Here is a 55,420-nt window from a genome sequence, read left to right as displayed (position 1 = left end):
CGGCGCCTGCCCCGAGTGCGAGACCGACCTGACCGTGCCGCCGGTCGTCCAGGGCGAGACCCTGTCCTGCCCCGAGTGCATGCTCACGCTGCGGGTCGAGGACGTCTCCGACGGGCGGCTGACCCTGGAGACGGTCGAGGTCCAGCTGCGCGACTGGGGCCAGTGATGGGCAGCAAGGTCGCCGTCGTCGCCGACCGGATCGCCTGGGAGGAACGCGAACTGATCCAGCGGGCCGGGGCCTTCGGGCTCACGGTCGACTGGGTCAACGACGAGTCCCTGTGCCTCGGCGATCCGGCCGCCCCCTCCGTGCGGGACTACGACGTCCTGCTCGTCCGCAGCCGCAGCTACACCCGCGGCGGCCTCGTCGCGAGCCTCGCCGAGGCCGCCGGGGCCCGCACCGTCAACACCGCCCGGGCGATCCACGCCTGCGAGAACAAGGCGGCGCTGCGCACCGTACTGCGCGCCGCGGGCGTCCCGGTGCCGGACTTCCGGCTGGTGCTGTCCCGCAAGGACTTCACCCAGGCCCTGGCCGAGCTGGAGACCCCCGTCGTCCTCAAGCCGGTCTTCGGCGGCATGGGCAAGCGGGTCACCCTGATCCGGCACACCGACACCGCCCAGTCCGTCTACGACTACGTCGAGGACCTCGGCCACGCCTTCGAGCAGGCCTGCCTGGTGGAGCCGTACATCGGCGGCGGCACCTCGGTGCGCTGCCTGGTCGCCGGGGGCGAGCTGGTCGGCGCCGCCGAGTTCGCCAGCGGCGGCACCGACTGGCGCAACAACGCCGCCCTCGGCAACGACAGCCGCGCCCTCGCCCACGACCCCGACATCGTGAAGATCACCGACGCGGTGTCGGCGGAGCTGGGGCCCGGCATCTACGGCATCGACCTGTTCCGCACCGACGACGGCTACGTCGTCAACGAGGTCAACCACGCCCCCGGCTTCCGGGCCGTGGCCACGGCCACCGGCGCGGACGTCCCCTCGGCCATCGCCCGCTACGTGCAGGAGCTGCTCGCATGATCCGCGCAGGAGTCGTCGGTGCCTCCGGGCTGGCCGGCGGCGATCTCATCCGACTGATCACCCAGCACCCCGACCTGGAGCTGACCTTCCTCGGCGGCTCCTCCAACATCGGCAAGCGCCCCGCCGAACTCCACCCCGGCCTGCGCATCGACACCGGCCTGACCGTGCGGCCGGTCACCGACGACGTCGCCGACCAGGTCGACGTGCTGCTGCTGGCCACGCCCGCCCCGGTCTCCGCCGAGCTGGCCGCACGGTTCGCCGACCGGGTCCCGGCCGTCGTCGACCTCAGCGGCGCCTTCCGCATCCGCACCCCCGAGCGGCACGCCCGCTGGTACCCGAAGGTCGACCGCCGCACCGACCTGGCCGACCGGTTCGTCTACGGCGTACCCGAGCTGATCGGCGACCAGCTGGCCGGCGCGGCACTGATCTCGCTGCCGGGCTGCTACGCCACCGCCATCACCCTGGGCCTGGCCCCGCTCACCCTTGGCCTCGGCCTGGACCTGAAGACCGTGGTGGTGGACGGCAAGAGCGGCTCCAGCGGCGGCGGGCTGCACCTGCGCACCGCCGACCTGCACCCCTTCCGCAACGGCGCCATCGCCCCGTACGCGCCCACCGGGCACCGGCACGCCGCCGAGGTCAGCGACTTCCTGGAGCGGAGCAAGCCCGGCTCGGTCGGCTCGCTGAGCATGTCGGCGTACGGCGTCTCGCACGTGCGCGGGCTGCTCACCAGCAGCTACGTCTTCACCGACGGCGAGATCGACCAGCGCACGCTGCAACGGGCGTACCTGCGCTTCTACAAGGAGCACCGGTTCGTACGGGTGCGGCGGCACACCGAGACCCTGATCCCGGTGCCCGACCCGCAGGCCGTCCTCGGCTCCAACTACTGCGACGTGACGGCCATGTACGACGAGGAGGCCGGCCGGATCGTCGTCCTCGCCGCGCTGGACAACCTGGTCAAGGGCGCGGCCGGACAGGCCGTCCAGGCGGTCAACCTCCGGTTCGGACTGCCCGAGGAGACGGGCCTGACGATGCACCCGGTGATGCCCGCATGAGCACCGCACAGCAGCCCGTGAACGCCCAGGCCGCCCCGGCCGTCGTCAAGCTCGGCGGCAGCGCGGTCGACGACCTCGACGGGACCTGGTGGGACGACCTGGCCCGGCTGGGCCACGAGCGCCCGCTGGTCCTGGTGCACGGCTGGTCCAAGCCGCTGAAGAAGCTCAGCGCCCGCTACCGCGAGCCGTCCGCGATCCTGCGCGACCGGTACGGCAACCAGAGCCGCTGGACCACGCCCGAGGTCATCGAGGACATCAAGACCGTCAGCGCCCGGCTCGGCGAGGAGGTGCTCCAGCGGCTGCGCGAGCGCGGCCTGGACGCCGAACGGCTCCTCGGCAGCGACGGACTGCTCGCCGCGGGCCGGGCCGAGCGCTGGTGGTGGCGGGACAAGCAGCTGGTCGAGCTGGAGAACCTGGTCGGCCCGGTCACGGACGCCGACCCGGCCCAGCTGAAGGATCTGGAGCCCGGCCGGGCCCGGCTCGTCACCCCGCTGGCCCGCAACCCCGAGGGCCGCGAGGTGAACACCGACGCCGACCGGGCCGCCGCCGCCCTCGCCGGGGCCGTCGGCGCGCCCGACCTGGTGCTCGTCACCGACGTCAGCCATCTGCTGATCGACGGCGAGCCGGTGCGCGAGATCGGCGCCGAGGCCGCCGCCGCGTTCCGCGACAAGGGCGCCACCGGCGGCATGCGCAAGAAGCTGCGGGCGGCCGGCGAGGCCCTGGAACGCGGGGTGGACCGGGTCGTCATCGGCAGCGCGCCGGTCTCCGACCTGCTCGCCGCCCGCACCGGCACCGTCATCACGCGAACGTGAGGAGGACGCACGTGGCGCAGCCCCGTGTCCTGGTCGTCAACAACGGAACCCTGTCCCTGCCCCAGCTGCGCCGCCGCTTCGAGGAGCTGGGCTCGGCCACCGACGCGGTCGACGCGGTGTCCGTCCCCGCCCGGCTCGACGGCCGCTACCAGGCGATCGTGCTGAGCGGCACGAAGGTACGGGCCTACGACCAGGAGCACTACAAGCCGCTCATCGACCTGGTCATGACCAGCGACGTGCCCGTCTTCGGCATCTGCGGCGGCATGCAGATCCTCGCCGTCGCGGCCGGCGGCACGCTCGCCGAGGGCCCGCAGCGGGTCGGCGGCTACGAGGTCCAGGTCGACACGGAAGAACCGCTGTTCACCTACGTCAAGCCGAGCGTGACGGTGTTCCACCGGCACACCCTGTACCTCCGGCAGGCCCCGGCCGGCTACCGCTCCATCGGCCGCTCCGAGCACGCGCCCGTGGAGTTCCTGCGCTCCGACGACGGACGCGTCTACGGCTCCCAGGCCCACCTGGAGTTCCGCAACGACGGCCGGGAGATCCTGCGCGGCTTCACCCAGCTCTACCAGTAGTCCCGCCCACGCATCGAGGAGTTGGCAGTTGCCATGAGTTTCACGGAAGACAGCCAGGAGCCCGCGTTCGTCACCCACCTGAACGGCAGCGGCGGCGAGATCAAGGGCTGGGTGGTCGTCGACTCCCTCGTCGACGGCCTGGCCATGGGCGGCGTGCGGATGACCCCGCACGTCACCGAGGAGGAAGTGCGCGGCCTGGCCCGCGACATGACCGACAAGTTCACCCTGGCGGGCCTGCGCATCGGCGGCGCCAAGGGCGGCATCGTCTCCGCCGGCGGCGACCGCGAGGAGACCTTCCGCACCTTCGGCCGCACCGTCAAGCCGCTGCTGCACGGCGGCATCCACCTCGGCATCGACATGGGCGTCACCCCCGCCGACCGGGCCGTGTTCTTCGCCGAGGCCGGCTACGACCCGCGCTACCGGCCGGGCGCCCCGGACATGCCCATCGACTGGCGCACCTACTACGAGCCGCTCATCGACGTCACCGGGCACGGCGTCGGCGTCGCCGCGCTGACCGCGCTGGAGGCCGGCGGCCGGGGCGAGGCCGCCCGCGTCGTGGTGCAGGGCTTCGGTGCCGTGGGCCGCGCGGTCGCCCGGTTCCTGGAAGAGCGCGGCCATGTCGTCGTGGCCGTCGCCGACGTCCAGGGCACGATCAGCGCCGACCGGCTGCCGGTGGACGAACTCGTCGCCATCACCGACGAGTTCGGCCGGATCGACCGCACCCGGCTGCCGCAGCACGTCACCACCTCCGCCGAGCCGGACGCCTGGCTCGACATCGACGCCGACGTGCTCGTCCTCGCCGCCCAGAAGCACGCGCTGAACGCCGAGAACGTCCACCGGCTGCGGACCGCCCTGGTCGTCGAGGGCGCCAACATCGCCTCCGACGCCGAGGCCCGGGAGAAGGCCCGGGCGGCCGGTGCCACGCTGGTGCCCGGAGTCATCGCCAACATCGGCGGGGCCGGCGCCGCCGCCCTGGCCGTCACCCGGGTCGTCCCCTTCGAGCTGGCCGCCGACGCCCGCAAGGCGTGGGTCTTCGACTGGATCGGCGACCGGGTACGGGAGAACACCCGGGCCCTGCTGGAGATCGCGGCCGGCCGGGCGGGCGACCCGCTGCCCGAGCTGCTCGCCACCCGCCGCGGGGAGCTGCTGCGATGACCGCCCCGGCCGAGACCCGGCGCCCGGCCGTCACGCCCGAGGACGCCGCCGAGTACCTGCGGCGCGGCTGGTGGCGCACGGAGACCTTCCTGGACGACCTGCGCCGCCAGGCCCGCGAGCGCCCGCACCGGCTGGCCATCGCCGGCCGGCGCGTGGCCGAGTCCCGCACCGACACCCTGGACTACGCCGAACTGGCCCGGCTCACCGACCGGTTCGCGCTCGCCCTGCTCCGGCTCGGGGTGCGCCGCGGCGACGTCGTCGCCGTCCAGCTGCCCAACCGGTGGGAGATGGTGCCGCTGATGTTCGCGTGCATGCGCGTCGGCGCCGTCATCTGCCCGATCTCGCCCGTCTGCCCCGAGGGCGAGCTGCGCCACCGGCTCGGGCTGACCGAGGCCCGGGTGGCGATCACGCTCCCCGAGTGGTCGGGCACCCCGCTGGCGAAGATCGTCACCGGGCTGCGGGCCGAGCTGCCCGCGCTCGCCCATGTGGCGGTGGTGGACGGCCCGGTGCCCGAGGGCGCGATGTCCTTCCACGAGCACTTCGTGGCCGTGCCCCGCGAGGAGGAGCCCGGCGCCGTGGAACGGCTGGAGGGGCTGGCCCTCGGGCCCGACGAGCCGTTCGTGGTGCTGTTCACCTCCGGCACCACCGGCGAGTCCAAGGGCGTGCTGCACAGCCAGAACACCGTCCACTCGGCCGTGCGCGGCTACGTCGACGCGTTCCGGTCCGACGAGGACTGGGTGGCGGCGGTGTCCACCCCGCTGGTGCACTACTCCGGCTTCGCGCAGGGCGTCCTCGGGGGCGTCATGCTCGGCGGCACCGTCGCCTTCCAGGACGTCCGCAAGAACGAGGCGCTGCTGGACCTGGTGGAGCGCTACGGCGCCACGCTGCTGTACGGGCCGCCGGCCACGCTCGCCGACGTGGCCGCCTCCCAGCGCGTGGAGAAGCGGGACACCGGCACCCTGCGGCACGTCGTCATCGGCTCCGCGCCGGTGCTGAAGGAGCTGGCCGACGAGGTGCACGCGGCGCTGGGCGCCCGGACGTACTCGCTGTGGGGCATGTCCGAGAACGGCCCCGTCACGATGACCCGGCCCGCCGACCCCGAGGACTGGGCCGCGTACAGCAACGGCAGCCCCATCGACGCCATGCGCTTCCGCATCGAGTCGCCCGGCGCCGACGGCACGGGCCGGCTCAAGGTGCGCGGCGCCTCCCTCGCCCTCGGCTACTACCGGCGCGAGGAGGTCTTCGCCGCCGAGTTCGACGCGGACGGCTGGTTCGACACGGGCGACCTGGCGCGGGACGACGGGCGCGGTGGCATCCGCATCGTCGGCCGGGCCCGGGACGCCATCGTCCGGGACGGGCAGGTGGCCCCCATGACCGAGCTGGAGGCGGTCATCGGCAGCCACCCCAAGGCCGTGGAGGCCGCGCTGGTCGGCCTGCCGCCCGCCACCGCCGACGGCACCCCGGTCATCTGCGCGGTCGTGGTCCCCCGTCCCGGCGAGTCCCCGACCCTGGCCGAGATCCGCGACCGGGTCAGCGGGTCCGGGCACGACGAACGGTTCCTGCCGGACCGCGTCGAACTGCTCCCCGCCCTCCCCAAGACCCTGACCGGCAAGATCCGCAAGGCCGAACTCCGCGCCCGCTACGGAACGGGGTGACCGACATGCCCCCCACCCCGCACACGCCTCCGCCGACGACCGCGCGACCGGTTGAGCCGACGGCCGCGAATGCGGTCACGGAGCCGGGTCCGCGCCCCGTCCCGCAGGAGGTCTCGCAGCCGCCTGCGCAGACGGACCCGCGTCCGGCGCCGCAGGCCGAGCCCGTGGCATCCCAGGCGGCCCGGCTCCCGGCCCCGCAGGGGACGTCGCGACCGGCTTCACAGCCGGGTCCGCACATGGCTTCGCCGACGGCCACGGAGCCGGTTGAGCCGACGGCCGCGTATGCGGTCACGGAGCCGGGCCCGCGCCCCGCTCCGCAAGCTGCCCCGGTGCTGCAGTCGGCCCCGGCCCCGGTGCCCCCGTCGGTCGCGGCTCCGGAAGCGCGGTCGGTCCCGAGCCCGGTGCCGCAGCCGGGCCCGGCCCCGGCTCCGCAAGCCGCCCCGGACCCGGCCGCCCCCCGCCGTGCCGCCGTCGTCCCGATGTCCGCCACCCTCGCCGCCGATGCCGCGTTGGAGGCGCGGCGGCGGGCGGGACAGCGGGTGCTGGCGATGACCAGTGGGGAGATCGGGCTGCCCGTGCTGCCGGAGCTGCGGGCGCGGCTGGCCGAGGCGGCCGGGGAGAACGCCTACGGCCCGGTGGCCGGCTCGTCCGCGCTGCGTGAGGCCGCCGCCGGTTACTGGCGCCGCCGCGGCCTGGCCACCGACCCCGAGCTGGTGGTGGCCGGGCCGGGCAGCAAGGCGCTGCTGTACGCGCTGCTCCTCGCGGCCGGCGGCGACGCGGTGGTGCCCGTGCCGGGCTGGGTCAGCTACGCGGCACAGGTCCGGCTGGTCGGCGGGCAGCCGCTGCCGGTGCCGATCCTGCCCGGCCAGGGCGGTGTCCCGGACCCCGCCCGGCTGCGCGAGACGGTGCTCGCCGCGCGCGCCGCCGGCCGGAACCCGCGCGCGGTGGTGGTGACGGTGCCGGACAACCCGACCGGCACCGTCGCCCCGGCCGCGACCGTACGCCGCCTGGCCGCGGTCGCCCGGGACCTGGACCTGTTCGTGATCTCCGACGAGATCTACGGCGACCTGGTCCACGACCCGGCCCGGCCCGCCGTCTCCCCGGCGGCCTACGCCCCCGAGCGCACCGTCGTCACCACCGGCCTGACCAAGAACCTCGCGGTCGGCGGCTGGCGCACCGGCGTGGCCCGGCTGCCCGACAGCCCCGCCGGGCGCGAGCTGCGCACCACGCTGCTCTCCGTGGCCAGCCAGCTCTGGTCCAGCCCGCCCGCCCCGGTGCAGTCCGCCGCGGCCTACGCCTTCGCCGAGCCCCCGGAGATCACCGAGCGGATCGCGGCGAGCCGCCGGCTGCACGCCACCGTGGCCCGCGCGGCGGCGGCCCGCTTCACCGGGGCCGGTGCCCACCTCGCCCCGGTCACCGCGACCTGCTACCTCTACCCGGACTTCGAGCCGCTGCGCGCCCGCCTCACCGCCGCGCACGGCATCACCGACGGCGCCGGCCTGGTCCGGTTCCTCGTCGAGCGGCACGGCGTCGGCGTGCTGCCGGCGAGCGCCTTCGGCGAACCGGACGGCGCCCTGCGCATCCGGGCCGCCACCAGCCGCCTGTACGGCGACACCGACGAGCGGCGCGCCACCGCGCTGACCGCTCCCGACCCCCTCGCCCTGCCGTGGATCCGGGAGGCCCTGGACCACCTCGGCGACGCCCTGGCCGACCTGACCGGCCCCCGACCCTGACCACACCCTGGAGGCTTCCCATGTCCTCGTCCCTGCCGCCCGTCCTCACCGAGGTGGTCTACGAAGGCCGCCGCCACGTCACCTTCGGCCTGTCCGAGCCGGGCGAGCCGCAGACCCTGTACCGGGTGGCCGAGGGCGCCCTGGCCGCCGCGTTCCTCGGCACCGACGGCTCCGCCGACGCCGTGCGGGCCGCCGTCACCGAGGGCGCCGAGACGGTCGTCGTCCCGGCCGGCGACCCCGCGGTGCGCCCGCGGGTGCCGCTGCTGCCCGAGGCGTCCGGCGCCGCGCTGCTGAGCGGCTTCATGGGCACCCACAAGAAGAAGTGGAACGGGCAGAGCCAGCCGGAGGACGGCGAGTTCACGCCGCCCAAGTGGTTCTTCAAGGGCTTCGGCGACTGGGCCCGGCTGCCCGGCGAGGACCTGACCGTGCCCGCCCGCCCCGTCGCCCTCATCGAGGAGCCGGAGGTCGCGCTCGTCTACGTCAACGACGCCGACGGCACCCCGCACTACGCCGGCTACACCTTCGGCAACGACCTGTGCGACATCGGCCTGCACCGCAAGGACCCCGGCTACAACCCGTACTGCAAGCTGTGCGACACCGCGCTCGCGCCGTGGCTGTTCCTCGGGGCGCCGCCGCGCTCGGCGACCGGCCGCGTCACCATCGTCCGGGACGGCGCGACGGCCTGGGAGGGCAGCTTCGACTGCGGCGGCGACGCGCTGTACTTCCGGATCCGGGACATGGCCGAGCACCTGTTCTCCTTCCCGGCGGTGCGCCGCCCCGGCCTGGTCAACTACGTGCTGCTGGGCGCCGACGAGGCCAGCTTCCACGACGGGTTCCGGATCGCCGACGGCGACCGCGTCGCCATCGACGTCAAGAGCCACGGCATCGCCTTCGAGAACACCGTGCGCTACGTCTCCCCGGCCCCCGCGGCCGTGCTCCCCGCCGAATGAGCGGCCCCGAGACCACCGGCCGCAAGCAGGTGCACCTCGCCGCCCAGCTGCCCGGCATCCACAACGTGACCGTCTGGGCGGACCCGCGCTCGCGCAGCCAGATCGCCTTCGAGTCCTTCCGCCACCTCGCGCGGACCGCCGAACGCGGCCGGTTCGACTTCTTCTTCCTGGCGGAGGGCCTCAGGCTGCGCGAGCACAAGGGGCACCTGTACGACCTGGACGTGGTGGGCCGCCCGGAGAACCTCACCCAGCTCAGCGCCCTGGCCGCGGTCACCACCCGGCTGGGGCTGGCCGCCACCGTCAACGCCACCTTCAACGAGCCCTACGAGGTGGCGCGGCGGCTGGCCACCCTGGACCACCTCAGCGGTGGCCGCGCCGCCTGGAACGTGGTCACCAGCTTCGACGCCTTCACCGGCGAGAACTTCCGGCGGGGCGGCTTCCTCGCCGAGGGCGACCGGTACGCGCGCGCGGCGGAGTTCCTCGCCACCGCGCGCGAGCTGTGGGACAGCTGGGCCGAGGGGGACGTGCGCGCCGACGCGGCGGCCGGCGCGTTCGTCCGGCCCGGCGCCGGCCGCTTCGCCCACCACGGCGAGCACTTCGCCATCTCCGGCCGCTTCACCACCCCGCGCCCGCCCCAGGGCCACCCGGTGATCATCCAGGCGGGCGACTCGCCGGCGGGCCGGGAGTTCGCCGCCGCCGAGGCCGACGTCGTCTTCAGCAAGTACAACCGGCTCGACCAGGCCCGCGCCTTCTACCGGGACGTCAAGTCCCGGCTGGCCCGGTACGGCCGCACCCCGGACCGGCTGAAGATCCTGCCGACGGCCACCGTGGTGGTGGCCGACAGCGACGCCGAGGCCGCCGCCTACGCCGACGAGATCACCCGCGCCCAGGTGAGCCCGCAGACCGCGATCGCCCACCTGGAGGCCGTCTGGGGCCGCGACCTGTCCGGCTACGACCCCGACGGGCCGCTGCCGGACACCGACCCCGAACCCGACGCGCAGATGCTCAAGGGCCACTCGCTCTTCCGCCGCGACCGCGCCGAGATCGCCCGCAATTGGCGGGCCCTCGCCGAGGAACGCGGACTGAGCATCCGCGAACTGGTCATCGAGGTCTCCGGCGGGCAGACCTTCGTCGGCTCCCCGCGCACCGTCGCCGACGCCATGGACCACTTCGTCCAGACCGACGGCGCCGACGGCTTCGTCCTCGTCCCCCACCTGACCCCCGGCGGCCTGGACGACTTCGTGGACCGGGTGGTGCCGCTGCTCCAGGAGAAGGGCGTCCACCGGCGCGACTACACCGGCCCGACCCTGCGCGACCACCTGGGCCTGCCGCCCGGCCCCGAGCGCACCCCCGTACCGAAGGAGACCCCGTGACCGCGCTCCCGCTGCACCTCGCCGTCGCCCTGGACGCCGCGGGCTGGCACCCGGCGGCCTGGCGCGCCGAGGACGCCCGTCCCGCCGAGCTGTTCGGCGCGGACTACTGGGCGGACCTGGTCACCGAGGCCGAGCGCGGCCTGCTGGACTTCGTCACCTTCGAGGACGCGCTCGGCGTGCAGTCGGCCGCCTTCCACCGGCCCGACGACCGCGTCGACCAGGTCCGCGGCAGCCTGGACGCGGTGCTGCTGGCGGCCCGGGTGGCGCCGCTGACCACGCACATCGGGCTGGTCCCGACCGCGAACGTCACCCACACCGAGCCGTTCCACGTCTCCACCGGCATCGCCACCCTCGACTACGCGAGCACCGGCCGGGCCGGCCTGCGTCCGCAGATCGCCTCGCGCGCCGCCGACGCCGCCCACTTCGGCCGCCGTACGACCCCGCGGCTGACCGACGAGGACGTGCGCGACCCGGAGCGGATCGGCCGGCGGCTGAGCCCCCTGTTCGACGAGGCCGCCGACGCGGTGGAGGCCGCCCGGCGGCTGTGGGACAGCTGGGAGGACGACGCCGAGATCCGCGACGCCGCCACCGGCCGCTTCATCGACCGCGACAAGGTCCACCACATCGACTTCGTGGGCGAGCACTTCAGCGTCCGCGGCCCCGCGATCACCCCGCGCCCGCCGCAGGGACAGCCACCGGTGATGAGCCTGGCGCACGCGAGCGTGCCGTACGAGTTCGCGGCGCGCGCCGCCGACGCCGTGTGGGTCACCCCGCACGACCGGGCCGGGGCGGCGGCGGTCCTCGCCCAGGTGGACGCGGCCGTGCGGCGCACCGGCCGGGACACCCGCGCCCGGCCGCTGCTGCGGTTCGCGGAGGTCCTGGTCTTCCTGGACGCCGAGCCGGGCGCCGCCGCCCGCCGCAAGGCCCGCCTGGACGACCTGGACGGCGCGGAACTCGGCTCCGACGCCGAGGTGTTCACCGGCACCCCCGGAGAACTGGCCGACCTGCTGCTGGACTGGCGCGAGGCCGGGCTGGACGGCTTCCGGCTGCGCCCCGGCACGCTCCCGCACGACCTGCTGGAGATCACCCGCGGCCTGGTGCCGGAACTCCAGCGGCGCGGGGTGTTCCGGACGGCGTACGACGCGACGACCCTGCGGGGCCACCTGCGCCTGCCGCGCCCCGAAAGCCGCTACGCGCGGCCGAGCCGGACCGGCCGGTGACACGGGGGAGCCCCCGCCGCTTGGGCGGAGGCTCCTTCGGGGCGGGCGGGGCTCAGGGCTCGTCGTCCTCGTCGGCCGCTTCCTGGTCGGCCTGCTTGGCCCGCACCTCGGGGTCGAGCTCGCCGGGCTCGGTGCCGTCCACGGAGGCGAGCCGGGGCGAGTCGGCGGGGACCTCGGTCGGGGCGGGCGGCTCGACCAGCCAGTCGGGGTTGGCCTGCTTGTCCCACCACTTCCAGGCCGCGAAGGCGCCACCCGCCAGGACGGTCAGCACCGCGCAGATCTTCACCGTCCGGCCGGTCCGGGACCGCCGCTCCTGGCGCCGGACCAGCTTCTGGATGTCCTCGGCCGAGACCTGTCCGCGCAGCGCGGCCACCGCGGCGGCACCGCGCGCGGCGGCCTCGTCGCGCACGGGCGCGGTCGCGGCCACCGCCTGCTCGATCTTCGGACGCGAGTACAGGGCGGCCTGCCGGGCCGCCTTGCGGGCACGCAGGGCGGCCTCCTGGGCGGCGAGGTCGACCTTCGGCGGCACATGGGTGAGCGCCTGCTCCAGGCGGGGGGCGAGCCGGGCGTCGTACTGCACGCGGGCCTGCTCCGCGGCCTGCGACACCACGGGCGCCAGCCGTACGCGTGCCTCCTGCGCGTAGTACGCGGCACGCTCCTTGGCCGTGTCGGCGTAAGGCGCCACCACTTCCGCGGCGTGCAGCACGCTGTCCTTCGCCGAGCCGGTCGCGGCGCGCACGCTGTCAATGCGGGTCACGGGTTCCTCCTCCTCGGTGGCGTACGGTATTTCGACTTTCCACCCTTTTACGGATCATGCCTTCAGGAGGCCGGTGCGGCACGCGCGGGCGGGCATATGGGTGCCGATCGCCCTCCCCGGAGCGATCCGGGAGGCGGCGGCCGGGCGTCGGGCGGGCGGGAGCGTGGAAGGATCGGAGCACCGCGGCGGAACGACGACGGAAGGCGGACCGTGGCCGAGCAGCTCTACGCCACCCTGAAGACCACCCTCGGTGACATCGAGATCCGGCTCTTTCCGTCGCACGCCCCCGTCACGGTCAGAAACTTCGTGGAACTGGCGCGCGGCGAGCGCGAGTGGACCCATCCCGGCACCGGCGTGCGCGGCAGTGACCCGCTCTACGACGGCACGGTCTTCCACGCGGTGATGGGCGGCTTCATGATCCAGGGCGGCGACCCCCTGGGCAACGGCCTCGGCGGCCCCGGCTACGGCTTCGAGGACGAGTGCCATCCCGACCTGGCCTTCGACAGGCCGTACCTGATGGCGATGGCCAGCGCCGGCCCGGGCACCAACGGCTCGCAGTTCTTCATCACCGTCACCCCGAGCACCTGGCTGAACGGCAAGCGCACCATCTTCGGCGAGGTCAGCACCCCGGCCGGCCGCAAGGTCGTGGACGCCATCGCGCGCGTGCCGACCGGACGCAACGACCGGCCGCTGGCCGACGTCGTCCTCCGCACGGTGCTGATCGAGGCCCGCGAGGAGTGAACGGCGCCCGCCCCCGGCCGCTCGCGCGGGGAACCGGAGACGGCGCTCGTCCGTAAGGATGAAGAGGGCAGGATAGTGCCGTCAGGCACGGACACGACGAGCAAGGGGATCTGATGGAGCAGGCCGCAGGGAGCGCGCAGGACGCCCACAGCGCGCCCGGGTGCTACCGGCACCCGGATCGCGAGACCGGCGTGCGCTGCACCCGCTGTGAACGCCCCATCTGCCCCGACTGCATGGTCAGCGCCTCGGTCGGCTTCCAGTGCCCGGACTGCGTCCGCGGCGGCACCGGCGGGGGCCCCGCCCCGCAGGCGTCCCGGCCGCGCACGCTCGCCGGCGGCACGGTCACGGCGGACCCCCGGCTGCTCACCAAGATCCTGATCGGGATCAACCTCGCGATGTTCGTCGTGATCAAGGCCGATCCGTCGTTCCTGTACGACGTCCTGCTCTTCGGCGGCTGGCCGGAGAAGCCGGCCACGCCGACGACGGGCGTGGCCGGTGGTGAGTGGTACCGCTTCGTGTCGTCGATGTTCGCGCACGAGGCGTACTGGCACATCGGCTTCAACATGCTCAGCCTGTGGTGGGTCGGCGGCCCGCTGGAGGCGGCCCTCGGCCGGGCCCGCTACCTGGCGGTGTACTTCGTCTCCGGGCTGGCCGGCGGCGCGCTGACCTACCTGCTCACCGCTCCGACGGCCGCCTCGCTCGGCGCCTCGGGCGCGCTGTACGGCCTCTTCGGCGCCACCGCCGTGCTGATGCGCCGGCTCGACTACGACATGCGGCCGGTCATCGCGCTCCTGGTGATCAACCTGATCTTCACCTTCAACGGGGCCCTGCACATCGCCTGGCAGGCGCACATCGGCGGGCTCGTCGCCGGTGTCGTCACCGGCTACGCGATGGTGCACGCCCCGCGCGAGCGGCGGGCGCTGGTGCAGTACGGCACCTGTGCCGTGGTCCTGGCGCTGGCCCTGGCGCTCGCGTTGATCAGGACCGCCCAGCTCACCTGACCGGGCTGGGGAACACGCTGTCCCCGAACCGTTGTCCACAGCTTGTGCCCGATCTTGTGCATACCGTGCGGGCACAGCTGTGCCCCCTGTCGCTCGGATGTGTTTCCGCAGGTAGGACAGGGGGCGAACGGGTGTCTGAGTGATGTCGGACCGGTCACACCGGCGTCAACACCCGGCAGGTTATCCACAGATCGTCGTTCTTTTTCCCCACTGTGGACAACGGCTGTGGATAACTCAGTGGATAACCCTGGGCAGAGCTGTGGGCGGGGCTACTTCCACTGCGTGGAGACACCGAAGCCGGCGGCGATGAAGCCGAAGCCGACCACGATGTTCCAGTTGTCCAGGCTGTCGACGGGCAGCGAGCCGTCCGTCACATAGAAGACGACGATCCAGGCCAGGCCGATCAGGAACATGGCCAGCATGACCGGTGCGACCCAGGCCCGGTTGGTCAGCCTGATGGCCTGCGCCTGCTTCGCCGGCGGCGGCGTGAAGTCGGCCTTCTTGCGGATACGTGACTTCGGCACGAGGGTCTCTCCTGTCGATGCGCTGCGTGGCCGCGCAGGGAACTGGGTCGGGCTCGGGGCAGCGTACAAGGGGCCAACATGACGACTCTGTGTGCTCCCCCGGACGTCCGTTAGCGTAGTGCTTCCGTGGCGCCGAAGGAGATAAGGGTACGTTGAGCAATTCTGCCGACTCCCCCGGGACGGGGGCAACGGGCTCCGGCCCCGCCCGCAGGCCGCGCCTCCGCCCGGTGCGGATCCTCACGGCGGCCGTCTTCGCCCTCGCCGGTCTGATCTTCTTCACCAGCTTCGACACGGCCAAGGGCACCGACATCCGCCAGGACGCCTCCCTGCTGAAGCTGTCCGACCTGATCCAGGAGCGCAGCCGCAAGAACAAGGGGCTGGACGAGTCCAACGCCGCCCTGCGCGACAGCGTGGAGTCGCTGGCCGAGAGCGACGACGGCAGCACCAGGGCCGAGGACGAGAAGCTCAGCGGGCTGGAGAGAAGCGCGGGCACCCACGAGCTGACCGGCAAGGCCGTCACCGTCACCCTGAACGACGCCCCGCCCGACGCCACCGCCAAGCTCCCCGGCTACCCCGAGCCGCAGCCCGACTACCTGGTCATCCACCAGCAGGACCTCCAGGCCGTGGTGAACGCGCTGTGGCAGGGCGGCGCCAAGGGCATCAAGGTCATGGACCAGCGGCTGATCTCCACCAGCGCGGTGCGCTGCGTCGGCAACACCCTGATCCTCCAGGGCCGCGTCTACTCGCCCCCGTACAAGATCACGGCGGTCGGCGACCCGGACCGGCTCAAGCAGGCCCTCGCGGACAGCAAGGCGATCCAGACCTACATGGTCTACGTCAACGTCTACGGCCTCGGCTGGAAAGTCACCGACGACGGCACGGTGACTCTTCCCGGCTACTCCGGCACAGTGGACCTGCACCACGCGAAGCCAGTGGGGTAGCCGTCCGTCCGGGAGCCGCCGGTGCGCGCGATCGTCAGAAGCCTCAGCGAACTGTGCATCACCGCAGGCACCCTGATCGTGCTCTTCGTCGGCTACGTCCTGTTCTGGACCGGCGTCAGGGCCGAGGGCGCGATGAACGACCAGATCGACCGGCTGCACGCCGAGTGGTCGGCGGCGGGCGGCCGGGCGCGTCCCGTGGCGGAGGCGGCGCCGCCGAAGGCCTACGAGCCCGGCGAGCCCTTCGCCATCATGTACGTCCCGCGCCTCGGCGCCGCCTGGCACAAGCCGGTCCTCCAGGGCACCGGCACCGGCACCCTGAAGAAGGGCCTCGGCCACTACGCGGGCACCGCCCGGCTGGGGGAGACCGGCAACTTCGCGGTCGCCGGCCACCGGCGCACCCACGGCGACCCCTTCAAGGACTTCCCGCGACTGCGCCCCGGCGACGCCGTGGTGCTGACCGACGGGACCACCTGGTACACGTACCGGATCGACAAAGGGCCGTACCGCACCGTGCCGACGGACGTCGCGGTGATCGATCCCGTGCCGCGCGAGCCGGGGTACACCCGCCCCGGCCGCTATCTGACCCTGACGACGTGCGACCCGGAGTGGGGCCACAGCCACCGGCTGATCGTATGGGCGCATCTCGATGCCACCCAGCCTGTGGACACCGGCCGACCGGAGGCCCTGCGCCGCTAGTCTGGTGACGTACGGCGTGGGTCTGGTGCCGTAGGGGATACGGAAGGGACGGCATGTACGGCTGGATCTGGCGGCATCTGCCGGGGAACGCGTGGGTGAAGGCACTCATCTCGCTCGTACTGATCCTGGCCGTGGTCTACGTCCTCTTCCAGTACGTCTTCCCATGGGCCGAGCCACTGCTGCCCTTCAACGATGTGACGGTGGACAACCAGTGAGTGCGCGGATTCTCGTCGTCGACAACTACGACAGCTTCGTCTTCAACCTCGTGCAGTACCTGTACCAGCTGGGCGCCGAGTGCGAGGTGCTGCGCAACGACGAGGCGACGACCTCCCACGTCCGTGAGGGAGGCTTCGACGGCGTGCTGCTCTCCCCCGGGCCCGGGACGCCCGAGGAGGCGGGCGTGTGCGTGGACATGGTCCGGCACTGCGCGGCCACCGGCGTGCCGGTCTTCGGGGTGTGCCTCGGCATGCAGTCGATGCAGGTGGCGTACGGCGGCGTGGTCGACCGGGCGCCCGAGCTGCTGCACGGCAAGACCTCGCCGGTCGAGCACGAGGGCAAGGGCGTCTTCGCCGGGCTGCCCAGCCCCTTCACGGCGACCCGCTACCACTCCCTGGCCGCCGAACCGGCCACGGTCCCGGCCGAGCTGGAGGTGACCGCCCGCACCCAGGACGGCATCATCATGGGCCTGCGGCACCGGGAGCACCGCGTCGAGGGCGTGCAGTTCCACCCCGAGTCGGTGCTGACCGAGCACGGTCACCGGATGCTGGCCAACTGGCTCGCGGAGTGCGGTGACCCCGAGGCCGTGGCACGGTCGGCGGGGCTCGCCCCGGTGGTGGGCAGGGCCACGGCGTGACCGCGCTGCGCCCCGAGCGCGAGGACGTGTACGGCGGCGGGAGCCCGTACGAGCCCTCCGCCGGTGCGCGACCGCACCCGCCCGGCCGCCCCACCGACCCGCCGACGGCCCCCTTGCCCCCGCTGACGCACGACGCACGGACGGCTCCACTCCCCCGGGCGACCGGTGAGCCCGCGCCCGCCCGTCCGCCCCGGGCGGCCGGAGAGCCCCGGACGGCGCCGGGTGCCAGGGCGGCCGAGGACCCCGTGACCGCACCGATGCCCCGAATCATGGACGGGCCCCCGACGGCACGGCTGCCCCGGGCGACCGGGGAGCCCGCGCCCGCCCGTCCGCCCCGGGTGGCCGGGGAGCCTCTGACGGCTCCGCTGCCCCGGGTCACGGACGGGCCCCCGACGGCCCCGCTGCCGCCCGCCGACGACGAGACGATGGCGCTGCGGGTGGTGCCGGGCCGGGCGGGCGAGTCCGTGGGCGTCTCTGCGGGCTCCTCCGCCCCCGTCGCCGCTCCCGCCGCACCGGGCGGCCGTGCGGCCCGCAGGAAGGCCGCCAAGCGGCGTGGCGGGCGCCGGTCCGGTGCGGGGCCCCGGACGACGACGGCGCCCCCCGCCGAACGAGACCCGCAGCGCCCCCTGACCCGGGTGGAGGCCCGGCGCCAGGCCCGGCTGCGCAAACCCAGCCCGGCGACCCTGGCCAGCCGGGCCGTCGGCGAGCTGTTCATCACCACCGGCGTGCTGATGCTGCTGTTCGTCACCTACCAGCTGTGGTGGACCAACGTCCGCGCGCACGCCCAGGCAGGCAGCGCCACGCACCGGCTCCAGGACGACTGGGCCAGCGGCAGGCGCAGCCCGGGCGTCTTCGAACCGGGCCAGGGCTTCGCCATCCTGCACATCCCCAAGCTGGACGTGGTCGCCCCCATCGCGGAGGGGATCAGCAACAAGCGGGTGCTCGACAAGGGCATGGTCGGGCACTACGGCGAGGCCCCGCTGAAGACGGCGATGCCCCAGGACAAGACCGGCAACTTCGGTCTCGCGGCGCACCGCAACACGCACGGCGAGCCCTTCCGGTACGTCAACCGGCTCACCCCGGGCGACGCGCTCGTGGTCGAGACCCAGGACACCTACTTCGTGTACGAGGTCACCTCCTCGCTCCCGGTGACCTCGCCGTCCAACATCAGCGTGCTGGACCCCGTCCCGCCGGGCTCCGGCTTCACCCGCCCCGGCCGCTACATCACCCTCACCACGTGCACACCGGAGTTCACCAGCAAGTACCGGCTGATCGTCTGGGGCAAGATGGTCCAGGAACGCCCGCGCGCCGAGGGCAAGCCGGACGCGCTCATCGAATAGGGCTCACCGAGTAGAGGCAGAAAAACTGTGGCAGCGACCGCCGACGAGACCGAAGAGACCACGGACGCGCCCGGACCCGGCCCGGCCCCGCGCCGTCGGCGCCCCGGACGGATCGCCCTGGCGGTCAGCGTCTTCGGTGAACTCCTCATCACGGCGGGCGTACTGCTCGGCCTGTTCGTCGCCTACTCGCTGTGGTGGACGAACGTGATAGCGGACCGCAAGGCGGGCCAGAAGGCCGACAAGGTGCGCGAGCACTGGGCGCGGCAGAAGGACACGGGCCCGGGCGCGCTCGACACCGGTGACGGCATCGGCTTCCTGCACGTGCCGGCCATGCGCAACGGCGAGGTGCTGGTCGAGAAGGGCACCGGCGCGGACGTCCTCAACGACGGCGTGGCCGGCTACTACACGAAGCCGGAGAAGGCGACGCTGCCCACCTCCGGCAAGACCGGCAACTTCACCCTCGCCGCCCACCGGGACGGCCACGGCGCGAAGTTCCACAACATCGACAAGCTGGAGAAGGGCGACCCGATCGTCTTCGAGACCCGGGACGAGTGGTACGTCTACAAGGTCTACTCGATCCTCCCCGAGACCTCGAAGTACAACGTCGGGGTCCTCTCCCCGGTCCCCGGCGGATCCGGCCGGAAGCAGCCCGGCCACTACATCACCCTGACGACCTGCACCCCCGTCTACACCTCCCGCCACCGCTACGTGGTCTGGGGCGAACTGGCCCGCGTGGAGAAGGTCGACAGCGAGCGCACCCCGCCGGCGGAACTGCGCTGACACCGGCCCGGAACGGCGCGTGGCCCCGCCGGGAGGTCCCGGCGGGGCCACGCGGAGGCGGGGGCGTCAGTTGCCCCAGCCGCCGAAGAAGTCCGTCCCGTTGTCGCCGTCGTCGTTGTCGCCGTTGTCGCGGCCGCGGCCGAACGCGACCGTGGTCAGCGTGACCGTGGTGCCGTTCGGGTCGGCCTGGCTGTTGGGCTGCGGGTCCTGCTGGGTGACGATCGCGTTGCCGTCGTCGGAGCTGCCGGGCGCGAACTGGATGTTGTTGAAGCCGGCCTGCTGGAGCATCTGCCGGGCCTCGTTCACCCGCCGGCCGACGACACCCGGCATCGACGACTGCTGCTGCTGGGCCTTGCCGACGTTGACCACCACATTGGTGTTCTTGACGACCTGCTGGCCCGCCGCCGGGTTGGTGTTCTGCGCCTTGCCGTCCTGGGCGGGATCGGTGACCGGGGTCTCGGTGCAGCTCGGCACCAGACCCTGGGCCTGGAGCGTGGCCTTGGCCTCGTCACAGGACTTGCCGGTGACATCGGGAACCGCGACCTTCTCCTCCGGCTTGGCGACCGTGAGGGTGATCGTGGTGCCCTTCTCCTTGTTGACACCCGGCTCCGGGTCCTGGGTGATGACGACACCCGGCGTGCGGTCCGAGACCTCCAGCTTCTTGTCGACCTCGAAGCCCTTCTCCTTGAGCTGGGTCTCCGCCTGGTCGAACTGGGCCCCGCGCACGTCCGGCACCTGGACCTTGGGCGCGCCCGTGGAGATCACCAGGTTGACCGTGCTGTTCTTCTCGACCTTCTCGCCCTGCTGCGGGTCCTGCGAGCACACATTGCCGGTGGCCTGGTCCTCGCACTCCTTCTTGCTGATCGAGACCTTGAGGTCGACGTTGGCGGCCATCTTCTCGGCCGTCTTCTGCGGCTGGCCCACGAACGCCGGCACGGACACCTTGCCGTCGTCCGTGTTCTTGGGGCCGAACGTGTACATGCCGATCAGGATCGCGCCGACCAGCACCAGCAGGCCCGCGATCACCAGCAGGACCGTGCCGGTGCTGGACTTCTTCTTCTGCTGGCGGCGGCGGTCCGGCCGGTCGTCGTAGCCGTAACCGCCGTCGTCGGGGTTCATCGGCGGCAGCACGGTGGTCGCGCCCGCGTCCGCGCGCAGCGCGGTCGTCGCCTGCTCCTCGGGGTAGCCGCCGTAGCCCACCGCGCCCAGCGCGGCGGTGGCCGCGACCGGCTGGCCGTCCAGGCACGCCTCGATGTCGGCGCGCATCTCGTCGGCCGACTGGTAGCGGTAGTTCGGGTCCTTGACCAGCGCCTTGAGGACGATCGCGTCCATCTCGGGCGTGATCTCGGGGTCGAAGACCGACGGCGGCTGGGGCTCCTCGCGCACGTGCTGGTAGGCCACGGCCACCGGGGAGTCGCCCACGAACGGCGGCCGTACCGTCAGCAGTTCGTACAGGAGGCAGCCGGTCGAGTACAGGTCCGAGCGGGCGTCGACCTGCTCGCCCTTGGCCTGCTCCGGGGAGAGGTACTGGGCGGTGCCGATGACCGCGGCCGTCTGGGTCATGGTCATGCCGGCGTCACCCATGGCACGGGCGATGCCGAAGTCCATCACCTTGACCTGGCCGTTGCGGGTCAGCATGACGTTGGCCGGCTTGATGTCCCGGTGGACGATGCCGCTGCGGTGCGCGTACTCCAGGCCCTGGAGGATGCCGATGGTCATCTCCATCGCCCGCTCGGGCAGCAGCTTGCGGCCGGAGTGCAGCAGCTCGCGCAGCGTGGAGCCGTCGACGTACTCCATCACGATGTACGGGATGGAGACCCCGTCGATGTAGTCCTCGCCCGTGTCGTAGACCGCCACGATCGCGGGATGGTTGAGCGAGGCGGCCGACTGGGCCTCCCGGCGGAACCGGGCCTGGAAGGAAGGGTCGCGCGCGAGGTCCGCGCGCAGCGTCTTCACCGCCACGGTGCGGCCGAGCCGGGTGTCGTGCGCGAGGTAGACCTCGGCCATGCCACCGCGGCCGAGCACCTGGCCCAGCTCATACCGGCCGCCGAGGCGACGCGGCTCTTCCATAGCTACCTACCAGCCCTCTCCGTCGGTCTCGGCCGCGCCCCTGTGCGCGGCCGGAGGCGCTGCCGTCCGGGCCTACCGTACCCGGCTCGCTCCGTGTGACCTGGCCAAGCCCGTAACCCGATACAGGACCGGTATCGCAACGTGCGACTATGTGAAAGACGTGTGAGCGGCGTCACTTGAGGGGCCGCTCACCGCCGGGGCCGGTCACTTCTTGGCGTTGACGACCGCCTCCATGACGTTCCTCGCGATCGGCGCGGCCAGGCCGCCACCGGAGATGTCGTCGCGGTTGGCGCTCTCGTCCTCGATCACCACGGCCACCGCCACCGGCGAACTGCCGTCGGGCAGCTTGGCGTAGGAGATGAACCACGCGTACGGGTTCTCGCTGTTCTCCACGCCGTGCTGGGCGGTACCCGTCTTGCCGCCGACCTTGACGCCGTTGATCCGCGCGTTCGTGCCGGTGCCCTTCTCGACCACCGTCTGCATCATGTCCTGGAGGATCTGCGCGTTCTTCGGCGACAGCGGCTGGCTCAGCTCCTCCGGCTCGGTCTTGGCGACCTCGTCCAGGTTGGAGGACTGGAGCGTGTCGACCATGTACGGCTTCATCAGCTTGCCGTCGTTGGCGACCGCCGAGGCCACCATCGCCATCTGCAGCGGGGTGGCGGCGGTGTTGTACTGGCCGATGGAGGACAGCGCGGTCTGCGACTGGTTCATGTCGTCGGAGAACACCGACGCGGTGGCGCGGACCGGGGTGAACTGCTCGGCGTCGAAGCCGAACTTCTTCGCCTCCTCCAGCATCTTGTCGTTGCCGAGGTCGGAGCCGATCTTGCCGAAGACGGTGTTGCAGGAGTACTGGAGCGCGACCCGCATGGTCGCGTTCTCGCACGGGATGTTGCCCTCGTTCTTCAGCTCCGTCCGGGTGCCCGGCATGACCCACGGCAGCGGCGTCTCGGTCCGCTCGTCGGCCGAGGTGTACTTGCCGTTCTCCAGCGCCGCCGCGGCCGTGACCACCTTGAAGGTCGAGCCCGGCGGGTAGGTCTCGCGCAGCGCCCGGTTCAGCATCGGGTCGTTGGGGTTGTATTTCTTCTGGAGCTTCTTCCAGGCCGCCGCGTCGTCGTTGGTGTTGCCCGCGAAGGACGAGGGGTCGTACGACGGGTAGGAGGCCAGCGCCAGGATCTTGCCCGTGGACGGCTCCAGCGCGACCACCGCGCCCTTGCCGCCCTGCTTCTTCAGGCCGTCGAACGCGGCCTTCTGCGCGGCGGCGTTGAGCGTGGTGACGACATTGCCGCCCTGCTGCTCCTTGCCGGTGATCATGTCCAGGGTCTTGCGGAAGAACAGCCGGTCGTCATTCCCGGTGAGGATGCCGTCCTCGAGGGACTCCAGCTGCGTGGCGCCGAAGGCCTGCGAGGCGTAACCGGTGACCGGCGCCCACATGGGGCCGTTCTTGTACGTCCGCTTGTACTTCAGGTCGTTCAGACCGCTCTTGCTGGTCTCGGTGGACCCGGTGATCGGATCGCCGCCGACGATGATGTCGCCGCGCGGGGTGGCATAGCGGGCGATCGTCACACGACGGTTCTTCGGGTCGTCCTTGAGGCTGTCGGCCTTGACGTACTGGAGGTAGTTGTCCCGCAGCAGCAGGGTCAGCACGAGCAGGCCGCAGAAGATCGCGATGCGGCGCAGGGGCTTGTTCATGACGGGCGGACCACCTGGGTCATCTCGGCGTCGGGGCTGCTCGCGGGGGCGGGCGCCGGGCGGCGGGCGGTGTCGCTGATCCGGATCAGGATGCCGATCAGCGCCCAGTTGGCCAGCACGGACGAACCACCGTACGCGAGGAACGGCATGGTCATACCGGTCAGCGGGATGAGACCCATGACACCGCCGGCCACCACGAAGACCTGAAGGGCGAAGGCGCCGGACAGGCCGATGGCGAGCAGCTTGCCGAACGGGTCGCGGGCGGCGAGGGCGGTGCGCACACCGCGCTCCACGATCAGACCGTAGATCAGCAGGATCGCCATGATCCCGGCCAGGCCCAGCTCCTCACCGAAGGTGGCGAGGACGAAGTCGGAGTTGGCGGCGAACCGGATCAGGTCCGAGTGCCCCTGACCCCAGCCGGACCCGAGGGTCCCGCCGGAGCCGAAGGCCCACAGGGCCTGCTGGAGCTGCTCGGAGTGGCCGCCCACGCCCTGGCGGCTGAGGGTGTACTCCCTCATCGGGTCGAGCCAGGACTGGACACGGCTCTTCACGTGCGGCTCGATGCTCGCCACGCCGACCGCGCCGACCGCGGACATCAGCAGACCGAAGACGATCCAGCTGGTCCGCTCGGTGGCGACGTACAGCATGATGACGAACATTCCGAAGAACAGCAGCGAGGTGCCGAGGTCCGTCTCGAAGACCAGGATGAGGATCGAGATCGCCCAGACCACCAGGATCGGTCCGAGGTCGCGGCCGCGCGGCAGGTACAGGCCCATGAAGCGGCGGCTGGCGAGGGCCAGGGCGTCGCGCTTCACCATCAGGTAGCCGGCGAAGAAGACGGCGAGGACGATCTTGGCGAACTCACCGGGCTGGAGGGAGCCGAGACCGGGGATGTTGATCCAGATCTTCGCGCCGTAGATGTTGGCCCCGAGGCCCGGCACCAGCGGCAGGATGAGCAACACCAGGGCGCTGAACATGGAGATGTAGGTGTAGCGCTGGAGGACGCGGTGGTCCTTCAGGAAGATCAGCACCACGACGAACAGCGCGATGCCGAGCGCGGTGTACAGCAGCTGGCGGGGCGCGGCCGTGACGAAGTTCGGCAGTGACTGGAGCAGCTTCGACTGGTCCAGCCGCCAGATAGCGACCAGCCCCAGCCCGTTGAGCAGGGTGGCCAGCGGCAGCAGCAGCGGGTCGGCGTACGGCGCGAACTTCCGTACGGCGAGATGGGCGACGCCGGCCAGCAGCCCGAGGCCCAGCCCGTAGCTGAGCAGGCCGGACGGGACCTGGCCGCTGATGGCCAGACCCACGTTGGCGTAGGCGAACACCGGGATGGCCACGGCGAAGACCAGCAGGGCCAGCTCGGTGTTGCGGCGGCTCGGCGCGCCGATGGCGCCGATCGTGGACGTGTGATGCGTCGGCGAATTCGTAGAACTGCTCATCGTGTGACGGGGCCTCTCACGGCTTGCCTACTGCTTACCGCACAGCGAGACGACCTTCTGCTCATCCTCCGAGAGAGTGGGGCCGGGGCTGGGGGTCGCGGACGGGGTCGTGGACGGAGACTTCGAAGGGACCGCCGGGGCCGTCTTCGAGGCCGACGGGTTCGGGGCCGGGGTGGCCTTCGTGACGAGGGAGACCCGGTCGAGGGTGACGACCGGCGCGGCGGGGTCGCCGGAGAACGCGGCGTGCGTGCCCGTACCCGCGGTGGTGCCGGTACCGGTGCCGGTTCCCGTGGTGCCGCCGGTGCCGGTGCCGTCGGTTCCACCGGTTCCCTTGTCGGCGTCGGCGGTGCCGCCCTTGTCGTTCTTCGCGTCGCGCGCGGCCTCGTCCGCGGCCTTGCGCTCGGCCTGCTTCCGGCAGGCGGATGCCTGCACGGACAGCTCCTGGACCTTCGTCCGGGCCGCCTCCAGGCCGCCCTCCGCGATCGTGGCCTTCACCTGCTTCTGCTGGTACGGCGGCAGGTACTTGAGTTCGATCTCGGGGTGGTCCTTCTCCACCTCCGACAGCGACACCCAGGCCAGGTCCTGGCTGATCCCGCGGTACAGCGCCACGTGCTCGTCCTTGGCGCCGACGTAGTACTGCGTCTGCGTCCAGCGGTAGCCGCCGTACAGTCCGCCGCCCACGACGGCCAGGGCGAGGGCGCCGTACAGGGAGGTCTTCAGCCACCTGCGCGGCTTGCGCTCCTTGGTGAACTCGTCGTCGCCGTACTCGCCGAAGCCGCCGTTCGGGAGGTAGCCGGTGTCACCCGAGCCGGGCGGACCGAACTCGCCGCCGCCCTGTCCCCGCCGGCCCAGGTGGGCGGCGCGGCCGGCCGGGGTCTGCATGATCCCGTTGTCCTGCGGGTGGTGCTGGTTCTCGGCGACCGCGCCGACCACCACCGGCTGGTCGGACAGCTGGCCGGCGAGGGTGTCGCCCTGGTCCAGGTCCAGCACGTCGGCGACGATGACCGTGATGTTGTCGGGGCCGCCGCCGCGCAGTGCGAGCTGGATCAGCTCCTGCACGGTCTCCTGCGGGCCCTGGTAGCTGGCGAGGGTCTCCTCCATCGTCTGGTGGGAGACCACCCCGGACAGGCCGTCCGAGCAGATCAGATAGCGGTCGCCGGCGCGGACCTCGCGGATGGAGAGGTCGGGCTCGACGTGCTCGCTGCTGCCGAGGGCGCGCATCAGCAGGGAGCGCTGCGGGTGGGTGGTGGCCTCTTCCTCGGTGATCCGGCCCTCGTCGACCAGCCGCTGCACCCAGGTGTGGTCCTGGGTGATCTGGGTGAGGACGCCGTCGCGCAGCAGGTAGGCGCGGGAGTCGCCGACGTGGACCAGGCCGAGCCGCTGTCCGGTCCACAGCAGGGCGGTCAGGGTGGTGCCCATGCCCTCCAGCTGCGGGTCCTCCTGGACCATGGCGCGCAGCTGGTCGTTGGCGCGCCGCACGGCGGTGCCGAGGGAGGTGAGGAGGTCGGAGCCGGGCACGTCGTCGTCGAGCGGGACGATGGTGGAGATCACCTCGGAGGAGGCGACCTCGCCGGCCGCCTGGCCGCCCATGCCGTCGGCGATGGCCAGCAGGCGCGGGCCGGCGTAGCCGGAGTCCTCGTTGTGCCCGCGGATCATGCCCTCGTGCGATCCGGCGGCGAAGCGCAGTGACAGACTCATGCGCACCTCGCCCGTCGGCTCCGAATGCAGCCGGTCGTGTCGAGCCACACTGCCCACCCTCCGGTCGGGAGCGCGCCGGAGACCGGGTGGCGGCCTGTCGCGGCGTGTTCGCTCCGCTCGCGCTCATTCATGACGTAGCACTACTTCCGCAGCTCGATTGCGGTCTTGCCGATGCGGATCGGCGCACCCAGCGGGATCGGTGTGGGGGTCGTCAGCCGGGACCGGTCCAGGTACGTGCCGTTGGTGGAACCGAGGTCCTCGATGATCCACTGGCCGTTCTGGTCCGGGTAGATCCTGGCATGGCGGCTGGAGGCGTAGTCGTCGTCCAGCACGATCGTGGAGTCGTGCGCCCGGCCCAGGGTGATGGTCTGGCCCTGGAGCGCGACGGTGGTGCCGGTCAGTGTGCCCTCGGTCACGACCAGCTTGGTGGGGGCGTTGCGGCCGCGCCGGCCGCCGCCCTGCTGGCCGCGCTGCGGCGGCGGGGCGGCCTGCTGCCGGGCCTGCTGCCGGGTCTGCTGGCGCCCGGACGGCTGCGGCCGGGCCGCCTCCCTACGCGATCCGCGCTGAGTGACGCGCGTACCGAACAGGTCGCTCCGGATGACCTGCACGGCCACGATCACGAACAGCCACAGTACGGCCAGGAAACCCAGCCGCATGACCGTGAGGGTCAGCTCTGACATTGCCCCCGCTTCACCCTTCGGCTTGCCTATAGATAACGGTGGTGCTGCCCACGACGATCCGCGAGCCGTCGCGGAGCGTAGCGCGGGTGGTGTGCTGCCCGTCCACCACGATGCCGTTGGTGGAGCCGAGATCCTGGATCGTCGAGGGCGTTCCGGTCCGGATCTCGCAGTGCCGGCGGGAGACGCCGGGGTCGTCGATCCGCACGTCGGCGTCGGTGCTGCGGCCCAGCACCAGCGTCGGGCGGGAGATCTGGTGGCGGGTGCCGTTGATCTCGATCCAGTAGCGGGTGCGCGCGCCGCTCATCGGTGCCGCGGCGGGCCGCTGGGTGGCGGGCTGCGGATAGCCGTACCCGCCGGGCCGGGCGCCGGGCGGTGGCGTCGACGGCATCGGGGGCGCGCCCGCGGGCGGGGCGGCCGGCGGGTAGCCGTACCCGCCGGGGGCACTCGCCGCGGGGCGGCCGGCCTCCGGGGCGGGCGGGGCCTGCTGGCCCTGCTGGCTGCTGGAGGAGGCCAGGGTGCGCGAGCGCACCCGGTACAGGCCGGTGTCCAGGTCGTCGGCCTTCTCCAGATTGACCTTGATCGGTCCCATGAAGGTGTAGCGCTGCTGCTTGGCGTAGTCGCGCACCATGCCGGCCAGCTCGTCGCCGAGCTGCCCGGAGTAGGGGCTGAGGCGCTCGTAGTCCGGCGCGCTCAGCTCCACGATGAAGTCGTTGGGCACGACGGTGCGGTCCCGGTTCCAGATCGTGGCGTTGTTGTCGCACTCCCGCTGGAGCGCTCCGGCGATCTCCACGGGCTGGACCTCGGACTTGAAGACCTTGGCGAAGGTGCCGTTCACCAGACCTTCGAGACGCTGCTCGAACTTCTTCAGGACTCCCATGGGGCACCTCCTCCGTCCCTGCCGTCGTCTTGCCTTGCTCTGTGCCGCTGCCTTGCCGGGGTACTGCTGGGTACTGCTTACTGATCGTATCTACGCGCCCGCCAATCAGCCGGTTCCCCCAGCGGCTCCCCTTCGAACTCCGGGTGCGTGTCCTGCTGCCCCTGGATCGTAGAGGCGGGCGAAGACCAGTGTCCCGCACCGGCTGTGCGCCCGGCCCGCCATCGGGGGAGACGGCCGGGACCGGTACGAGGTTGATACGTGAACCGCGTCTCCCTGAGACGGACGGGCACGGCCGGGACGCGTGGGGACGCGGGCACCGGTCGCCGCAGGGGGGCGCGCCCGCGGCGGTCGCGGGGGGCGCCCGGGAAGGGATGTGAATCCACCCCGGACGACGTGCTAATGTTCTCGATGTCGGAAGGGGCCAGCCCGAAAGGGAAGGAACCGGAAGACACACCCAATGCGCGGGTGGCGGAATAGGCAGACGCGCTGGATTCAGGTTCCAGTGCCCGCAAGGGCGTGGGGGTTCAACTCCCCCCTCGCGCACAGCGAATGAGCGGCATCGTGATGACGATGCCGCTCATTTCTTTTTCCCCTAGAGTGACGCTCGTCTCGTCGCAGGGCGAAGCGGACCGTCGGCGGCTGTGGGGCCGTCGGTGGTCCGCTTTCGCGTGGTGGATCTTCGGGCGGGCGGCGCTCGGGACGAGTGCCGCGTGACGAAGGTCTCAGGGTCGGGGGACGACGCGGCCCTTGCCGATCCAGGTGCCCAGCCGGCCGGGCCGGAGCGCATTGCCCGTTCTCGGCCGGATTGGCTAACCTCCCGGGGCCGCACACCGTCAAGGACGCGTCAACGGTGCGGCGCGAGCGTGGGGGAGGAAGCGGTGGCGGAGTCGGACCCGGCCGAGTACCTGCGTGGATACGCCGGGCTCCTGGCCGAGGTCTGTGCCACCGGGCGCCGGCTCACCCGGACGGAACTGGACGAGCGCCGCGCCCTGGGCGAGCAGGCCGCCGAAGCCGGGCACAGCCTGCGCGGCCTCGTGCGGCGGCATCTGGCCGAGACCCGGGTGTCCTGGCCCGGCCGTGCGGCACCGGACGCGGTCGACGGCGTCCTGGCCGCCGTCGAGCAGGCCGTCGACGCCTTCGCCGAAGGGTACGAACGGGCACAGCGGCTGGCGGTGCGGCAGGAGGAGGGCGCGCGCCGGGAATTCATCGACGACCTGCTGTACGGGCGGAGCGACCTGGGCCGGCTCGCCGAGCGGGCGGAGCGCTTCGGTCTCGTCCTCTCCCGTGCCTACGCGGTCGCGGTGGCCGCCGGTCCCGAAGCATACGAGGACACCTCCCCGGTCACCCGCCGGGTGGAGACGGCGGTCAACGCCCGGTTCGGTGACCGGCGCGTCCTGCTGGCCACGAAGAACGGTCAGCTGATCTGCATCGCCCCCGGCGACCAGGAGGAGGTCCTGACGTACTTCGCCAAGCAGGCGCACGCGGTGACGGACGGCAGCCGGGTGGCCATCGGCCGGCCCCAGCCCGGCGCGGGCGGCGTGGTCCACTCCTACGAGGAGGCGCTGGGCACCCTGGAACTCGCCGACCGGCTGGACCTGGACGAGCCACTGGTGCGCGCGGCCGACCTGCTCGTCTATCCCGTGCTGACCCGTGACCGCCAGGCCATGGCCGACCTCGTGCTCAGTGCCCTGGGACCGCTGAGGGGTGCCCGCGGCGGGGCCGAGCCGCTGCTCAGGACGCTGGAGGTGTACTTCGAGACGGGATGCGTCGCGGCCGAGGCGGCACGCCGCCTGGCGCTGAGCGTGCGCGCCCTCACCTACCGGCTGGAGCGCATCCACCAGCTGACCGGGAGCAATCCCGCCGACCCCCCGCACCGCTACAGCCTCCAGACCGCGGTCATCGGGGCCCGGCTGCTGGGATGGCCGGCGCAGGAGATCTGAGCCGTCACGCGACGGCGTGCCGTGCGGGACCGGCCACCTCGGGGGCGGTCCCGCACGGCGGCCGGGCGCTCAGGCGGTGATCTCGATCTTCCCGTCGGGCCGGGCCGCCGGCTCGGCGGGCTCGCCGCCGAAGCCCCGCCGGGTCAGCCCCTTCAGCAGCTCGGTCAGGTCGACTCCGGTGGTGGAGCCGAGCAGTTCCAGGCCCTGGGCGACGTTGTCGGCGACCGCCCGCGGCAGCCTGCCCGCGCCGTCCGTGGAGATCACCGTCATCTTGTCCACGGCGCTGAGCGGCTCGGACGCCTTGGCCACGACCTGGGGCAGTACCTCGACGAGCATCTGGAGGATCGCGGCCTCGCCGTACTGCCCGTAGGCGTCGGCCTTCTTCCGCATCGCGTCGGCCTGCGCACCGCCCTTCGCCGCGATCGCCGCCGCCTCGGCCTCGCCCTCCAGCCGGACGGCCTCAGCGATCGCCGCACGCCGGGACCGCTCGGCCTCGCCCTGCTTGATGCCCTCGATGGCTTCCGCCTCGGCCAGCGCCGACCGGCGCTGCTTCTCGCCCTCACCGGTCAGCCGGGACCGCTCGGCCTCCGCCTGCGCGGCGGCGATGCCGGCCGCCCGCTCGGCCTCGGCCTGCTTGACCCGGGCGACCCGCTGGGCCTCCGCCTCCTGCTCCGCGGCGTACCGCTGGGCGTCGGCGGGCTTGCGGACCTGGGTGTCGAGCTGGCGGTCGGTCAGGGCCGCCTGCCGCTCGGCGACCTTCTCCTGCTCGGTGAGGATCTCCTGCTGCCGGGCCGCCTCGGCGAGCGGGCCGGCGGCGTTGGCGCGGGCGGCGGCCTGGTCGGTCTCGGCCTTGATCTCGGCCTGCCGGAGGTAGAGCGTGCGCTGCGCGACCGCGATCTCCTCCTCCGCCTTCAGCCTGGCCTGCTCGGCGGCCCGCCGCGCCTCGGCCTCGGCGATGTCGGCCTCCTGCTTGGCCCGCGCGGCCTCCGGGCGGCCGAGGTCCTCCAGGTAGGAGCCTTCGGTGGTGATGTCCTGGATCTGGAAGGCGTCCAGCACCAGGCCCTGCCCGGAAAGGCTGGCCTCGGCCTCCTCGGCCACCTGCCCGGCGAACGCGGCACGGTCGCGTATGACGTCCTCCACCGACATCCGGCCCACGATCGCCCGCAGGGCGCCGGAGAGCACCTCCTGGGTGAAGCCCACGATGCCGTCCTGCTGCATCAGGAACCGCTGGGCCGCCGCGCGGATGGCGTCCTCGGTCCCGCCGACCTTGACGATCGCGACACCGTCCAGGTTGGCCTTCACGCCCCGCAGGGTGACCGCGCCGCGCACCGCGACCGGGATGTGCCGCGAGGACAGGTCGAGGGTGAACTTCTGCTGCACGAACGGCACGACGAAGACGCCGCCGCCCACGACCACCTTCTGCCCGCTGTTGTCGGTGAAGATCCGGCCGGTCTCGGGATCGGTGGCCTTCTTGCCGCGCCGGCCGGTGACGATGAACGCCTCGCTCGGACCGGCCACCTTGTAGCGGCTGGCGACGACCAGCGCCAGCAGGACGAGAAGGACGACGACTCCGATGACGGCGAAGACGACAGGATTCATGACATGCCCCCAGACACGTTGCACCCCCGGAGGGTAGGAATGAGCCCCGGACGGGGCGGCGAACAGACGGGCGGCCGGAGCGGGAGTGCCCGCTCAGCGGTCCACGGGACGTATCAGCGGTCCACGGGACGTACCAGTACGCAGCTCGCGGACGGTACGGCCTCCACCCACACCTCGGCGCCCCGGGCCACCGGCGCGGTGGCACGCGCGGCGAACTTCGCGGGCTGGCCCGCGAGTCGCACGATGACCTCGCCGAACCCGTCGGCCGGGATCGCGGTCACCACCTTGCCGGAAGCGCCGATCAGGTCGTTCCCGGTGGGCGCCAGGGCCGTCTGGCCGCGCATGAGGGCGCGGCCGAAGCGGTACGTCAGCCACGCCGTGCCGACCCCCGTCAGCGCGCCGACGCCGGCGGCACCCGCGAAGGGAACGCCCAGGGCGGCCCGGGCGATGACCCCGCCGAACCCGGTCATCGCCAGGAACCCGGCGATCACCGGCAGCGACAGCCACCCGTCGAGACCGCCGCCCGGCGCACCGTCGAACACGCCGTCCAGCAGCCCGTCGAAGACGAGCGACAGGGCGAGCAGCACAACCCCCGTGATGCCGAGTCCCAGGAACCAGGCCATGCGTGCCGTCCCCCTCTCACCCGTCGCTCATCTCCGGTGTGACGGATACTCACATGGCGCCGCGAGGCTTTTCACTTCCTGGTTCCGGCAATCTTTACGCGTCTTTAATGCCGACCTTCGGCGTGCTGTCCCTGCGGACTTCGCCGACGGCGGCGACAAAAGCGCGCGTGACGAAGGAGGTCACAGGGCCCGTCGGCAGGACCGGTGCAGCCGAGTCGGGCGGCATCGTGGCGTCCGTCGCCGCACGGCACACGGTCGCGCACGCATGTCTCCGGCAGCGAGGGCTGAACGCGTGCCTTCGGTGGCGGGGGCTGAACGCGTGCCTCCGGTGGCGGGGGCTGTCCGAGCGCGGGCGGGCGGCCTCATCCTCCGCGCGGTTTACGACCCGGTCGGGCAGGCCGGGCCGGCCGGGCGGAGACCGAGTCCGGCGAGGTGGTCCAGTGCCCGGGCGAAGAGGGCCGTGAGGTCCGGTTCGCCGTCGCGCTCCGCCCAGTACATGAGCGTCTCGGTGGTCACCGCGACGAGGACGGCCGCGCCCAGCCGGACCTCGTACGCGTCCGCGTCCCTGCCCGCGCGGCGGGCGAGCAGCGCCGCCGTGTGCGTCACCTGCGCCTCCTGGTGCTGCCACAGGCGTGCGCGCAGTGGCCGCACCCGCGCGGTCAGCCTGAGCCGTGCCAGCGTGGTGTCCGGGTCGGGGCCGACGCGCCGGGCGAGCAGGTCGTGGAGCGTGGCCCGCACCGCGTCGTCCGCCGCCGGCTCCGCCGGATCGCCCGCGTCGGCCGGCTCCGGCTCCTCGGGGAACGGGCCGGGGTCGTCCATGAGGACCACGTCTTCCTTGGTCGGGAAGTAACGGAAGAACGTGCTCGGCGAGACATCGGCCGCCTCACAGATCTGTTCGACGGTGGTGTGGTCGTACCCCTGCGCCACGAAGAGACGGAGGGCTTCCTGCTGGAGAAGGCGGCGGGTCTTCGCCTTCTTCCGCTCCCGCAGGCCGGGTCGGGTGGTCATGGGCCTGTACCTTCCTGACGCATGCGGCCGCCGCCCATTGTCCCACCGGCACCGCGCGGGCGATCGGGGCAGGTCAACGGCTGGTCGGCGGCGGGCTGCGCCCGGTCGACGGCGTCGGAGTCCGGGTCGCCCCGAACCGTCCCGGGGACCACCGGTTGTACCGTCTCCCCGAGTTGATGTTCGTACTTACGTCTGTTCGAAGGCGTGCGGGTCGGTGCGGGGGAGGCGGTCGCGGTGACCGGGAATGGTGAGCGGGTGGCGGGCACGGCGGACCGGGGTGCGCGCCGGCTGCCCCGGGTACGGGGATTCGCCCTCTGGCCGCCGCAAGGGGCGCCGGGCGAGGCGGAGGGGCCGGGCACGGCGGCTACGGCGGGTACGGAGGTCTCTCCGGGGGCAGCGGGCTCCCCGGGTACACCGAATACGCCGAGTACGCCGGGCTCGCCGAAGAAGCAGGGCAAGGCTTTGCGGCGGGGTGTGCCGCGTGCCGCCCACCGCACGTTCGACCCGGACGCCGGCCGCCCCGACGCGGTGACCGCGGTCCGGGAGTCCAACGCCGGCCGCGTCCCCGAGCTGATCCCGCTGCGTGTGGGCCGGATGGCGGCCGGACCGTTCGCCTTCCTGCGCGGCTCGGCCGGGCTCATGGCGTACGACCTCGCCCGCACCCCCATGACCGGGATCACCACCCAGATATGCGGCGACGCGCACGCGGCCAACTTCGGCCTGTACGGCGACGCCCGCGGTGGCCTCGTCATCGACCTCAACGACTTCGACGAGACCGCGCACGGCCCCTGGGAGTGGGACCTGAAGCGGCTCGCGGCCTCCCTGGTGCTGGCGGGGCGGGAGACGGGCGCCGACGAGGACACCTGCCGCGCGGCGGCCCGCGGCGCGGCCGGCGCCTACCGCCGCACCATGCGGCTGCTCGCCAGGCTGCCCGCGCTCGACGCCTGGAACGCCGTCGCGGACGAGGAACTGGTCTCCCACAGCGACGCCCACGACCTGCTCGGCACCCTCCGGCGGGTCTCGGAGAAGGCCCGGTCCAACACCAGCGGCCGGTTCGCGGCGAAGTCGACGGAGCCCGTCGCGGGCGGCGGACGCCGGTTCGTGCCCGCCCCGCCGGTGCTGCGCGACATCCCGGACGCCGAGGCCGCGGCGGTCGCCCTGGCCCTGGAGCAATACGTCGGCACGATCGGCGAGCACCACCGCCCGCTGCTCGCCCGGCACGCCGTGCACGACGTGGCCTTCCGCGTGGTCGGCACCGGCAGCGTCGGCACCCGGTCCTACGTCGTCCTGCTGCTCGACCACCGAGGGGAGCCGCTGATCCTCCAGGTGAAGGAGGCCCGCCCCTCCGCGCTCGCCCCGCACCTGGCCACGGCCGGTCTCCCGGTACGGCCGGTGGCGCACGAGGGCCGCCGGGTGGTCCTCGGCCAGCAGCGGATGCAGGTGGTCAGCGACATCCTGCTGGGCTGGACCACCGTCGAAGGGCGCCCGTACCAGGTGCGGCAGTTCCGCAACCGCAAGGGCAGCGTCGACCCGGCCGCCCTCCCCGCCGACCAACTCGACGACTACGGCCGGATGACCGGCGCCCTGCTGGCCCGCGCCCACTCCCACAGCGCCGACCCGTGGCTGATCGCGGGCTACTGCGGCAAGAACGAGGAACTGGACGAGGCCGTCGCCACCTTCGCCGTCGCCTACGCCGACCGCACCGAATCCGACCACGCCTCCCTCCTGACCGCCATCCGGGCGGGCCGCGTCGAGGCGGAGACGGGGGTATGAGTCGTATGAGCCGCCCCGCCTGCGTCCGTGGCGTCCGGACCAGGCCGCCGAGGGCCCGGCACGTAGCCCCGGCCGGGCCCAGCGGGGCGATACGCTGAACGCGTGACCTCCCCCGAAGCCGGCCAGTCCCAGGCGCCGCGCCCCGAGGAGCGGCTGGAACAGGCCGTCCGGGCCGCCGAGCAGGCGCTGATCGAGTACGAGATCGCCGTGGAGACGTTCCGCGTCGAGGTGGAGAACTTCTCCCGCCTGCACGACCAGCGGCTCGGCCCGCTGTACGCCCGGATCGAGGAACTGGACGCGCGGATCGCCGAGGCGCGGGCCGCCCGCACCGGCGATCCCGAGGACATCCGCCGCGCCGACGAGGCCCGCGCCCGGGTGCTGCCGCTCCCGGACGTGGAGGAGCTGATGCACGGCTGGATGGACGGCGACGGCCTGTTCCCGGAGGCCACCGCCATGCTCACCGGCCAGGCGGTACGGCCCCCGCAGCGGGTGCGCCCCAGCGAGCAGGCCCGCAAGCTCTACCGCGACCTCGCCCGCAAGGCCCACCCCGACCTGGCCCAGGAGGAAGCGGAGCGCAAGCGGCGCGAGGAGTTCCTCAGCCGGGTCAACGCCGCCTACGCCCGTGGCGACGAGACCCTGCTCACGGAGCTGGCCGCCGAGTGGGCCGCCGGGCCGGTGCCGCCCGAGCGCCGGCCGAGTCCCGCCGAGGAGCTGTACGCCCGCCTCGAATGGCTCGCCCAGCGCAAGGAACTGATCACCGTCGTCGCCCGCGAACTGGAGGAGGGCGCGATCGCCGGACTGCTCCGGCTCGCCCCGGACGACCCCGACGGGCTGCTCGACGAGATCGCCGGCCGGCTGCACGCCGACATCGCCCAGCGGGAGGCGGAACTGGCCGGGCTGCTGGGTCAGGGCTGAGCCGGGCTTCGGGTAGCGTCGGAGCCATGAATTTCGGAGCTGGTGTGCCCACGGTCCAGGTGACGGACGTCAAGGACGGTGCCTTTCTGCTGGATGTCCGCGAGGACGACGAGTGGCAGGCGGGCCACGCCGAGGGGGCGCTGCACATCCCTCTCAGCGAGTTCGTCGCCCGCTACGGCGAGCTGACCGAGGCCGCCCCGCAGGACGGCCGCGTCCACGTCATCTGCCGCTCGGGCGGCCGCTCGGCCCAGGTCACCATGTACCTGGTCCAGCAGGGCGTCGACGCGGTGAACGTCGACGGCGGCATGCAGGACTGGCAGCGGGCCGGCCGCCCGGTCGTCACCGACGACGGCGCCCCGGGCTTCGTCGCCTAGGGTCTGTTGCGAAAAGTGGATCTCGATTATGGATGATCTTGCTCTGTGGGGCGTGGTGATCTGACGAACGGCCAGTGGGCCCGGCTGGAGCCGTTCGCAGGGCATCAAGCCGGGCCGTCCGCCGGTGTGGACGAGGCGGCAGCTGATCGACGGCATACGGTGGCGGACCCGCACCGGTGCTCCCTGGCGCGACGTCCCGGAACGCTACGGCCCCTGGGACCGGGTCTACGCCCTGTTCCGCCGCTGGCAGCGCAATGGCACCTGGGCGCGGCTCGTCACCCAGCTCCAGACGCAGGCTGACGCGAAGGGCCTGATCACCTGGGACATGAACGTCGATTCCACCGTCTGCCGGGCTCACCAGCACGCCGCTGGGGCGTCGAGAAATGTGGACCTGCAGAAGGAGCCGCCCGGCGGCATTGTCGTCGAGCCGACCGACCATGGTCTCGGGCGTTCCCGGGGCGGGCTGACCACCAAGATCCACCTCGCTGTCGAGCAGGGGCAGAAGCCGCTGTCGGTGCTGATCACGGCCGGTCAGCGAGGCGATTCACCGCAGTTCGAGCCGGTCCTGGAGGCGATAAGGGTGCCCCACCTCGGTCCTGGCCGGCCCCGCAGCAGGCCGGACCGGGTGCGAGCCGACAAGGCGTACGACTCCTGCCGCAACCGGGCCTACCTGTGCAGACGCGGTATCAAGGCAACTAGCGAATGGCTGTGACCAGCACGGAACCGACACTTCCTAGCCGTCGATGTTGAGCACCGTGCCGTACAGTCGGTCCACCTTCAGCCGGATAACCACCCGGCGCTCGGCAACCAACTCCTCCAGGAGCGCAGCTTCGTCGTCGGGCCTCCCGGCCTCCGGGATCATCTCGAGCAACTCCCGCCCGACCGCGTCCCCCGGAACCGTCGTGCTCTCAGAGACCACGGCCTCGCCTTCGGCGACGGCAAACGACCACACGTCGCCGCCAGGCACATGCAGCGCAGCACGTGGATTGCGTCGCAGGTGCTGGACTTTGACCCGGTCGGCAGTGGTCGAGAACCGCACAATGCGGGCTTCGGGGTCCCAGCTGTACACCATGGTTGTCAGGTGGGGGTGGCCGCTGCGCTTCATGGTGGCGAGCGTGCCGAACTGCTGCTGACCGAGCAAGCTGGAGAGGGCTGCGTCGGACAGTGAGCGAGGCGCTGGTCGTCGAGTCATGAAGTGATCAACGTCCCTGGGTGTCCAGCAATTTCATGGCTCGATAAGCCCAACGCCTACTTTCACAACACGCCCTAGCCGTCCCTGAGCCGTCCCTCGGGTTCAGGTCCCCTGGCGGGAGCCTTCCGTCAGCCGAGCGGATGGGTGGCCAGCAGGTCCCCGAGCCGCTCCTCGTACGCCGCCGCGGGACCGAGTGCCAGTTCCAGGTGCTTGGCCCAGGCGTGGTAGCGGTGCAGCGGGTAGTCGGTGTCCGCGCCGAAGCCGCCGTGCAGGTGCTGCGCCGTCTGCACCACCCGCCGCACCCCCTCCGCCGCCCAGATCTTGGCCACGGCCACATCCCCGGCGGCGGGCAGCGCCCCCGGCGCCCCGGAGGCGATCCGCCAGGCGGCCTGCCAGAGGGTGGCCTCCATGGCGCGCAGGTCGATGTACCGGTCCGCGGCCTGCACGGCCACCGCCTGGAACGTCGCGATCGGGTACCCGAACTGCTCCCGCTTGCCGGTGTACTCGCCGGTCATCCGCAGCACCCGCTCACCCAGCCCGAGCGCCAGCGCGCACGTCCCGGTCACCAGCAGCGCGTGCAGCCACTCCCAGGCGCCCTCGGCCTCGATCACCTCCTCCGGTCCCACCCGGACCGACCGCAGCCGCAGCTCGGCCAGCCGCTCACCGCTGGTGGAGACCTGCTCGGCCGCCTCCAGCCCGTCCGCCCCGCGCGGCACCAGCGCCAGCACGGTCCGCTCACCACCCGCACTCCCGAGGTGCGCCGGTACGACGATCAGGTCCGCGTCGAATGCCCACGGCACCGCCGTCTGCACCCCGTCCAGCAGCCACGCCCGCCCGTCCCGCCGCGCGACGACGGCCGGCTCGGCCGGATCGTGGCCGGTACGTCCGTTCGCCGCGACGGTCAGCACCAGCTCGCCCCGCCCCGCCCGGGGCAGCAGCCGCTCCGCCCGCTCCGGACCGCCGTGGCGCCCCACGGCCGCCATGGCGGCGCTGTGCTCCAGCAGTGGCACCCGTGCCAGCACCCTCCCCGCCTCGCGCAGCACCAGGCACAGCGCGATGGCGTCGAGCCCCGCTCCGCCGTACGCCTCGGCCGACAGCAGGCCCAGCAGATCCGCCTCGGCGAGCCGGGACCACAGCGCCCGGTCCATGCCCTCGGCCACGGCACCGGTGGTGAGTGCCGGACTGGGCACCGCGTCCGGCGCCACCCCGGCGAACCCCCCCCGCGCAGCCTCGGCCGCCGCCTGCTGCTCCTCGGTGAAGGTGAAGTCCACAGCCTGACCTCCTGACGAGTGCCGTCATCTGACGGTCCGTCAAGATAGAACAGGTTCTAGGAGAAGGGAACGGGTGGTACGGCAGCGGCCGGAGCCCGCGGGTCAGCGGGTCAGCGGTCGAAGTCCAGCTCCACCCTTTCCGTCAGCGGATGCGATTGGCAGGCCAGCACATACCCGGCCTCCGTCTCCTCCGACTCCAGCGCGAAGTTGCGGTCCATGCGCACCTCGCCCGCGACCAGGAAGGCCCGGCACGTCCCGCACACCCCGCCCTTGCAGGCGTAGGGCGCGTCGGGCCGGTTGCGCAGCACCGTCTCCAGCAGCGACTCGCCCTCCCGCACCGGCCAGGTGCCGCCGCGTCCGTCCAGCCGCGCGGTGACGGTGCTGTGCGCGGGAGCCGCCGCCGTCGCCGCCGGGGCCGATCCCGCGTCCACGTGGAAGATCTCCTGGTGGATCCGGTCCCGTGCCACGCCCAGGTCGCGCAGCGCCCGCTCGGCGCCCTCCACCAGCCCGTACGGCCCGCACAGGAACCAGCCCGCCACCTCCTCCACCGGCAGCAGCGCGGGCAGCAGCCCCGTGAGCCGCGCCCGGTCGAGCCGGCCCGACGGCAGGCCCGCCTGCTGTTCCTCCCGGGAGAGCACGGTCACCAGCTGAAGCCGCTCGGGATAGCGGTCCTTCAGGTCGGCGACCTCCTCCAGGAACATCGTCGAGGCGGCCGTCCGGTCGCTGCGTATCAGACAGAACCGGGCCCGCGGTTCGCGCGCCAGCAGCGTGGCGACGATGGACAGCACCGGGGTGATGCCGCTCCCGCCGGCCACCGCCGCGTACCACCCCGGAGCCGGGTCCAGGGTGAAGCGGCCCGCCGGGGTCATCACGTCCAGCTCGTCCCCGACGTTGATCTCCTTGAGCGCGTACGTGGAGAAGGCCCCTCCCTCCACCAGCCTCACCCCCACCCGCAGGGTGGCCGGCCCCTCGCCGGCCGGGTCGGGAGCGGGGGAGCAGATCGAGTACGTGCGCCGGATCTCCGTGCCGTCCGCCCGGCGGCGCAGCGTGAGGTGCTGGCCGGGCGCGTGCCGGTACTGCTCGCGCAGGTCCGGTGGGACGGAGAGGGTGAGGGCGACGGAGTCGTCCGTGAGCCGGTCGACCGCGGCCACCGGGAGCGGGTGGAAGCGTGCCATCACAACTCCTTGAAGTGGTCGAACGGTTCGCGGCAGCCCAGGCACCGGCGCAGCGCCTTGCACGCGGTCGAGGAGAACCGGCTCAGCAGCTCGGTGTCGGCCGAACCGCAGAGTGGGCAGCGGACCGGCTCGGTGCCGGCCTCCGGGGACAGGGCCGCGCTCGTGCCCGCGTCCTTGGTCGTATCCGCGGCCGTGGTCGCATCCGCGGCTGTGGCTGTGGCCGTGGGGGCGTTCGTGGCCGTGGTCCGTGTGCGGGTCGGGCCCAGGGACAGCGGAACCGGGCCCGTGGCTCGTTGGGTGCGGGGCGGGGCGATGCCGAACTCGCGGAGTTTCTCACGCCCTTCGGGGGTGATGTCGTCGGTCGACCAGGCGGGGCTGAGCACCGTGCGGACGGTGACCTCGCGCATGCCGTGGGCGCGCAGCACCCGCTCTATGTCGACGCTCATCGCCTCGATGGCGGGGCAGCCGGTGTAGGTGGGGGTGAGGTCCACCTCCACCGCGTCCGTGCCGTGGACGTGCACCGCGCGGAGCACGCCCAGCTCCCGCAGCGTGAGCACGGGCAGCTCGGGGTCGGGCACCGCCCCGGCCAGCTCCAGCAGCTCCGCCTCCAGGGCGGTGGCGGTCACCATGTCGCCCCCGGGTGGCTGCGGTGCAGGTGCTGCATCTCGGCGAGCATCCGGCCGAACGGCTCGGTGTGCAGGCCCTGCCGGCCGGCCCCCGCCGACCAGGCACCGGTGCGCGGCCCCTCGGGCAGGGTGAGGGTGGCGCGGGACAGCACGTCGGCGACCGACTCCAGCCAGCGCTCCTCCAGCCGCGCCCAGTCGGCGGCCAGCCCCTCCACCGGCTGGAACATCTCCCCGGTGTACCGCCACAGCGCGGCGCACGCCCGCGCCATCCGCTCATGGCTGTTCTCCGTGCCGTCGCCCAGCCGGAGCGTCCACTGCTCGGCGTGGTCGCGGTGGTAGGCGACCTCCTTCACCGCCTTCGCGGCCAGCGGCGCGAACGGGCCGTCGCCCGCTGCCAGGTCGGCGTAGAGCAGGTGCTGGTACGTGGAGAAGTACAGCTGGCGGGCGATGGTGTGCGCGAAGTCGCCGTTCGGCTGCTCGACCAGCTGGAGGTTGCGGAAGGCCCGTTCCTCGCGCAGGTAGGCCAGTTCGTCCTCGTCGCCGGCCAGCGACAGCAGCAACCGGGCCTGACCGAGCAGGTCCAGGGCGATGTTGGCGAGGGCGACCTCCTCCTCCAGGACAGGGGCGTGGCCTGCCCACTCCCCGATGCGGTGGGAGAGCACCAGGGCGTCGTCGCCGAGGGCGAGCGCGGCGGTCACCGGGACAATAGCGGGGCCGGTGGCGGTCACAGGTGCTTCACCCCTTCCGGGATCTCGTAGAAGGTCGGGTGCCGGTAGGGCTTGTCGGCGGCCGGCTCGAAGAAGGGGTCCTTCTCGTCCGGCGAGGAGGCGGTGATGGCGGCGGCCGGGACGACCCAGATGGAGACGCCCTCGCCGCGCCGGGTGTACAGATCGCGGGCGTTGCGCAGGGCGAGCTCGGCGTCGGGCGCGTGCAGGCTGCCGGCGTGGGTGTGGGACAGGCCGCGCCGTGAGCGGACGAAGACCTCCCACAGGGGCCAGTCGGTGGCGCTCATGCTCGCGTCGCTCCCGTCCCACCGGTGTCGCCGGTGTGCTTGGCCGCGTAGGCCGCGGCGGCTTCCCGTACCCACGCGCCCTCGTCGTGGGCGCGCCTGCGCTGGGTGAGGCGCTGTTCGTTGCAGGGGCCGTTGCCCTTGAGGACCTCCCAGAACTCCGTCCAGTCGATCGGTCCGAAGTCGTAGTGCCCCCGCTCCTCGTTCCACCGCAGCTCCGGGTCGGGGAGGGAGAGGCCCAGGGACTCGGCCTGGGGGACGCAGATGTCCACGAAGCGCTGGCGCAGCTCGTCGTTGGAGTGGCGCTTGATCTTCCACTCCATCGACTGCGCGGAGTGCTGGGACTCGTCGTCGGGCGGGCCGAACATCATCAGCGACGGCCACCACCAGCGGTCCACCGCGTCCTGGGCCATGGCGTGCTGCTCCGGTGTGCCCTTGCTGAGGGCCAGCAGCAGTTCGTAGCCCTGGCGCTGGTGGAAGGACTCCTCCTTGCAGATGCGGACCATCGCGCGGGCGTACGGGCCGTAGGAGCAGCGGCACAGGGGGACCTGGTTGGTGATCGCGGCGCCGTCCACCAGCCAGCCGATCGCTCCGACGTCGGCCCAGGTCAGGGTCGGGTAGTTGAAGATCGAGGAGTACTTCTGGCGGCCGGCGTGCAGTTTGTCCAGCAACTCGTCACGGCTGGTGCCGAGGGTCTCGGCCGCGCTGTACAGGTACAGGCCGTGCCCGGCCTCGTCCTGGACCTTGGCCATCAGGATCGCCTTGCGGCGCAGGGAGGGCGCGCGGGTGATCCAGTTGGCCTCCGGCTGCATGCCGATGATCTCGGAGTGCGCGTGCTGGGCGATCTGCCGGACCAGGGTCGCGCGGTAGGCATCGGGCATCCAGTCGCGCGGTTCGATGCGCTCGTCGGCGGCCACGGCCGCGTCGAAGGCGCGCTGGTAGGCCGTCGTGTCGGCGGTGTCCGGCGCGCCGTCCGTCCCTGTACGGGCGGTGCGCTGCGCGGCTGCTGTGGCCATGCGGTCCCCCTGACCTCGGCTGTGCGGTGAACACTGTCCTCTCGGCCCGGCCCGACCGATCGTTCGGTCCGTGCGCAATCCATGGTGTGCCGGGCCGCCACGGGGTGTCAACCGCTGTGGAAAACTCCCGCCGCGACCTGTGGACAACATGCGGGGAGGCGGCGGGCGGGCTGGTCCGAGGGGCGATGGGAGACGGCGGGCGGGCTGGTCCGAGGGGCGATGGGAGACGGCGTGCGGGCTGGTCCGAGTGGCTATGGGAGACGACGCGAGGGGCGGGGGCAGGGGCATGGGTCGGCGGGACCGCCCTCACCCACCAATCCCTCACTCCCGCCCTCAGACGGTGGTAGAGGGCCCGGCACGGCGTCGGCCGAAGCGCCCGAGGGTGCGTCCGTCGTGACCCCGCGTGGCGTTCGGTGGGGTGGGCCACGTCCCCGGTTCGCACCCGGGGCTGCGCCCGGTGCCCCCGGCTGAGTACCGTTCCGTGCGGGCGCCGAGAGGTGGCGCTCGTGCGGCATGCGGCGCCTGTGACGAACCCGGCGCCGACGGCTGCCCCGCCCGGCGGACTCCGGGCGGACGAGACCGAGCGGAACGACCGGGCGAACGACAATGAGCCGAAACGGGGGACGGGACCCAATGGACGCGTACGACGAGGACTCGCGGGAACCGCGGGCTCCCGACGGGCCGGCCGGGACGCGTCTCCCGGAACAGCCACCACGGCCGGCCCCGCCACCGGCCGCCGCGCCCGAGCCCCGTACCCCCGCGACCGCGTCGGAGTCCGGCGCCGGTGACGTCGGCACCGGCTCTCGCTCTCGCACCGGCTGGCCTGCCACCGAGCCCCGCGCCGGTGTCACCTGGCCCGGTGCCGGTGCCGGGCCAGGTGCCCGTGCCGGCCTCCCCGCGTCCGAGCCGCGCACCAGTGTCGCCGGGACCGGCCCTCGTACCGGCGTGCACGCGTCCGACCCGCGCACCGGTGTCGCCGCAGCCGAGGCCGCGCCCCGCGCCGGTGCCGTCGCGGCGGAGGCCGGGGCGCGTACCGGTGGGGCCGTGTCCCGGCCCCGTACCGGCGTAGCCGCCCTCTCCCCTCGCTACCAGGTCGTCGCCGCGCTGGCGCTCGCCGTGATCGCCGTGGGCGCCTGTGTGCATCTGCTGATGGTGTTCCTCAGCCTCGCGCCCTCCAACACCGTGACGAAGCAGCACGGCGAGGCGATAGAGGAGTGGGTGTACCCCGAGTTCGAGCAGAACTGGAAGCTGTTCGCCCCGAACCCGCTCCAGCAGAACATCGCCGTACAGGTCCGCGCCGAGGTGCGGATGCCCGACGGCGGGCTGCTCACCACCGGGTGGACCGACCTGTCCGCCCAGGACGGCGCCGCCATCGACGGCAATCCGCTGCCGAGCCACACCCAGCAGAACCTGCTGCGCCGGGCCTGGGACTTCTTCGCCGCCACGCACGGCGCCGACAATCGCGCCATCGGCTTGCGGGGCTCGCTGTCCGAGCAGTACCTGCGCCGGATCGTGGTGATGCGCCTGTACCGGAGCGATCCGTCGAGCCGGGAAGGCGTGATCCAGCGCGTGCAGGTCCGTTCCAGCACCACCCAGGTGCAGCCGCCGCCCTGGAGCCGTGAGCGCGTGTCCGACAAACCCGTCTACCGCCTGCTGCCCTGGTGGTCCGTGACATCCGACGAGGCCGCGGGAGGCGTGCGGTGAACCGTCTGTCCCTGACGCTGTCGCGCGGTGTCGCCCAGGTCACCGGCGCGGCCCTCGGCCCGTACCAGAGCGCCGTGATCCGGATCGGGTTCGCCGGCACCTGGCTGCTGTTCCTGCTGCGCGAGTTCCCCCACCGCCAAGAGCTGTACGGTCCTGCCGGACCGTGGGGCTGGAACCTCGCCAAGCAGCTGACCGCCGACAACCACGCCTTCTCGGCGCTGCTGTGGTCCGACGGGCGGCTCTGGTTCGAGATCTGCTACGCGCTGGCCGTCCTCGCTTCGGCGGCCCTGGTGCTCGGCTGGCGCACCCGGACCGCCTCCCTGCTGTTCATGGTGGGCGTGCTGTCGTTGCAGAACCGCAGCGTCTTCGTCGGCGACGGCGGCGACAACGTCCTGCACCTGATGTCGATCTACCTGGTGTTCACGCGCTGCGGACAGGTGTGGTCCCTCGACGCCCGCCGGGCGGCCCGCGCGGCGGCGGCACGCGCGCGTGGCGAGCGGGTGCCCGCCGACCTGGCGGGACCGGTGCTGTGGGCAGTGCTCGGCCTGGCGCTCGGCACGGCAGCGCTGACCGGGCGGTTCCATGCCACCGAATGGCTGATCCCGGTGCTGCTGTGGACGGCCTGGGCGGGACTCGGCCTGTGGTGGGCCGTCGAGCGCCGGGCGGCCTGGCGGGAGCCCCGGATCCTGCTGGACGTCGTCGCCAACGTGCTGCACAACGGCGCCCTGGCCGTGATCATGGCCGAGGCGTGCCTGATCTACGCCACGGCCGGCTGGTACAAGGTCCAGGGTTCGCGCTGGCAGGACGGCACCGCCGTCTACTACCCGCTGCACCTGGACTACTTCTCGCCCTGGCCGGGGCTCGCTGACCTGATGTCCTCCAGCGGCACGATCATGATGATCGTGGCCTACGGGACGGTCATGACACAGGTCGCCTTCCCGTTCACCCTGTTCAACCGGCGGGTCAAGAACGTCCTGCTGGTGGTGATGATGGCCGAGCACGCGGTGATCGCGGTCGTCCTCGGCCTGCCGTTCTTCTCGCTGGCGATGATCGCCGCCGACGCGGTGTTCCTGCCGACGTCCTTCCTGCGCCGGCTCGGCGACCTGGCGGCACGCGCGCGGGGGCGGCTCGCCGGGAGCGCCGGCCGCGCGGTCCCGGCACCGCGCCCCACGGAGGAGAGCACGGCCGACCACGTAGGGTTCACCACATGACCGACCCGCTGAGCCGCTGGCGCGCGCACGCTCAGGGCGCCGTCCTGCTCGACGGTTTCCACGCCCTCAAGCACGCGCTGCGCTTCGGCGCCGAGGTGCCGGTCGCGGTCACCACCGACCGGCGGGCCGCGCTCGCCCTCGCCGAGGAACTGGCCGGGGACGTCCGCGACACCCTGGACGCCCTGCTGACGGAGGTGTCCGGGCCGGAGTACGCCGACCTCGTCCCGCGCCCGCACCCGACCGGTGTGGCGGCCCTGGCCGTACGGCCGTCCCGCGCGGCGCATCTGCGCACGCTCGCCCGCACGCCCCGCACCGCTCCCGTCGTGGTCCTGGACAACCCGCGCAACCTGGGCAACGCCGGTGCCGTGATCCGGCTCGCCGCCGGGTTCGGGGCGACCGGGGTGGTCACCACCGGCACGCTCGACCCGTGGCACCCCACCGTGGTGCGCGGCGGCGCGGGTCTGCACTTCGCGACCGCCGTGGAGCGGCTGGACGTCGACGACCTGCCGGCCGGGCCGCTGTTCGCGCTCGACCCGGAGGGCGAGGACATCCGTGGCACCCGGCTGCCGGACGACGCCGTCCTGGCCTTCGGCTCGGAACGCACCGGCCTGTCGGCTCCGCTGCGCGCCCGCGCCGACCACCTGCTGCGCCTGCCGATGCGCCCCCAGGTCTCCAGCTACAACCTCGCCACCAGCGTGGCGATGACGCTGTACCACTGGAGCGCGACCGGGGGCGCGCCGCTGGCCTAGGTCCTGTCGTCGAGAGTGCGTGCATGGCGTCGCGAGGCAGGCGGGAGTTTGACGACAGGGCCTAAGCCTCCCGCCGCACCTCCACCATCCGGAAGCGGCTGGCCACGAAGGCGCTGTCGGTGAGGGCCGCGTTGGCCGCCGGGTTGCCGCCGGAGCCGTGGAAGTCGGAGAAGGCGGCCGTCTGGTTGACGTAGACCCCGCCGGTCAGGTTGAGGGAGAGCTGGGCGGCCTCCTCCAGGCAGACCTCCGCGATGGCCTGTTCGGTCGCGGGGTCCGTGGTGTACGCGCCGACCGTCATCGCGCCCTTCTCCCGGACCGTGCGGCGCAGCAGCTCCATGGCGTCGGCCGCCGAGTCGACGGCGACGGCGAAGGAGACCGGGCCGAAGCACTCGCTCATGTACGCGGCCTCGTCGTCCGGCTTGGCGCCGTCCAGCTTGACGATGACGGGGGTGCGCACCACCGCGTCCGGGAACTCCGGATTGGTGACCTCGCGGGAGGCGAGGGCGACTTCGCCGAGACCGGCCGCTGCCTCCAGGCGGGCCTTGACGTCCGGGTTGACGATCGCGCCCAGCAGCGCGTTCGCGCGGGCGTCGTCGCCTAGCAGGCCGTCGACCGCGCGCGCGAGGTCGGCGGTGACCTCGTCGAAGGACTTGTGGCCCTGGTCGGTGGCGATGCCGTCACGAGGGATGATCAGGTTCTGCGGGGTGGTGCACATCTGGCCGCTGTACAGGGACAGTGAGAACGCCAGGTTGGACAGCATGCCCCGGTAGTCGTCCGTGGAGTGCACGATCACCGTGTTGACGCCGGCCTTCTCCGTGTAGACCTGCGCCTGATGGGCGCTGGTCTCCAGCCAGTCGCCGAACGCCGTCGACCCCGTGTAGTCGATGATCTTGATCTCGGGGCGCAGCGCGAGGGTCTTGGCGATGCCCTCGCCGGGTCGCTCGGCGGCCAGGGCGACCAGGTTCGGGTCGAAGCCGGTCTCGGCGAGCACGTCGCGGGCGATCCGGACGGTCAGCGCGAGCGGCAGCACCGCGCGCGGGTGCGGCTTGACCAGCACCGCGTTGCCGGTGGCCAGGGAGGCGAACAGGCCGGGGAAGCCGTTCCAGGTCGGGAAGGTGTTGCAGCCGATGACCAGGCCGATGCCGCGCGGGACCGCGGTGAACCGCTTGGTGAGGACCAGCGGGTCGCGCTTGCCCTGCGGCTTGGTCCACTCCGCCTGCTCCGGGGTGCGGACCTGCTCCGCGTACGCGTACGCCACCGCCTCCAGGCCGCGGTCCTGGGCGTGCGGGCCGCCCGCCTGGAACGCCATCATGAACGCCTGGCCGGAGGTGTGCATGACCGCGTGCGCGAACTGGTGCGTTCGGTCGCTGATCCGCTTCAGGATCTCCAGGCAGACCACGGCCCGCAGCTCGGGGCCCGCGTCCCGCCAGGCGCGCTGCCCGGCCCGCATGGCGGGCAGCAGCACGTCGATGTCCGGATGCGGATAGGTCACGCCCAGCTCGATGCCGTACGGGGAGACCTCCCCGCCCACCCAGTCGTCGATGCCCGGCTGGTCGGCGAGGTCGAGGCGGTTGCCCAGCAGGGCGTCGAAGGCGGCCTTGCCCGCCGCCGCGTCCAGGCTGCCGTCCTCGCCGTACGCCTTCGGGTGCTCGGGGTGCGGGGACCAGTACGCGCGCGTGCGGATCGCTTCCAGCGCCTGGTCGAGCGTGGGCCGGTGTTTCCGGAGCAGCTCGTGGGCGGTCGGTTCGGCGGCCATGCGGGACCAACTCCTCGTCTGGAGAGCCTCTTCGTCGAGTCCGTGACCTGGGCAGGGGCTGCCCGTCAGAGCTAGAGTAACCGAACGATCGGTCGGGACAAGGGGGTCCGCCGCATCTGTGGAAAACGTCGTGCGGGAGGATCGCGCACATGACAGCACTCGACCTCAGCAGCCCCGTGGCCGTCGTCGGCACCGGCACCATGGGCCAGGGCATCGCCCAGGTCGCGCTGGTCGCCGGCCATCCCGTACGGCTCTACGACGCCGTACCCGGGCGGGCCCGGGACGCGGCCGAAGCGATCGGCGCCAGGCTCGACCGGCTCGTGGAGAAGGGCCGGCTCTCCGCCGGCGACCGGGACGCGGCCCGCGCCCGCCTCACGCCCGCGGACGGCCTCGCGGAGCTGGCCGACTGCGCCCTGGTGGTGGAGGCCGTCCTGGAACGGCTGGACGTCAAGCAGCGGCTCTTCGGCGAGCTGGAGGAGATCGTCGCCGAGGACTGCCTGCTGGCCACCAACACCTCCTCGCTGTCGGTGACGGCCGTCGGCGGCGCTCTGCGCCACCCGGGCCGCTTCGTCGGCCTGCACTTCTTCAACCCGGCGCCGCTGCTGCCGCTGGTGGAGGTGGTCTCCGGGTTCGCCACCGACTTCACGTCGGCCACGCGCGCGTACGAGACCGCCCGTGCCTGGGGCAAGACCCCGGTGGCCTGCGCCGACACCCCCGGCTTCATCGTCAACCGCATCGCCCGGCCCTTCTACGCCGAGGCGTTCGCCGTCCACGAGGCCCAGGCCGCCGATCCCGCGACCATCGACGCGGTCCTGCGCGAGTCGGGCGGTTTCAAGATGGGTGCCTTCGAACTGACCGACCTGATCGGCCAGGACGTCAACGAGTCCGTCACCCACTCGGTGTGGCAGTCCTTCTTCCAGGACGTGCGCTTCACTCCGTCCCTGGCCCAGCGCCGGCTGGTAGAGTCCGGCCGGCTCGGCCGCAAGAGCGGGCGCGGCTGGTACGACTACGCCGACGGCGCCGAGCGGCCCGAGCCCCACACCGCCGACAAGGAGCGGCCGCCCGCCTATGTCGTCGCCGAAGGCGGCCTGGGCCCGGCGGCCGAGCTGCTCACGCTGATCCGTGAGGCGGGCATCGAGGTCCGCGAGGAGGACGAGGACCACGGCACCCGCCTGGTGCTGCCCAGCGGCGGTCAGCTGGTCCTCGCCGACGGCCAGACCTCGGCGGAGTATCGGGATGTCGTCTACTTCGACCTCGCCCTGGACTACCGCACGGCCACCCGCATCGCCCTGTCCGCCGCCCAGGACACCTCCCCGCGGACCCTCGCCGAGGCCACCGGGCTGTTCCAGGCGCTCGGCAAGGACGTCAGCGTCATCGGCGACGTCCCCGGCATGATCGTCGCGCGCACCGTCGCCCGGATCATCGACCTCGCCCACGACGCCGTCGCCAAGGGCGTGGCCACCGAGGAGGACATCGACACCGCGATGCGCCTGGGCGTCAACTACCCGCTCGGGCCCTTCGAGTGGGACCGCAGGCTCGGCCGCGACTTCGCCTTCGACATCCTGGACGAGATGCACGAGCGCGACCCTTCCGGACGCTACGCGCCCTCCCTCGCGCTCTACCGTCACGCCTATGCCAACGACCGGCGGGAGAGCACCTCATGACCACGCCCAGACGCGACACCTACACCCCCGAGACGCTGCTCTCCGTCGCCGTGCGGGTCTTCAACGAGCGCGGCTACGACGGCACCTCCATGGAGCACCTGTCCAAGGCGGCCGGCATCTCCAAGTCGTCGATCTACCACCACGTCAGCGGCAAGGAGGAGCTGCTGCGCCGGGCCGTCAGCCGTGCCCTGGACGGGCTGTTCGCCATCCTGGACGAGGAGCACGCGCGCGAGGGCCGTGCCGCGGACCGGCTGGAGCACGTCGTACGCCGCATGGTCGAGGTGCTCACCGCCGAACTGCCCTATGTGACGCTGCTGCTGCGCGTGCGCGGCAACACCGAGACCGAGCGGTGGGCGCTGGAGCGGCGCCGTGACTTCGACCACCGGGTGGCCGGGCTGATGAAGGCGGCGGCGGCCGACGGGGACATACGCGGCGACGTGGAGGTGCGGCTGGCCACCCGGCTGGTCTTCGGGATGATCAACTCGATCGTGGAGTGGTACCGGCCGGAGGCGCGCGGCGCGAACGGACCGGAGATGGCCGACGCCGTCGTCCGGCTGGTCTTCTCGGGGCTGCGCCGGGGCTGACCTCAGCCGTCCGGCTCCAGGTCCTCCTCCTCGAACACCAGCAGCGTGCGGGTGCTGAGCACCTCGGGGATCGCCTGGAGCCGCGTCAGCACCAGCTCGCGCAGCGCCCGGTTGTCGGGCGTGTGCACCAGCAGCAGCACGTCGAAGTCGCCGCCCACCAGGGCGATGTGGGAGGCGCCGGGCAGCTGCCGGAGCTGCTCGCGGACCGTGCGCCAGGTGTTCTGCACGATCTTCAACGTGATGTACGCGGACGTGCCGTGGCCTGCCCGTTCATGGTCCACTCGGGCACTGAAACCCCGGATCACCCCGTCCTCGACGAGCCGGTTGATCCGTGCGTAGGCGTTGGCGCGCGAGACGTGGACGCGTTCGGCGACGGACCGTATCGAGGCGCGGCCGTCGCCCTGGAGGATCCGCAGGATGTCCTGGTCGATGGCGTCCAGCGGGCGCGGGGGCGGCGGCACGCCGCCGTCCTGCCGTCCGTAGGCCATTTGTTCAGGCGCCATGTTCCCCCGCTTCCTCGCCGTGGACGTCCTGCGTTCATTCCAGGCTGTGGAAAACCGTTTGTCCACAGCCCCGGGCCGCCTGTAGCCAAAATGCGCCGTCAACCGAACAATCGGTAGGTGAGACGGGTCACAGCCGCCCCGTCTCCTCAGCCACTCCCACGAGGAGGTGCCGTCATGACGGTTCTGGAGCAGCGGGGCGCGTACCGGCCGTCGCCGCCGCCCGCCTGGCAGCCCCGTACGGACCCCGCGCCGCTGCTGCCCGACGCCGAGCCCTACCGCGTCCTCGGCACCGAGTCGGCCGCCAAGGCCGACCCCGCCCTGCTGCTGCGGCTCTACGCCCAGCTGGTGCGCGGACGCCGTTACAACGCGCAGGCCACCGCGCTGACCAAGCAGGGCCGGCTCGCCGTCTACCCGTCCAGCACCGGCCAGGAGGCCTGCCAGATCGGCGCCGCCCTGGCCCTCGAGGAACGCGACTGGCTCTTCCCCAGCTACCGCGACACGCTCGCCGTCATCGCCCGGGGCGTGGACCCGGTCCAGACGCTCACCCTGCTGCGCGGCGACTGGCACAACGGCTACGACCCCTACGCCCACCGGGTGGCCCCCCTCAGCACCCCGCTGGCCACCCAGCTGCCGCACGCCGTCGGCCTCGCCCACGCCGCCCGCCTCAAGGGCGACGACGTGGTGGCGCTGGCCATGGTCGGCGACGGCGGCACCAGCGAGGGCGACTTCCACGAAGCCCTGAACTTCGCCGCCGTGTGGCAGGCCCCGGTCGTCTTCCTGGTCCAGAACAACGGCTTCGCCATCTCCGTCCCGCTGGCCAAGCAGACCGCCGCGCCCTCCCTGGCCCACAAGGCCGTCGGGTACGGCATGCCGGGCCGGCTGGTCGACGGCAACGACGCCGCCGCCGTGCACGAAGTCCTCGCCGAGGCCGTACGCCACGCGCGCGCGGGCGGCGGCCCGACCCTGGTGGAAGCGGTGACGTACCGCCTGGACGCCCACACCAACGCCGACGACGCCACCCGCTACCGGCAGGACGCCGAGGTCGCGGCCTGGCGCGCGCACGACCCGGTCGAACTGCTGGAACGCGAACTGACCGCACGCGGGCTGCTGGACGAGGCCGGCATCGAGGCCGCCCGGCAGGACGCCGAGACCATGGCCGCCTCCTTGCGCGAGCACATGAACCGGGACCCCGAACTCGACCCCCTGGACCTCTTCGACCACGTCTACGCCGACACCACCGCCCAGCTGCGCGAACAACGGGCCCTGCTGCGGGCCGAGCTGGAAGCCGAGCAGGAGCAGTCCGGCGCCGGCGAGCGGCCCGGAGCGCGGGAAGGCGGCGCCCGATGACCACCGTCGCCGTCAAGCCCGCCACCCTGGCCCAGGCGCTCAACCGCGCGATGCGGGACGCCATGGCCGCCGATCCCGCCGTGCACGTCCTGGGCGAGGACGTCGGCCCCCTCGGCGGGGTCTTCCGCGTCACCGACGGACTCGCCAAGGAGTTCGGCGAGGACCGCTGCACCGACACCCCGCTCGCCGAGGCCGGCATCCTCGGCACCGCCGTCGGCATGGCGATGTACGGCCTGCGCCCGGTCGTGGAGATGCAGTTCGACGCCTTCGCCTACCCGGCGTTCGAGCAACTGGTCAGCCACGTCGCCCGGATGCGCAACCGCACGCGCGGCCGGATGCCCCTGCCGATCACCGTCCGCGTCCCCTACGGCGGCGGCATCGGCGGCGTCGAGCACCACAGCGACTCGTCCGAGGCCTACTACATGGCCACCCCGGGCCTGCACGTCGTCACCCCGGCCACCGTCGCCGACGCCTACGGACTGCTGCGCCGGGCCATCGCCTCCGACGACCCGGTGGTCTTCCTCGAACCCAAACGGCTGTACTGGTCGAAGGACACCTGGGACCCCGAGCGGCCCACGGACGTGGCGCCCATCGGACGCGCGGTGGTGCGCCGCCCCGGCGGCAGCGCCACACTGATCACCTACGGCCCCTCCCTGCCGGTCTGCCTGGAGGCGGCCGAGGCCGCCCGGGCGGACGGCTGGGACCTGGAGGTGATCGACCTGCGCTCCCTGGTGCCCTTCGACGACGAGACGGTCTGCGCGGCCGTCCGGCGCACCGGGCGCGCGGTCGTCGTCCACGAGGCCACCGGATTCGGCGGCCCGGGCGGCGAGATCGCGGCCCGGATCACCGAGCGCTGCTTCCACCACCTGGAGGCGCCGGTGCTGCGCGTGGCCGGTTTCGACATCCCCTACCCGTCGCCCATGCTGGAGCGGCACCACCTGCCCGGCGTCGACCGCATCCTGGACGCCGTGGCCCGGTTGCAGTGGGAGGCCGAGGGCTGATGGCTCAGGTGCTGGAGTTCAAGCTGCCCGACCTCGGCGAGGGGCTCACCGAGGCGGAGATCGTCCGCTGGCTGGTCCAGGTCGGCGACGTGGTCGCCGTCGACCAGCCGGTGGTCGAGGTGGAGACGGCCAAGGCGATGGTCGAGGTGCCCTGCCCCTACGGCGGCGTGGTCACCGCCCGCTTCGGCGAGGAGGGCACCGAACTGCCCGTCGGCGCCCCGCTCCTGACGGTCGCCGTCGGCGAACCGGAGGACGGCACGGAGGGCTCGGGCAACGTCCTGGTGGGCTACGGCACCCAGGCACCGGCGGCCCGCCGGCGCCGGGTCCGGGCGGGCGCGGCCGCCGTCGACGGGCAGGCCCGGGAGCCGGAAACCGCCGATGCCGCCCCGCACGCGCGCGTGGCCGCACCGCCGCCGGAGGCCGCGCCCGCACCCGCCGGGGGCCCGGTCCCCGTGATCTCCCCGCTCGTGCGCAAGCTCGCCCGGGACAACGACGTCGACCTCAGGCGGCTGACCGGCTCCGGCCCGGACGGCCTCATCCTGCGCGCGGACGTCGAGAACGCCCTGCGCACCAGGACCGCGCTCGCGGGTACGGCCGCCGGCCAGGCCGTACCGACTCCCGCCGAGCAGGCCGCGGTGGCGTCCGTGGGGGCGCCCGGCGCCGAGGGCGGGGTGCGGATCCCGCTCAAGGGCGTCCGCGGCGCCGTCGCCGACAAGCTCTCCCGCAGCCGCCGGGAAATCCCGGACGCGACCTGCTGGGTCGACGCCGACGCGACCGAACTCATGCGCGCCCGGGCCGCCATGAACGCCACTCCGGGCGCGAAGATCTCCCTCCTCGCGCTGCTCGCCCGGATCTGCACCGCCGCGCTCGCCCGGTTCCCCGAGCTGAACTCCACCGTCGACACCGAGGCCCGCGAGATCGTCCGGCTCGACCGCGTCCACCTCGGGTTCGCCGCCCAGACCGACCGGGGGCTGGTCGTGCCGGTCGTTCGGGACGCCCACACGCGCGACGCCGAGTCTCTGACCGCCGAGTTCGCCCGGCTCACCGAGGCCGCCCGCACCGGGACGCTGACCCCCGGGGAGCTCACCGGCGGCACCTTCACGCTGAACAACTACGGGGTCTTCGGCGTCGACGGCTCCACGCCGATCGTCAACCACCCCGAGGCGGCCATGCTCGGCGTCGGCCGCATCGTGCCCAAGCCGTGGGTGCACGAGGGCGAGCTGGCCGTCCGGCAGGTCGTACAGCTCTCGCTCACCTTCGACCACCGGGTGTGCGACGGCGGCACGGCGGGCGGCTTCCTGCGCTACGTGGCGGACTGCGTGGAACAGCCGGCGGTGCTGCTGCGCACCTTGTGAGTGAGGGCCGTGTGCGTCCTGTGACCCGCACCCGGTCCGGAACCAGGGGCTGACGGGACATACTCGTGGGGTGACCGACGCCGCACCCGCCGCCCCCGGGACAGCCGCCCCGTACGACGCCGTCGTACTGGCCGGTGGTGCCGCCCGACGGCTCGGCGGGGCCGACAAACCCGGCGTCCGGGTCGGCGGCCGGGCGCTGCTCGACCGGGTGCTGGCGGCCTGCGCGGAGGCCCGGACGACCGTCGTCGTGGCCGCGCCCCGGCCCACCGCCCGCCCGGTGCGCTGGGCCCGCGAGGAGCCGCCCGGCGGCGGGCCGCTCGCCGCGCTGGCGGCCGGACTGCGGCACACCACCGCCGGGCACACCGTCGTCCTCTCCGCCGACCTGCCCTTCCTCCGGCCCGGTACGCTCCGGCGGCTCCTGACCGCCCTCCGGGACACCGGCGCCGACGGCGCGCTGCTCACCGACGCGGACGGCCGCGATCAGCCGCTCGTGGCCGCCTACCGCACCGCCGCCCTGCGCCGCGAGCTGACCGCCCTCGCCGCCGCCCACGGCGCCCTCACCGGGCTCCCCCTGCGCCGGCTGACCGGAACCCTCCGCCTCACCCGTGTCCCGGACCCGCTCGCGTCGTTCGACTGCGACACCTGGGACGACATCGCCGACGCCAGGGCACGCATCAGGGAGCATGGGCACGTGTTGGATGAATGGATCTCCGCAGTCAAGGACGAGCTGGGCATCGACCTGGACGTCGACACCGGCGCCCTGCTCGACCTGGCCCGTGACGCCGCCCACGGTGTGGCCCGCCCCGCCGCCCCGCTGACCACCTTTCTCGTCGGCTACGCGGCGGCCCGGGGCGCGGGCGGCCCCGAGGCCGTCGCCGAGGCCGCCCGCAAGGCCGCCGCGCTGGCCCTGCGCTGGGAAGAGGAGAACGACGCGGCCGGGAAGAGCGCGAGCGGCGGGGGCCCGAGCGCCCCGGACGCCGGATGACCGCCTCCGGCACCCCGGCCGGGGCGCCCGCCGCCGACAGCGACGACCTCGACGTCGAGGAGGCCCTGGCGTTGGTGCGGGAACCCCACCGGGAGCCCCAGGACGAAGGCGCCGCCCGCTCGCCCGGCGGTCCGGCCGTACGGCAGCCCGGTGAGCGGCCCGCCGGGCACCACACGGCCACCCCTTGGCCCCACGCCCGCGAGACCGCCGCCCGCGCCGCCCGGGCCGTGCGCGCCCACGGCCGGCAGAGCCCGGCGGACAGCCCCGCCGGGGACCGGCGCGCCCCCGTCTCCGTGCCCCTCGGCGACGCCCTCGGACTGGTGCTGGCCGCCCCCCTGGACGCGCTCACCGACCTGCCCTCCTTCGACACCTCCGCGATGGACGGCTGGGCGGTCGCCGGGCCCGGGCCCTG

The 55,420-nt window shown here is 73.0% G+C and carries 54 protein-coding genes and 1 tRNA gene (2 of these 55 cut by a window edge); 35 read left to right on the top strand and 20 right to left on the bottom strand.

The window, feature by feature from the left end:
* From ACSURM_RS18405 to ACSURM_RS18355, 11 genes are all read left to right on the top strand, one after another.
* Positions 1 to 166: the 3' portion of a hypothetical protein gene (locus ACSURM_RS18405; protein WP_030620554.1), read on the top strand. 20 nt of this gene lie to the left of the window's left edge; the window shows 166 of its 186 coding nt (coding positions 21-186); its start codon lies off the left edge, out of view; its stop codon occupies positions 164 to 166.
* Entirely contained in the window at positions 166 to 1,017 is an 852-nt protein-coding gene (locus tag ACSURM_RS18400; RefSeq protein ID WP_436956383.1) for an ATP-grasp domain-containing protein, read from the top strand. The genes ACSURM_RS18405 and ACSURM_RS18400 overlap by 1 nt, the downstream gene beginning before the upstream one ends.
* The gene (gene argC, locus ACSURM_RS18395; protein ID WP_436956382.1) at positions 1,014 to 2,069 is read left to right on the top strand and encodes an N-acetyl-gamma-glutamyl-phosphate reductase; all 1,056 of its coding nucleotides are present in this window, start codon (positions 1,014 to 1,016) and stop codon (positions 2,067 to 2,069) included. The genes ACSURM_RS18400 and argC overlap by 4 nt, the downstream gene beginning before the upstream one ends.
* A complete protein-coding gene (locus tag ACSURM_RS18390) occupies positions 2,066 to 2,881 on the top strand; it encodes an amino acid kinase family protein (protein WP_436956380.1) in 816 nt (271 codons plus the stop codon). The genes argC and ACSURM_RS18390 overlap by 4 nt, the downstream gene beginning before the upstream one ends.
* Before the next feature lie 11 nt (positions 2,882 to 2,892).
* Positions 2,893 to 3,456: a type 1 glutamine amidotransferase gene (locus tag ACSURM_RS18385; protein WP_436956378.1), complete on the top strand. Its 564-nt coding sequence runs from the start codon at positions 2,893 to 2,895 to the stop codon at positions 3,454 to 3,456.
* A 33-nt stretch (positions 3,457 to 3,489) separates the two neighbouring features.
* Positions 3,490 to 4,611, top strand: a complete 1,122-nt coding sequence (locus ACSURM_RS18380) for a Glu/Leu/Phe/Val dehydrogenase dimerization domain-containing protein (protein ID WP_436956377.1) — start codon at positions 3,490 to 3,492, stop codon at positions 4,609 to 4,611.
* A complete protein-coding gene (locus ACSURM_RS18375) occupies positions 4,608 to 6,266 on the top strand; it encodes an AMP-binding protein (protein ID WP_436956375.1) in 1,659 nt (552 codons plus the stop codon). Before ACSURM_RS18380 ends, ACSURM_RS18375 begins: the two co-directional genes overlap by 4 nt.
* A gap of 479 nt (positions 6,267 to 6,745) precedes the next feature.
* A complete protein-coding gene (locus ACSURM_RS18370; protein ID WP_436956373.1) occupies positions 6,746 to 7,999 on the top strand; it encodes a pyridoxal phosphate-dependent aminotransferase in 1,254 nt (417 codons plus the stop codon).
* Between the two features lie 20 nt (positions 8,000 to 8,019).
* Positions 8,020 to 8,949, top strand: a complete 930-nt coding sequence (locus ACSURM_RS18365; protein ID WP_436956371.1) for a fumarylacetoacetate (FAA) hydrolase — start codon at positions 8,020 to 8,022, stop codon at positions 8,947 to 8,949.
* Entirely contained in the window at positions 8,946 to 10,322 is a 1,377-nt protein-coding gene (locus ACSURM_RS18360; protein WP_436956369.1) for an NtaA/DmoA family FMN-dependent monooxygenase, read from the top strand. The genes ACSURM_RS18365 and ACSURM_RS18360 overlap by 4 nt, the downstream gene beginning before the upstream one ends.
* Positions 10,319 to 11,542 carry an LLM class flavin-dependent oxidoreductase gene (locus ACSURM_RS18355; RefSeq protein ID WP_436956367.1) on the top strand — a complete coding sequence of 408 codons (1,224 nt, stop codon included), beginning with the start codon at positions 10,319 to 10,321 and terminating at the stop codon, positions 11,540 to 11,542. Before ACSURM_RS18360 ends, ACSURM_RS18355 begins: the two co-directional genes overlap by 4 nt.
* Positions 11,543 to 11,594: 52 nt before the next feature.
* On the opposite strand, the gene ACSURM_RS18350 is transcribed toward ACSURM_RS18355, so the two are convergent.
* Positions 11,595 to 12,299 (bottom strand): DUF5324 family protein, encoded by a 705-nt coding sequence (locus ACSURM_RS18350; protein ID WP_436956366.1) that lies wholly within the window; start codon positions 12,297 to 12,299, stop codon positions 11,595 to 11,597.
* A 210-nt stretch (positions 12,300 to 12,509) separates the two neighbouring features.
* On the opposite strand from ACSURM_RS18350, the gene ACSURM_RS18345 reads away from it, so the two are divergent.
* Both ACSURM_RS18345 and ACSURM_RS18340 read left to right on the top strand, forming a co-directional pair.
* Positions 12,510 to 13,040 (top strand): peptidylprolyl isomerase, encoded by a 531-nt coding sequence (locus tag ACSURM_RS18345; RefSeq protein ID WP_436956364.1) that lies wholly within the window; start codon positions 12,510 to 12,512, stop codon positions 13,038 to 13,040.
* 113 nt (positions 13,041 to 13,153) lie between these two features.
* Positions 13,154 to 14,041 carry a rhomboid family intramembrane serine protease gene (locus ACSURM_RS18340; RefSeq protein ID WP_359041218.1) on the top strand — a complete coding sequence of 296 codons (888 nt, stop codon included), beginning with the start codon at positions 13,154 to 13,156 and terminating at the stop codon, positions 14,039 to 14,041.
* A 269-nt stretch (positions 14,042 to 14,310) separates the two neighbouring features.
* Here the strand turns inward: ACSURM_RS18340 and crgA are convergent, their stop codons facing one another.
* On the bottom strand, positions 14,311 to 14,565 hold the full coding sequence (crgA, locus tag ACSURM_RS18335; RefSeq protein ID WP_030609281.1) for a cell division protein CrgA: 255 nt from the start codon (positions 14,563 to 14,565) through the stop codon (positions 14,311 to 14,313).
* A 152-nt stretch (positions 14,566 to 14,717) separates the two neighbouring features.
* Here crgA and ACSURM_RS18330 point away from each other — a divergent pair, with 152 nt between their 5' ends.
* Genes ACSURM_RS18330 through ACSURM_RS18305 form a run of 6 tightly spaced genes read left to right on the top strand, consistent with a single transcriptional unit; the run spans position 14,718 to position 19,175 of the window.
* A complete protein-coding gene (locus ACSURM_RS18330) occupies positions 14,718 to 15,506 on the top strand; it encodes a DUF881 domain-containing protein (protein WP_436956362.1) in 789 nt (262 codons plus the stop codon).
* A gap of 21 nt (positions 15,507 to 15,527) precedes the next feature.
* Entirely contained in the window at positions 15,528 to 16,202 is a 675-nt protein-coding gene (locus ACSURM_RS18325; RefSeq protein WP_436956360.1) for a class E sortase, read from the top strand.
* Between the two features lie 53 nt (positions 16,203 to 16,255).
* Positions 16,256 to 16,417: a hypothetical protein gene (locus ACSURM_RS18320; RefSeq protein ID WP_030609287.1), complete on the top strand. Its 162-nt coding sequence runs from the start codon at positions 16,256 to 16,258 to the stop codon at positions 16,415 to 16,417.
* Positions 16,414 to 17,055 carry an aminodeoxychorismate/anthranilate synthase component II gene (locus ACSURM_RS18315; RefSeq protein ID WP_436956359.1) on the top strand — a complete coding sequence of 214 codons (642 nt, stop codon included), beginning with the start codon at positions 16,414 to 16,416 and terminating at the stop codon, positions 17,053 to 17,055. Before ACSURM_RS18320 ends, ACSURM_RS18315 begins: the two co-directional genes overlap by 4 nt.
* On the top strand, positions 17,052 to 18,395 hold the full coding sequence (locus ACSURM_RS18310) for a class E sortase (protein WP_436956358.1): 1,344 nt from the start codon (positions 17,052 to 17,054) through the stop codon (positions 18,393 to 18,395). Before ACSURM_RS18315 ends, ACSURM_RS18310 begins: the two co-directional genes overlap by 4 nt.
* Positions 18,396 to 18,422: 27 nt before the next feature.
* Positions 18,423 to 19,175: a class E sortase gene (locus ACSURM_RS18305; protein ID WP_436956356.1), complete on the top strand. Its 753-nt coding sequence runs from the start codon at positions 18,423 to 18,425 to the stop codon at positions 19,173 to 19,175.
* A 66-nt stretch (positions 19,176 to 19,241) separates the two neighbouring features.
* Here ACSURM_RS18305 and pknB read toward each other — a convergent pair whose 3' ends face one another.
* The 6 genes from pknB to ACSURM_RS18275 form a co-directional block, all read right to left on the bottom strand.
* On the bottom strand, positions 19,242 to 21,245 hold the full coding sequence (gene pknB, locus ACSURM_RS18300; protein ID WP_436956355.1) for a Stk1 family PASTA domain-containing Ser/Thr kinase: 2,004 nt from the start codon (positions 21,243 to 21,245) through the stop codon (positions 19,242 to 19,244).
* Positions 21,246 to 21,449: 204 nt separating this feature from the next.
* A complete protein-coding gene (locus ACSURM_RS18295) occupies positions 21,450 to 22,934 on the bottom strand; it encodes a peptidoglycan D,D-transpeptidase FtsI family protein (RefSeq protein ID WP_436956354.1) in 1,485 nt (494 codons plus the stop codon).
* A complete protein-coding gene (locus ACSURM_RS18290) occupies positions 22,931 to 24,373 on the bottom strand; it encodes an FtsW/RodA/SpoVE family cell cycle protein (protein WP_436956352.1) in 1,443 nt (480 codons plus the stop codon). Before ACSURM_RS18290 ends, ACSURM_RS18295 begins: the two co-directional genes overlap by 4 nt.
* A 27-nt stretch (positions 24,374 to 24,400) precedes the next feature.
* Positions 24,401 to 26,071: a Stp1/IreP family PP2C-type Ser/Thr phosphatase gene (locus ACSURM_RS18285; RefSeq protein ID WP_436956350.1), complete on the bottom strand. Its 1,671-nt coding sequence runs from the start codon at positions 26,069 to 26,071 to the stop codon at positions 24,401 to 24,403.
* 140 nt (positions 26,072 to 26,211) lie between these two features.
* Positions 26,212 to 26,751 carry an FHA domain-containing protein FhaB/FipA gene (locus ACSURM_RS18280; protein WP_359041207.1) on the bottom strand — a complete coding sequence of 180 codons (540 nt, stop codon included), beginning with the start codon at positions 26,749 to 26,751 and terminating at the stop codon, positions 26,212 to 26,214.
* A 10-nt stretch (positions 26,752 to 26,761) separates the two neighbouring features.
* Positions 26,762 to 27,628, bottom strand: a complete 867-nt coding sequence (locus ACSURM_RS18275) for a DUF3662 and FHA domain-containing protein (protein ID WP_359041206.1) — start codon at positions 27,626 to 27,628, stop codon at positions 26,762 to 26,764.
* Between the two features lie 459 nt (positions 27,629 to 28,087).
* Between ACSURM_RS18275 and ACSURM_RS18270 the strand changes: the two genes are divergently transcribed.
* Positions 28,088 to 28,171: transfer RNA gene (locus tag ACSURM_RS18270), tRNA-Leu, on the top strand.
* Positions 28,172 to 28,506: 335 nt separating this feature from the next.
* Entirely contained in the window at positions 28,507 to 29,568 is a 1,062-nt protein-coding gene (locus ACSURM_RS18265; RefSeq protein ID WP_436956348.1) for a PucR family transcriptional regulator, read from the top strand.
* 69 nt (positions 29,569 to 29,637) lie between these two features.
* Here the strand turns inward: ACSURM_RS18265 and ACSURM_RS18260 are convergent, their stop codons facing one another.
* From ACSURM_RS18260 to ACSURM_RS18250, 3 genes are all read right to left on the bottom strand, one after another.
* Entirely contained in the window at positions 29,638 to 31,167 is a 1,530-nt protein-coding gene (locus ACSURM_RS18260) for a flotillin family protein (protein WP_436956346.1), read from the bottom strand.
* Positions 31,168 to 31,280: 113 nt separating this feature from the next.
* Positions 31,281 to 31,790: a hypothetical protein gene (locus ACSURM_RS18255; RefSeq protein ID WP_436956344.1), complete on the bottom strand. Its 510-nt coding sequence runs from the start codon at positions 31,788 to 31,790 to the stop codon at positions 31,281 to 31,283.
* A 378-nt stretch (positions 31,791 to 32,168) separates the two neighbouring features.
* The gene (locus tag ACSURM_RS18250) at positions 32,169 to 32,798 is read right to left on the bottom strand and encodes a TetR family transcriptional regulator (RefSeq protein WP_436956343.1); all 630 of its coding nucleotides are present in this window, start codon (positions 32,796 to 32,798) and stop codon (positions 32,169 to 32,171) included.
* Between the two features lie 462 nt (positions 32,799 to 33,260).
* Between ACSURM_RS18250 and ACSURM_RS18245 the strand changes: the two genes are divergently transcribed.
* The 4 genes from ACSURM_RS18245 to ACSURM_RS18230 all read left to right on the top strand — a co-directional run bounded on the left by ACSURM_RS18245 (position 33,261) and on the right by ACSURM_RS18230 (position 36,572).
* A complete protein-coding gene (locus ACSURM_RS18245; RefSeq protein WP_436956342.1) occupies positions 33,261 to 34,571 on the top strand; it encodes a DUF2252 domain-containing protein in 1,311 nt (436 codons plus the stop codon).
* A gap of 102 nt (positions 34,572 to 34,673) precedes the next feature.
* Complete coding sequence (locus tag ACSURM_RS18240) at positions 34,674 to 35,486, top strand: hypothetical protein (protein WP_436956340.1); 813 nt, start codon at positions 34,674 to 34,676, stop codon at positions 35,484 to 35,486.
* 44 nt (positions 35,487 to 35,530) lie between these two features.
* A complete protein-coding gene (locus ACSURM_RS18235) occupies positions 35,531 to 35,860 on the top strand; it encodes a rhodanese-like domain-containing protein (RefSeq protein ID WP_436961133.1) in 330 nt (109 codons plus the stop codon).
* A gap of 124 nt (positions 35,861 to 35,984) precedes the next feature.
* On the top strand, positions 35,985 to 36,572 hold the full coding sequence (locus tag ACSURM_RS18230) for an IS5 family transposase (RefSeq protein ID WP_436956338.1): 588 nt from the start codon (positions 35,985 to 35,987) through the stop codon (positions 36,570 to 36,572).
* 21 nt (positions 36,573 to 36,593) lie between these two features.
* On the opposite strand, the gene ACSURM_RS18225 is transcribed toward ACSURM_RS18230, so the two are convergent.
* The 7 genes from ACSURM_RS18225 to paaA all read right to left on the bottom strand — a co-directional run bounded on the left by ACSURM_RS18225 (position 36,594) and on the right by paaA (position 42,149).
* Positions 36,594 to 37,052, bottom strand: coding sequence for a pyridoxamine 5'-phosphate oxidase family protein (locus tag ACSURM_RS18225; protein ID WP_436956336.1), 459 nt, complete (start codon positions 37,050 to 37,052; stop codon positions 36,594 to 36,596).
* 128 nt (positions 37,053 to 37,180) lie between these two features.
* Positions 37,181 to 38,323, bottom strand: coding sequence for an acyl-CoA dehydrogenase family protein (locus ACSURM_RS18220; RefSeq protein ID WP_436956334.1), 1,143 nt, complete (start codon positions 38,321 to 38,323; stop codon positions 37,181 to 37,183).
* Positions 38,324 to 38,433: 110 nt separating this feature from the next.
* Positions 38,434 to 39,498, bottom strand: coding sequence for a 2Fe-2S iron-sulfur cluster-binding protein (locus tag ACSURM_RS18215; RefSeq protein ID WP_436956332.1), 1,065 nt, complete (start codon positions 39,496 to 39,498; stop codon positions 38,434 to 38,436).
* Entirely contained in the window at positions 39,498 to 40,127 is a 630-nt protein-coding gene (gene paaD, locus ACSURM_RS18210) for a 1,2-phenylacetyl-CoA epoxidase subunit PaaD (RefSeq protein ID WP_436956330.1), read from the bottom strand. Before paaD ends, ACSURM_RS18215 begins: the two co-directional genes overlap by 1 nt.
* Positions 40,121 to 40,852 carry a 1,2-phenylacetyl-CoA epoxidase subunit PaaC gene (gene paaC / locus ACSURM_RS18205; protein ID WP_436956328.1) on the bottom strand — a complete coding sequence of 244 codons (732 nt, stop codon included), beginning with the start codon at positions 40,850 to 40,852 and terminating at the stop codon, positions 40,121 to 40,123. Before paaC ends, paaD begins: the two co-directional genes overlap by 7 nt.
* Complete coding sequence (gene paaB, locus ACSURM_RS18200; protein WP_436956326.1) at positions 40,849 to 41,136, bottom strand: 1,2-phenylacetyl-CoA epoxidase subunit PaaB; 288 nt, start codon at positions 41,134 to 41,136, stop codon at positions 40,849 to 40,851. Before paaB ends, paaC begins: the two co-directional genes overlap by 4 nt.
* Positions 41,133 to 42,149, bottom strand: a complete 1,017-nt coding sequence (gene paaA, locus ACSURM_RS18195; protein WP_436956324.1) for a 1,2-phenylacetyl-CoA epoxidase subunit PaaA — start codon at positions 42,147 to 42,149, stop codon at positions 41,133 to 41,135. Before paaA ends, paaB begins: the two co-directional genes overlap by 4 nt.
* 945 nt (positions 42,150 to 43,094) lie before the next feature.
* On the opposite strand from paaA, the gene ACSURM_RS18190 reads away from it, so the two are divergent.
* Genes ACSURM_RS18190 through ACSURM_RS18180 form a run of 3 tightly spaced genes read left to right on the top strand, consistent with a single transcriptional unit; the run spans position 43,095 to position 45,813 of the window.
* The gene (locus tag ACSURM_RS18190) at positions 43,095 to 43,853 is read left to right on the top strand and encodes a DUF5819 family protein (RefSeq protein WP_436956322.1); all 759 of its coding nucleotides are present in this window, start codon (positions 43,095 to 43,097) and stop codon (positions 43,851 to 43,853) included.
* Positions 43,850 to 45,064 carry an HTTM domain-containing protein gene (locus tag ACSURM_RS18185; RefSeq protein WP_436956320.1) on the top strand — a complete coding sequence of 405 codons (1,215 nt, stop codon included), beginning with the start codon at positions 43,850 to 43,852 and terminating at the stop codon, positions 45,062 to 45,064. Before ACSURM_RS18190 ends, ACSURM_RS18185 begins: the two co-directional genes overlap by 4 nt.
* A complete protein-coding gene (locus ACSURM_RS18180) occupies positions 45,061 to 45,813 on the top strand; it encodes a TrmH family RNA methyltransferase (protein ID WP_436956318.1) in 753 nt (250 codons plus the stop codon). Before ACSURM_RS18185 ends, ACSURM_RS18180 begins: the two co-directional genes overlap by 4 nt.
* Positions 45,814 to 45,874: 61 nt before the next feature.
* Here the strand turns inward: ACSURM_RS18180 and paaN are convergent, their stop codons facing one another.
* Complete coding sequence (gene paaN, locus ACSURM_RS18175) at positions 45,875 to 47,569, bottom strand: phenylacetic acid degradation protein PaaN (protein ID WP_436956316.1); 1,695 nt, start codon at positions 47,567 to 47,569, stop codon at positions 45,875 to 45,877.
* A 149-nt stretch (positions 47,570 to 47,718) separates the two neighbouring features.
* Here paaN and ACSURM_RS18170 point away from each other — a divergent pair, with 149 nt between their 5' ends.
* Complete coding sequence (locus tag ACSURM_RS18170) at positions 47,719 to 49,233, top strand: 3-hydroxyacyl-CoA dehydrogenase (RefSeq protein ID WP_436956314.1); 1,515 nt, start codon at positions 47,719 to 47,721, stop codon at positions 49,231 to 49,233.
* Positions 49,230 to 49,817, top strand: coding sequence for a TetR/AcrR family transcriptional regulator (locus tag ACSURM_RS18165; RefSeq protein ID WP_436956312.1), 588 nt, complete (start codon positions 49,230 to 49,232; stop codon positions 49,815 to 49,817). Before ACSURM_RS18170 ends, ACSURM_RS18165 begins: the two co-directional genes overlap by 4 nt.
* 2 nt (positions 49,818 to 49,819) lie before the next feature.
* Here ACSURM_RS18165 and ACSURM_RS18160 read toward each other — a convergent pair whose 3' ends face one another.
* The gene (locus ACSURM_RS18160; RefSeq protein ID WP_436956310.1) at positions 49,820 to 50,320 is read right to left on the bottom strand and encodes an Lrp/AsnC family transcriptional regulator; all 501 of its coding nucleotides are present in this window, start codon (positions 50,318 to 50,320) and stop codon (positions 49,820 to 49,822) included.
* A 174-nt stretch (positions 50,321 to 50,494) separates the two neighbouring features.
* Here ACSURM_RS18160 and pdhA point away from each other — a divergent pair, with 174 nt between their 5' ends.
* From pdhA to ACSURM_RS18135, 5 genes are all read left to right on the top strand, one after another.
* Positions 50,495 to 51,667, top strand: a complete 1,173-nt coding sequence (pdhA, locus tag ACSURM_RS18155) for a pyruvate dehydrogenase (acetyl-transferring) E1 component subunit alpha (protein WP_436956308.1) — start codon at positions 50,495 to 50,497, stop codon at positions 51,665 to 51,667.
* Positions 51,664 to 52,668, top strand: coding sequence for an alpha-ketoacid dehydrogenase subunit beta (locus tag ACSURM_RS18150; RefSeq protein WP_436956306.1), 1,005 nt, complete (start codon positions 51,664 to 51,666; stop codon positions 52,666 to 52,668). The genes pdhA and ACSURM_RS18150 overlap by 4 nt, the downstream gene beginning before the upstream one ends.
* The gene (locus ACSURM_RS18145) at positions 52,668 to 54,023 is read left to right on the top strand and encodes a dihydrolipoamide acetyltransferase family protein (RefSeq protein WP_436956304.1); all 1,356 of its coding nucleotides are present in this window, start codon (positions 52,668 to 52,670) and stop codon (positions 54,021 to 54,023) included. The genes ACSURM_RS18150 and ACSURM_RS18145 overlap by 1 nt, the downstream gene beginning before the upstream one ends.
* 70 nt (positions 54,024 to 54,093) lie before the next feature.
* Positions 54,094 to 55,008 carry an NTP transferase domain-containing protein gene (locus tag ACSURM_RS18140; protein WP_436956303.1) on the top strand — a complete coding sequence of 305 codons (915 nt, stop codon included), beginning with the start codon at positions 54,094 to 54,096 and terminating at the stop codon, positions 55,006 to 55,008.
* A protein-coding gene (locus tag ACSURM_RS18135; RefSeq protein WP_436956301.1) for a molybdopterin molybdotransferase MoeA crosses the window boundary here: on the top strand, positions 55,005 to 55,420 show its beginning. The gene runs 1,003 nt beyond the window's last position; the window shows 416 of its 1,419 coding nt (coding positions 1-416); it begins with the start codon at positions 55,005 to 55,007; the stop codon falls past the right edge of the window. The genes ACSURM_RS18140 and ACSURM_RS18135 overlap by 4 nt, the downstream gene beginning before the upstream one ends.

Origin of the sequence: Streptomyces sp. SudanB182_2057, assembly GCF_964272715.1 — a bacterium.
GTDB classification, from domain to species: domain Bacteria; phylum Actinomycetota; class Actinomycetes; order Streptomycetales; family Streptomycetaceae; genus Streptomyces; species Streptomyces rubradiris.
This window is presented reverse-complemented; position numbering and strand designations above follow the sequence as displayed.

Excerpts from the sequence above, each read along its gene's own strand:
- ACSURM_RS18400 (WP_436956383.1), top strand. The coding sequence starts at position 166 with ATGGGCAGCAAGGTCGCCGTCGTCGCCGACCGGATCGCCTGGGAGGAA.
- argC (WP_436956382.1), top strand. The coding sequence starts at position 1,014 with ATGATCCGCGCAGGAGTCGTCGGTGCCTCCGGGCTGGCCGGCGGCGAT.
- ACSURM_RS18390 (WP_436956380.1), top strand. The coding sequence starts at position 2,066 with ATGAGCACCGCACAGCAGCCCGTGAACGCCCAGGCCGCCCCGGCCGTC.
- ACSURM_RS18380 (WP_436956377.1), top strand. The coding sequence starts at position 3,490 with ATGAGTTTCACGGAAGACAGCCAGGAGCCCGCGTTCGTCACCCACCTG.
- ACSURM_RS18375 (WP_436956375.1), top strand. The coding sequence starts at position 4,608 with ATGACCGCCCCGGCCGAGACCCGGCGCCCGGCCGTCACGCCCGAGGAC.
- ACSURM_RS18370 (WP_436956373.1), top strand. The coding sequence starts at position 6,746 with ATGTCCGCCACCCTCGCCGCCGATGCCGCGTTGGAGGCGCGGCGGCGG.
- ACSURM_RS18365 (WP_436956371.1), top strand. The coding sequence starts at position 8,020 with ATGTCCTCGTCCCTGCCGCCCGTCCTCACCGAGGTGGTCTACGAAGGC.
- ACSURM_RS18360 (WP_436956369.1), top strand. The coding sequence starts at position 8,946 with ATGAGCGGCCCCGAGACCACCGGCCGCAAGCAGGTGCACCTCGCCGCC.
- ACSURM_RS18340 (WP_359041218.1), top strand. The coding sequence starts at position 13,154 with ATGGAGCAGGCCGCAGGGAGCGCGCAGGACGCCCACAGCGCGCCCGGG.
- ACSURM_RS18320 (WP_030609287.1), top strand. The coding sequence starts at position 16,256 with ATGTACGGCTGGATCTGGCGGCATCTGCCGGGGAACGCGTGGGTGAAG.
- pknB (WP_436956355.1), bottom strand. The coding sequence starts at position 21,245 with ATGGAAGAGCCGCGTCGCCTCGGCGGCCGGTATGAGCTGGGCCAGGTG.
- ACSURM_RS18295 (WP_436956354.1), bottom strand. The coding sequence starts at position 22,934 with ATGAACAAGCCCCTGCGCCGCATCGCGATCTTCTGCGGCCTGCTCGTG.
- ACSURM_RS18290 (WP_436956352.1), bottom strand. The coding sequence starts at position 24,373 with ATGAGCAGTTCTACGAATTCGCCGACGCATCACACGTCCACGATCGGC.
- ACSURM_RS18285 (WP_436956350.1), bottom strand. The coding sequence starts at position 26,071 with ATGAGTCTGTCACTGCGCTTCGCCGCCGGATCGCACGAGGGCATGATC.
- ACSURM_RS18280 (WP_359041207.1), bottom strand. The coding sequence starts at position 26,751 with ATGTCAGAGCTGACCCTCACGGTCATGCGGCTGGGTTTCCTGGCCGTA.
- ACSURM_RS18275 (WP_359041206.1), bottom strand. The coding sequence starts at position 27,628 with ATGGGAGTCCTGAAGAAGTTCGAGCAGCGTCTCGAAGGTCTGGTGAAC.
- ACSURM_RS18260 (WP_436956346.1), bottom strand. The coding sequence starts at position 31,167 with ATGAATCCTGTCGTCTTCGCCGTCATCGGAGTCGTCGTCCTTCTCGTC.
- ACSURM_RS18255 (WP_436956344.1), bottom strand. The coding sequence starts at position 31,790 with ATGGCCTGGTTCCTGGGACTCGGCATCACGGGGGTTGTGCTGCTCGCC.
- ACSURM_RS18250 (WP_436956343.1), bottom strand. The coding sequence starts at position 32,798 with ATGACCACCCGACCCGGCCTGCGGGAGCGGAAGAAGGCGAAGACCCGC.
- ACSURM_RS18225 (WP_436956336.1), bottom strand. The coding sequence starts at position 37,052 with ATGACTCGACGACCAGCGCCTCGCTCACTGTCCGACGCAGCCCTCTCC.
- ACSURM_RS18215 (WP_436956332.1), bottom strand. The coding sequence starts at position 39,498 with ATGGCACGCTTCCACCCGCTCCCGGTGGCCGCGGTCGACCGGCTCACG.
- paaD (WP_436956330.1), bottom strand. The coding sequence starts at position 40,127 with ATGGTGACCGCCACCGCCCTGGAGGCGGAGCTGCTGGAGCTGGCCGGG.
- paaB (WP_436956326.1), bottom strand. The coding sequence starts at position 41,136 with ATGAGCGCCACCGACTGGCCCCTGTGGGAGGTCTTCGTCCGCTCACGG.
- paaA (WP_436956324.1), bottom strand. The coding sequence starts at position 42,149 with ATGGCCACAGCAGCCGCGCAGCGCACCGCCCGTACAGGGACGGACGGC.
- ACSURM_RS18180 (WP_436956318.1), top strand. The coding sequence starts at position 45,061 with ATGACCGACCCGCTGAGCCGCTGGCGCGCGCACGCTCAGGGCGCCGTC.
- paaN (WP_436956316.1), bottom strand. The coding sequence starts at position 47,569 with ATGGCCGCCGAACCGACCGCCCACGAGCTGCTCCGGAAACACCGGCCC.
- ACSURM_RS18170 (WP_436956314.1), top strand. The coding sequence starts at position 47,719 with ATGACAGCACTCGACCTCAGCAGCCCCGTGGCCGTCGTCGGCACCGGC.
- ACSURM_RS18165 (WP_436956312.1), top strand. The coding sequence starts at position 49,230 with ATGACCACGCCCAGACGCGACACCTACACCCCCGAGACGCTGCTCTCC.
- ACSURM_RS18160 (WP_436956310.1), bottom strand. The coding sequence starts at position 50,320 with ATGGCGCCTGAACAAATGGCCTACGGACGGCAGGACGGCGGCGTGCCG.
- pdhA (WP_436956308.1), top strand. The coding sequence starts at position 50,495 with ATGACGGTTCTGGAGCAGCGGGGCGCGTACCGGCCGTCGCCGCCGCCC.
- ACSURM_RS18150 (WP_436956306.1), top strand. The coding sequence starts at position 51,664 with ATGACCACCGTCGCCGTCAAGCCCGCCACCCTGGCCCAGGCGCTCAAC.
- ACSURM_RS18145 (WP_436956304.1), top strand. The coding sequence starts at position 52,668 with ATGGCTCAGGTGCTGGAGTTCAAGCTGCCCGACCTCGGCGAGGGGCTC.